Origin of the sequence: Sphingomonas changbaiensis NBRC 104936 (assembly GCF_000974765.1) — a bacterium.
Lineage (GTDB): Bacteria > Pseudomonadota > Alphaproteobacteria > Sphingomonadales > Sphingomonadaceae > Sphingomonas_B > Sphingomonas_B changbaiensis.
The window spans coordinates 162,696-217,781 of record NZ_BBWU01000048.1 but is presented as its reverse complement, the minus strand read 5'-3'; the positions used below and the strand labels follow the sequence as shown (position 1 = coordinate 217,781).

The 55,086-nt window shown below is 67.1% G+C and carries 55 protein-coding genes and 1 tRNA gene (1 of these 56 cut by a window edge); 21 read left to right on the top strand and 35 right to left on the bottom strand.

Annotated features, from left to right (window positions below; genetic code table 11):
• Positions 1–92 precede the first annotated feature (92 nt).
• On the top strand, positions 93–2,117 hold the full coding sequence (locus SCH01S_RS13570) for a TonB-dependent receptor (protein WP_046349334.1): 2,025 nt from the start codon (positions 93–95) through the stop codon (positions 2,115–2,117).
• Here SCH01S_RS13570 and SCH01S_RS13565 read toward each other — a convergent pair.
• The 3 genes from SCH01S_RS13565 to SCH01S_RS13555 all read right to left on the bottom strand — a co-directional run bounded on the left by SCH01S_RS13565 (position 2,114) and on the right by SCH01S_RS13555 (position 6,942).
• Positions 2,114–3,583, bottom strand: coding sequence for a flippase (locus SCH01S_RS13565; RefSeq protein WP_046349333.1), 1,470 nt, complete (start codon positions 3,581–3,583; stop codon positions 2,114–2,116). The genes SCH01S_RS13570 and SCH01S_RS13565 overlap by 4 nt on opposite strands.
• 25 nt (positions 3,584–3,608) lie before the next feature.
• Positions 3,609–4,952, bottom strand: coding sequence for a UDP-glucose dehydrogenase family protein (locus SCH01S_RS13560; protein ID WP_046349332.1), 1,344 nt, complete (start codon positions 4,950–4,952; stop codon positions 3,609–3,611).
• A 64-nt stretch (positions 4,953–5,016) separates the two neighbouring features.
• A complete protein-coding gene (locus SCH01S_RS13555; protein ID WP_046349331.1) occupies positions 5,017–6,942 on the bottom strand; it encodes a S9 family peptidase in 1,926 nt (641 codons plus the stop codon).
• 155 nt (positions 6,943–7,097) lie between these two features.
• Here SCH01S_RS13555 and SCH01S_RS17265 point away from each other — a divergent pair, with 155 nt between their 5' ends.
• On the top strand, positions 7,098–7,919 hold the full coding sequence (locus SCH01S_RS17265; RefSeq protein ID WP_046349330.1) for a PEPxxWA-CTERM sorting domain-containing protein: 822 nt from the start codon (positions 7,098–7,100) through the stop codon (positions 7,917–7,919).
• Between the two features lie 43 nt (positions 7,920–7,962).
• Here the strand turns inward: SCH01S_RS17265 and SCH01S_RS13545 are convergent, their stop codons facing one another.
• Together SCH01S_RS13545 and SCH01S_RS13540 are read right to left on the bottom strand one after the other, a co-directional pair.
• Positions 7,963–8,634: an FABP family protein gene (locus tag SCH01S_RS13545; RefSeq protein ID WP_046349329.1), complete on the bottom strand. Its 672-nt coding sequence runs from the start codon at positions 8,632–8,634 to the stop codon at positions 7,963–7,965.
• Positions 8,635–8,675: 41 nt separating this feature from the next.
• Entirely contained in the window at positions 8,676–9,293 is a 618-nt protein-coding gene (locus tag SCH01S_RS13540; protein ID WP_046349328.1) for a DNA-3-methyladenine glycosylase family protein, read from the bottom strand.
• Between the two features lie 75 nt (positions 9,294–9,368).
• Between SCH01S_RS13540 and SCH01S_RS13535 the strand changes: the two genes are divergently transcribed.
• Positions 9,369–9,686 carry a 2Fe-2S iron-sulfur cluster-binding protein gene (locus tag SCH01S_RS13535; protein WP_046349327.1) on the top strand — a complete coding sequence of 106 codons (318 nt, stop codon included), beginning with the start codon at positions 9,369–9,371 and terminating at the stop codon, positions 9,684–9,686.
• A gap of 140 nt (positions 9,687–9,826) precedes the next feature.
• On the opposite strand, the gene SCH01S_RS13530 is transcribed toward SCH01S_RS13535, so the two are convergent.
• Both SCH01S_RS13530 and rlmB read right to left on the bottom strand, forming a co-directional pair.
• A complete protein-coding gene (locus SCH01S_RS13530; RefSeq protein WP_046349326.1) occupies positions 9,827–10,486 on the bottom strand; it encodes a hypothetical protein in 660 nt (219 codons plus the stop codon).
• Positions 10,487–10,496: 10 nt separating this feature from the next.
• Positions 10,497–11,234: a 23S rRNA (guanosine(2251)-2'-O)-methyltransferase RlmB gene (gene rlmB / locus SCH01S_RS13525; protein ID WP_046349325.1), complete on the bottom strand. Its 738-nt coding sequence runs from the start codon at positions 11,232–11,234 to the stop codon at positions 10,497–10,499.
• A gap of 97 nt (positions 11,235–11,331) precedes the next feature.
• On the opposite strand from rlmB, the gene SCH01S_RS13520 reads away from it, so the two are divergent.
• Positions 11,332–11,418: transfer RNA gene (locus tag SCH01S_RS13520), tRNA-Tyr, on the top strand.
• 4 nt (positions 11,419–11,422) lie between these two features.
• Here SCH01S_RS13520 and SCH01S_RS13515 read toward each other — a convergent pair.
• Positions 11,423–11,893 carry a TlpA family protein disulfide reductase gene (locus SCH01S_RS13515; RefSeq protein ID WP_369385563.1) on the bottom strand — a complete coding sequence of 157 codons (471 nt, stop codon included), beginning with the start codon at positions 11,891–11,893 and terminating at the stop codon, positions 11,423–11,425.
• 115 nt (positions 11,894–12,008) lie between these two features.
• On the opposite strand from SCH01S_RS13515, the gene argH reads away from it, so the two are divergent.
• From argH to SCH01S_RS13490, 5 genes are read left to right on the top strand one after another with little or no spacing between them, the layout of a single operon-like run.
• Positions 12,009–13,388: an argininosuccinate lyase gene (gene argH, locus SCH01S_RS13510; RefSeq protein ID WP_046349323.1), complete on the top strand. Its 1,380-nt coding sequence runs from the start codon at positions 12,009–12,011 to the stop codon at positions 13,386–13,388.
• Positions 13,385–13,627 (top strand): hypothetical protein, encoded by a 243-nt coding sequence (locus SCH01S_RS13505; protein WP_439645813.1) that lies wholly within the window; start codon positions 13,385–13,387, stop codon positions 13,625–13,627. The genes argH and SCH01S_RS13505 overlap by 4 nt, the downstream gene beginning before the upstream one ends.
• A 3-nt stretch (positions 13,628–13,630) precedes the next feature.
• Complete coding sequence (gene lysA / locus SCH01S_RS13500; protein WP_046349322.1) at positions 13,631–14,893, top strand: diaminopimelate decarboxylase; 1,263 nt, start codon at positions 13,631–13,633, stop codon at positions 14,891–14,893.
• A 37-nt stretch (positions 14,894–14,930) separates the two neighbouring features.
• Positions 14,931–15,689, top strand: coding sequence for a precorrin-2 dehydrogenase/sirohydrochlorin ferrochelatase family protein (locus tag SCH01S_RS13495; RefSeq protein ID WP_046349321.1), 759 nt, complete (start codon positions 14,931–14,933; stop codon positions 15,687–15,689).
• The gene (locus tag SCH01S_RS13490; RefSeq protein WP_046349320.1) at positions 15,686–16,642 is read left to right on the top strand and encodes a zinc transporter ZntB; all 957 of its coding nucleotides are present in this window, start codon (positions 15,686–15,688) and stop codon (positions 16,640–16,642) included. Before SCH01S_RS13495 ends, SCH01S_RS13490 begins: the two co-directional genes overlap by 4 nt.
• A 3-nt stretch (positions 16,643–16,645) precedes the next feature.
• On the opposite strand, the gene SCH01S_RS13485 is transcribed toward SCH01S_RS13490, so the two are convergent.
• Genes SCH01S_RS13485 through SCH01S_RS13470 form a run of 4 tightly spaced genes read right to left on the bottom strand, consistent with a single transcriptional unit; the run spans position 16,646 to position 20,073 of the window.
• Positions 16,646–17,773 (bottom strand): inositol-3-phosphate synthase, encoded by a 1,128-nt coding sequence (locus tag SCH01S_RS13485; RefSeq protein WP_245612265.1) that lies wholly within the window; start codon positions 17,771–17,773, stop codon positions 16,646–16,648.
• 10 nt (positions 17,774–17,783) lie between these two features.
• Entirely contained in the window at positions 17,784–18,704 is a 921-nt protein-coding gene (locus tag SCH01S_RS13480) for a beta-xylosidase (RefSeq protein ID WP_046349319.1), read from the bottom strand.
• Positions 18,701–19,477 (bottom strand): TIGR04290 family methyltransferase, encoded by a 777-nt coding sequence (locus SCH01S_RS13475; RefSeq protein WP_046349318.1) that lies wholly within the window; start codon positions 19,475–19,477, stop codon positions 18,701–18,703. The genes SCH01S_RS13480 and SCH01S_RS13475 overlap by 4 nt, the downstream gene beginning before the upstream one ends.
• Positions 19,474–20,073: a histidine phosphatase family protein gene (locus SCH01S_RS13470; RefSeq protein WP_046349317.1), complete on the bottom strand. Its 600-nt coding sequence runs from the start codon at positions 20,071–20,073 to the stop codon at positions 19,474–19,476. Before SCH01S_RS13470 ends, SCH01S_RS13475 begins: the two co-directional genes overlap by 4 nt.
• Positions 20,074–20,290: 217 nt before the next feature.
• Here SCH01S_RS13470 and SCH01S_RS13465 point away from each other — a divergent pair, with 217 nt between their 5' ends.
• The 6 genes from SCH01S_RS13465 to SCH01S_RS17430 are packed head-to-tail and all read left to right on the top strand — an operon-like array spanning position 20,291 to position 27,818.
• On the top strand, positions 20,291–21,403 hold the full coding sequence (locus SCH01S_RS13465; RefSeq protein WP_046349316.1) for an NAD-dependent epimerase/dehydratase family protein: 1,113 nt from the start codon (positions 20,291–20,293) through the stop codon (positions 21,401–21,403).
• Complete coding sequence (locus tag SCH01S_RS13460; protein ID WP_046349315.1) at positions 21,400–22,452, top strand: SDR family NAD(P)-dependent oxidoreductase; 1,053 nt, start codon at positions 21,400–21,402, stop codon at positions 22,450–22,452. The genes SCH01S_RS13465 and SCH01S_RS13460 overlap by 4 nt, the downstream gene beginning before the upstream one ends.
• Complete coding sequence (locus tag SCH01S_RS13455; protein ID WP_046349314.1) at positions 22,449–23,543, top strand: glycosyltransferase family 4 protein; 1,095 nt, start codon at positions 22,449–22,451, stop codon at positions 23,541–23,543. Before SCH01S_RS13460 ends, SCH01S_RS13455 begins: the two co-directional genes overlap by 4 nt.
• Complete coding sequence (locus tag SCH01S_RS13450) at positions 23,540–24,652, top strand: CgeB family protein (protein WP_046349313.1); 1,113 nt, start codon at positions 23,540–23,542, stop codon at positions 24,650–24,652. Before SCH01S_RS13455 ends, SCH01S_RS13450 begins: the two co-directional genes overlap by 4 nt.
• On the top strand, positions 24,649–25,737 hold the full coding sequence (locus tag SCH01S_RS13445; RefSeq protein ID WP_046349312.1) for a CgeB family protein: 1,089 nt from the start codon (positions 24,649–24,651) through the stop codon (positions 25,735–25,737). The genes SCH01S_RS13450 and SCH01S_RS13445 overlap by 4 nt, the downstream gene beginning before the upstream one ends.
• Positions 25,734–27,818 carry a bifunctional glycosyltransferase/UDP-glucuronate decarboxylase gene (locus SCH01S_RS17430; RefSeq protein ID WP_084689570.1) on the top strand — a complete coding sequence of 695 codons (2,085 nt, stop codon included), beginning with the start codon at positions 25,734–25,736 and terminating at the stop codon, positions 27,816–27,818. Before SCH01S_RS13445 ends, SCH01S_RS17430 begins: the two co-directional genes overlap by 4 nt.
• Here the strand turns inward: SCH01S_RS17430 and SCH01S_RS13435 are convergent, their stop codons facing one another.
• The 18 genes from SCH01S_RS13435 to SCH01S_RS13350 are packed head-to-tail and all read right to left on the bottom strand — an operon-like array spanning position 27,819 to position 43,179.
• A complete protein-coding gene (locus tag SCH01S_RS13435; protein WP_046349311.1) occupies positions 27,819–28,217 on the bottom strand; it encodes a flagellar export chaperone FliS in 399 nt (132 codons plus the stop codon).
• Positions 28,214–29,629 carry a flagellar filament capping protein FliD gene (gene fliD, locus SCH01S_RS13430; protein WP_052733942.1) on the bottom strand — a complete coding sequence of 472 codons (1,416 nt, stop codon included), beginning with the start codon at positions 29,627–29,629 and terminating at the stop codon, positions 28,214–28,216. The genes SCH01S_RS13435 and fliD overlap by 4 nt, the downstream gene beginning before the upstream one ends.
• A 42-nt stretch (positions 29,630–29,671) precedes the next feature.
• Positions 29,672–30,802, bottom strand: a complete 1,131-nt coding sequence (locus SCH01S_RS13425; RefSeq protein WP_046349309.1) for an EscU/YscU/HrcU family type III secretion system export apparatus switch protein — start codon at positions 30,800–30,802, stop codon at positions 29,672–29,674.
• Complete coding sequence (gene fliR, locus SCH01S_RS13420; protein WP_046349308.1) at positions 30,802–31,578, bottom strand: flagellar biosynthetic protein FliR; 777 nt, start codon at positions 31,576–31,578, stop codon at positions 30,802–30,804. Before fliR ends, SCH01S_RS13425 begins: the two co-directional genes overlap by 1 nt.
• A gap of 2 nt (positions 31,579–31,580) precedes the next feature.
• The gene (locus SCH01S_RS13415) at positions 31,581–31,850 is read right to left on the bottom strand and encodes a flagellar biosynthetic protein FliQ (protein ID WP_046349307.1); all 270 of its coding nucleotides are present in this window, start codon (positions 31,848–31,850) and stop codon (positions 31,581–31,583) included.
• Positions 31,851–31,855: 5 nt separating this feature from the next.
• Positions 31,856–32,674: a flagellar type III secretion system pore protein FliP gene (gene fliP, locus SCH01S_RS13410; RefSeq protein WP_046349377.1), complete on the bottom strand. Its 819-nt coding sequence runs from the start codon at positions 32,672–32,674 to the stop codon at positions 31,856–31,858.
• A 58-nt stretch (positions 32,675–32,732) separates the two neighbouring features.
• The gene (locus SCH01S_RS13405; RefSeq protein ID WP_046349306.1) at positions 32,733–32,996 is read right to left on the bottom strand and encodes a flagellar biosynthetic protein FliO; all 264 of its coding nucleotides are present in this window, start codon (positions 32,994–32,996) and stop codon (positions 32,733–32,735) included.
• A complete protein-coding gene (fliN, locus tag SCH01S_RS13400; RefSeq protein ID WP_046349305.1) occupies positions 32,993–33,298 on the bottom strand; it encodes a flagellar motor switch protein FliN in 306 nt (101 codons plus the stop codon). The genes SCH01S_RS13405 and fliN overlap by 4 nt, the downstream gene beginning before the upstream one ends.
• The gene (locus SCH01S_RS13395; protein WP_046349304.1) at positions 33,299–34,243 is read right to left on the bottom strand and encodes a flagellar motor switch protein FliM; all 945 of its coding nucleotides are present in this window, start codon (positions 34,241–34,243) and stop codon (positions 33,299–33,301) included.
• A 6-nt stretch (positions 34,244–34,249) separates the two neighbouring features.
• Positions 34,250–34,843, bottom strand: coding sequence for a flagellar basal body-associated FliL family protein (locus tag SCH01S_RS13390; protein ID WP_046349303.1), 594 nt, complete (start codon positions 34,841–34,843; stop codon positions 34,250–34,252).
• Positions 34,844–34,875: 32 nt separating this feature from the next.
• Positions 34,876–36,390 carry a flagellar hook-length control protein FliK gene (locus SCH01S_RS13385; RefSeq protein ID WP_046349302.1) on the bottom strand — a complete coding sequence of 505 codons (1,515 nt, stop codon included), beginning with the start codon at positions 36,388–36,390 and terminating at the stop codon, positions 34,876–34,878.
• A complete protein-coding gene (locus SCH01S_RS16815; RefSeq protein WP_046349301.1) occupies positions 36,390–36,830 on the bottom strand; it encodes a hypothetical protein in 441 nt (146 codons plus the stop codon). The genes SCH01S_RS13385 and SCH01S_RS16815 overlap by 1 nt, the downstream gene beginning before the upstream one ends.
• Positions 36,830–38,155, bottom strand: a complete 1,326-nt coding sequence (locus tag SCH01S_RS13375) for a FliI/YscN family ATPase (RefSeq protein ID WP_046349300.1) — start codon at positions 38,153–38,155, stop codon at positions 36,830–36,832. The genes SCH01S_RS16815 and SCH01S_RS13375 overlap by 1 nt, the downstream gene beginning before the upstream one ends.
• 3 nt (positions 38,156–38,158) lie before the next feature.
• The gene (locus SCH01S_RS13370) at positions 38,159–38,875 is read right to left on the bottom strand and encodes a FliH/SctL family protein (RefSeq protein ID WP_046349299.1); all 717 of its coding nucleotides are present in this window, start codon (positions 38,873–38,875) and stop codon (positions 38,159–38,161) included.
• Positions 38,868–39,875, bottom strand: a complete 1,008-nt coding sequence (gene fliG / locus SCH01S_RS13365; protein WP_046349376.1) for a flagellar motor switch protein FliG — start codon at positions 39,873–39,875, stop codon at positions 38,868–38,870. The genes SCH01S_RS13370 and fliG overlap by 8 nt, the downstream gene beginning before the upstream one ends.
• Positions 39,875–41,557 carry a flagellar basal-body MS-ring/collar protein FliF gene (gene fliF / locus SCH01S_RS13360; RefSeq protein WP_046349298.1) on the bottom strand — a complete coding sequence of 561 codons (1,683 nt, stop codon included), beginning with the start codon at positions 41,555–41,557 and terminating at the stop codon, positions 39,875–39,877. The genes fliG and fliF overlap by 1 nt, the downstream gene beginning before the upstream one ends.
• 3 nt (positions 41,558–41,560) lie before the next feature.
• Positions 41,561–41,920: a flagellar hook-basal body complex protein FliE gene (fliE, locus tag SCH01S_RS13355; protein WP_046349297.1), complete on the bottom strand. Its 360-nt coding sequence runs from the start codon at positions 41,918–41,920 to the stop codon at positions 41,561–41,563.
• The gene (locus SCH01S_RS13350; protein WP_046349296.1) at positions 41,917–43,179 is read right to left on the bottom strand and encodes a sigma-54 interaction domain-containing protein; all 1,263 of its coding nucleotides are present in this window, start codon (positions 43,177–43,179) and stop codon (positions 41,917–41,919) included. Before SCH01S_RS13350 ends, fliE begins: the two co-directional genes overlap by 4 nt.
• A gap of 246 nt (positions 43,180–43,425) precedes the next feature.
• On the opposite strand from SCH01S_RS13350, the gene SCH01S_RS13345 reads away from it, so the two are divergent.
• Together SCH01S_RS13345 and SCH01S_RS13340 are read left to right on the top strand one after the other, a co-directional pair.
• Positions 43,426–44,259, top strand: a complete 834-nt coding sequence (locus tag SCH01S_RS13345; RefSeq protein ID WP_046349295.1) for a flagellin N-terminal helical domain-containing protein — start codon at positions 43,426–43,428, stop codon at positions 44,257–44,259.
• 106 nt (positions 44,260–44,365) lie between these two features.
• Positions 44,366–45,319, top strand: a complete 954-nt coding sequence (locus SCH01S_RS13340) for an alpha/beta fold hydrolase (protein ID WP_052733941.1) — start codon at positions 44,366–44,368, stop codon at positions 45,317–45,319.
• Positions 45,320–45,338: 19 nt separating this feature from the next.
• Here the strand turns inward: SCH01S_RS13340 and SCH01S_RS13335 are convergent, their stop codons facing one another.
• From SCH01S_RS13335 to SCH01S_RS13325, 3 genes are read right to left on the bottom strand one after another with little or no spacing between them, the layout of a single operon-like run.
• On the bottom strand, positions 45,339–47,684 hold the full coding sequence (locus SCH01S_RS13335) for a hypothetical protein (RefSeq protein ID WP_046349294.1): 2,346 nt from the start codon (positions 47,682–47,684) through the stop codon (positions 45,339–45,341).
• Positions 47,685–47,734: 50 nt separating this feature from the next.
• Entirely contained in the window at positions 47,735–48,775 is a 1,041-nt protein-coding gene (locus SCH01S_RS13330; RefSeq protein ID WP_052733940.1) for a DUF2332 domain-containing protein, read from the bottom strand.
• A gap of 55 nt (positions 48,776–48,830) precedes the next feature.
• A complete protein-coding gene (locus SCH01S_RS13325) occupies positions 48,831–50,639 on the bottom strand; it encodes an ABCB family ABC transporter ATP-binding protein/permease (RefSeq protein WP_046349293.1) in 1,809 nt (602 codons plus the stop codon).
• An 85-nt stretch (positions 50,640–50,724) separates the two neighbouring features.
• Between SCH01S_RS13325 and SCH01S_RS13320 the strand changes: the two genes are divergently transcribed.
• From SCH01S_RS13320 to nusB, 4 genes are read left to right on the top strand one after another with little or no spacing between them, the layout of a single operon-like run.
• Complete coding sequence (locus SCH01S_RS13320) at positions 50,725–50,955, top strand: hypothetical protein (RefSeq protein ID WP_046349292.1); 231 nt, start codon at positions 50,725–50,727, stop codon at positions 50,953–50,955.
• Between the two features lie 38 nt (positions 50,956–50,993).
• Complete coding sequence (gene hisG, locus SCH01S_RS13315; RefSeq protein WP_046349291.1) at positions 50,994–51,644, top strand: ATP phosphoribosyltransferase; 651 nt, start codon at positions 50,994–50,996, stop codon at positions 51,642–51,644.
• Positions 51,641–52,930, top strand: a complete 1,290-nt coding sequence (hisD, locus tag SCH01S_RS13310; protein WP_046349290.1) for a histidinol dehydrogenase — start codon at positions 51,641–51,643, stop codon at positions 52,928–52,930. Before hisG ends, hisD begins: the two co-directional genes overlap by 4 nt.
• Positions 52,927–53,379, top strand: coding sequence for a transcription antitermination factor NusB (gene nusB / locus SCH01S_RS13305; RefSeq protein ID WP_046349289.1), 453 nt, complete (start codon positions 52,927–52,929; stop codon positions 53,377–53,379). Before hisD ends, nusB begins: the two co-directional genes overlap by 4 nt.
• A gap of 132 nt (positions 53,380–53,511) precedes the next feature.
• Here the strand turns inward: nusB and pgmG are convergent, their stop codons facing one another.
• Positions 53,512–54,900 carry a phosphoglucomutase/phosphomannomutase PgmG gene (gene pgmG / locus SCH01S_RS13300; RefSeq protein WP_046349374.1) on the bottom strand — a complete coding sequence of 463 codons (1,389 nt, stop codon included), beginning with the start codon at positions 54,898–54,900 and terminating at the stop codon, positions 53,512–53,514.
• Positions 54,901–55,032: 132 nt separating this feature from the next.
• On the bottom strand, positions 55,033–55,086 hold the end of the coding sequence (locus tag SCH01S_RS13295; protein WP_046349288.1) for a J domain-containing protein. 222 nt of this gene lie beyond the right edge of the window; 54 of the gene's 276 nt are visible here — the last part of the coding sequence; the start codon falls outside the window, past its right edge — the gene reads right to left on this strand; its stop codon occupies positions 55,033–55,035.

The window sequence follows — 55,086 nt, the reverse complement described above, 5'->3', positions numbered from 1 at the left end:
TTCCGCTCGTCCCGAACGCAGTCGAGCGGCGCTGCTCGGAATTCTGAGATACGCCCCTCGACTTCGCTCGGGACGAGCGAGATAGGGAGCCGGTGTTCGTCCTTCCCCTCCTCGCCGCCGCTGCTTTGGGCCCCGATATCATCGTCACCGGTCGAGGCCTGAGCGAAACACCGGGCGACGTCGCCTACGACATCGTCACGATCGACCGCACGCGCCTGGAGCAAAGCGCCAGCGGGCGGCTGGAAGATGTGCTGCGCGACGTCGCCGGGCTCCAGCAATTCCGCCGTTCGGATTCGCGCTCTGCCAACCCGACCAGCCAGGGCGTGACGCTGCGCGGCCTTGGCGGCAATGCAGCAAGCAGGGCGCTGCTGATCCTCGACGGCGTGCCCCAGGCCGATCCGTTCGGCGGCTGGGTCGCGTTTCCGGCCTATGCGCCGGAGCGGCTCGGCCAGGTGCGCATCACGCGGGGCGGCGGCAGCGGCGTGTTCGGCCCGGGCGCGCTCGCCGGCACGATCGAACTGACCAGCGCCGGACCCGGCGAGCTGCCGCCGATCGGTGCGCATCTTGCTTACGGCAGCCGCGAGTCGGTCGAAGCGGACGCATTGGCCAGCGCCAGGCTCGGCGGCGGCTTCGCCACACTGTCCGCCGATTATGCCCGTGGGGACGGCTTCGTTCCGATCGTGGCCGGCCAGCGCGGGCCGGCCGACCGTCCGGCGCCCTACGAACAGGCCAGCGTCGCCGCGCGCGGAGTGATCCCGGTCGGCGAGACGACGGAGCTCCAGGCCAATCTTATCGCCTTCACCGACCGACGGGAGCGCGGCACGGCCTTCACCCGCGACGGCAGCGACGGCGCCGACGCGAGCCTGAGGCTGGTCGGCCACGGCGATTGGGGCTTTTCCGCGCTTGCCTATCTCCAGACCCGCGCCTTCCAGAGCCAGTTCGCCTCGGTCAACGACGATCGCAGCGCCGCATCCCAAGTGCTCGACCAGTACAATACGCCAGCGACCGGGCTGGGCGCGCGTCTAGAAGTGGCACCGCCGCTTGGGGCCGATATCGACCTGCGCGCCGGCGCCGACTGGCGGCGAACGAGCGGCCGCACCGAAGAGCTGTTCACTTTCGTGAACGGCGCGCCGACGCGCGGTCGCCTTGCGGGTGGCGTGAGCAGCACCGTCGGCGCCTTTGCCGATCTGTCCTGGACGCTCGGCGGCGTAACCTTGAGCGCAGGCGGGCGCCTCGACCGATGGTCGATCCGCGACGGTTTTCTCGCCGAGCGCACGCTCGCGACCGCAGCGCCGCTGACCGACAGCCACTTCCCCGATCGCAGCGGCTGGGAACCGACCGGCCGCGCCGGGATCGCATGGCATGCCGCCGACACAGTGACGCTTCGCGCCGCCGCCTATGCCGGGTGGCGACTGCCGACGCTCAACGAGCTGTATCGTCCGTTCCGGGTCGGCGCCGACGCGACCGCGGCGAACGCGGCGCTGTCGCCTGAGCGGCTCCAGGGCGGGGAGCTGGGGGTCGAGTTCCGGCCGGCACCGACGGTCCGCCTTGGCGCGACGGTGTTCGACAATCGCCTGGAGAACGCGATCGCCAATGTCACCGTCGCGCGAGGCCCGGGCAATTTTCCCGGCGTCGGCTTCGTCTCCGCAGCCGGCTTCTACCGCGTGCGCCAGAATCTCGACGCGATCCGATCCCGCGGGCTGGAACTGGACGGGGCCGCGACACTCGGTGCCTGGCGGCTCGGAGCATCCTATGCACTCACCGATGCACGCGTGCGCGCCTCCGGCCTTGCTGCGCCCCTGGACGGGCTGCGGCCGGCGCAGACGCCCCGCCACACCGCGTCCGGCACGCTCGCCTGGACCGGCCGCGCGCTGCAGGCGTCAGCCACGCTGCGTTACGTCTCCAGCCAGTTCGAGGACGATCAGAACACCCGCAGCCTTCGCGACGCGCTGACGCTCGATGCTCGATTGGCGGTTCCGCTCCGCAAAGGCCTGTCACTGGAAGCGCGCGCCGAGAACCTCACCGACACGCGCGTCGAAGCGGCAGTATCGGCGGACGGCGTGATCGAACGCGCAACCCCGCGCACGCTCTGGTTGGGCGTCCGGTTCGGCGGCTAAGGCGTTCCGCGCAGCTTCCGCCCGAACCGGGCCTGCAGCAGCGCCCGGCCCTTCTCGATCAGCTCCGGCGGCGCGATCCTCCAGCAGAGCAGGCCGACCACCGCGGCCAGCACCAGCCCGCTGAGCCACCAGAGCGGGTCCCAATAGCTCATCGAGTTGGAAAGGATCACGCCCGCCAGCAACGGCGCCGCGACGGTCGCGATCAGCGGCACCGGATGGACGCGACGGCGCGACGCCCACCACATCATCAGGAAATCGACCGAGCAACGGATCGCGAACACCGCAGCGCAGCCGATCAGGCCGAATTCCTTCATCCCGAAATAGAGCAGCACGAGATAGGGCGGAATCTGGAGCAGCAGCACCTTGGTGACGAGGTCGGGCCGGCCCGATCCCTGCATCCAGCTATAGGGCACGATCGCGAACGCATTGGCCCAATATCCGAACACGATCAGCGTGCCGACTTCGGCCGCCTGCGGCCCGATCTTCGTGCCGACCCAGAGGTCGAGAAACGGGTGCAGCACGTAGATCATGCCCAGGATCGGCAGACTGATGGTCGCGAGCAGCACGCGGATCGATTTCTCGCCGAGCTCGCTCCGCTCTTCCGGGCTGGCCGTCGGAAGCTTGGGGAAGACGGCCGTGACGACCGCCTGCGGGAAGATGGTGATCCGCTGCGCCAGCTGGAACGGGAGGGTATAGATGGTGACCGCCGTCGCGCCGAGCACTGCGCCGATCGCGAAGCGGTCGAGGATGACCAAGATCGGACCGAACAAGCCTGTGATCGTCACCCAGCTGCCATAGCCGAGCAGTTCGCGCGCCTGCGACATCACGAAGCGGTGCCGCTGCCCGGCCGTGATCGAGACATGGCAGCGCCACCAGAGCACTCCGATCGCGATTGCGCGCGCCAGCACCGCAGCCGCGAGCAACTGGCTGAGATTCGGGCCCCAGGCGAGCGCCACGGCGATCGGGAATATCTGGAACAGCGTGGTGGACAGCACCGACACGGTGTTGACCTCCAGGAACCGCTCACGCCCGGTGAGCGCGCCGCTCAGCACGCCGGTCAGCGTCGCGATCGGCACCGACAAAGCGAGCCAGGGAACGCTGGCGAGGATTTCGGGCCGCAGCCGGGGGTCGACCTTGAATACCTGGTCGAAGAAGAAGTCGGCGGCGGCCCACAGCACGAGGCCGCCGATCAGTCCCATCGCGATGTTGGTGAAGATCGCGGTCCAGAACACGTCCGCGCGTTCCTGCGGATCGGCATCCTTCAGGGCCGCGATGCTGTAGGTCGTCGCGCGGCCGAGCCCCAGGTCGAACAGGCCGAAATAGCCGAGCAGCAGCCAGGCGATCGCAAGCACGCCGTACCGGTCCGAGCCCACCAGGTGGAGGTAGATCGGCACCGTGACCAGCGCGAGCAGCACCGGCAGCACCGACCCGACCAGATTGTAGGTGACGTTCCGACTGACGCTCATCCGCGGCCCCCGTCCCGCACGCGGATCAAGCGACCTTCTGCTCGAGCGGGGTTTCCGCTCCGGCCACGCCGCGGCCGACGCCGTGATAGGCAAGGCCGGCCTTTTCCGCCTCGGCGGGGTTGTAGACGTTGCGCAGGTCGACAAGCACCGGCCGCCGCATCGCTGCGGCCAACCGCTTCAGGTCGAGCGCGCGAAACGCATCCCATTCGGTCACGAGCACCAGCGCATCGGCGTCCTTTGCGACCTCGTACGGGCTCTGCTTGTAATCGAGCTCGCCCAGTATCGCTCGGGCCTGCTCCATGCCTTCGGGGTCATGGGCCGCAATCTCCGCGCCCGCCTCGCGCAGGACGCGGACGATATCGAGCGCGGGGGCGTCGCGCATGTCATCGGTGTTCGGCTTGAAGGTCAAGCCAAGCAGTCCGACGCGCTTGCCCTGGGCCGAACCGCCCAGCGCACGAACGACCTTGTGACCCATCGCTTCCTTGCGCAGATCGTTCGCCTCGACCGTCGCGTGAACGATGCGCAAGGGCGTGTCATATTCTTCCGCCGTCCTCAGCAGCGCGAGCGTGTCCTTGGGGAAGCACGAGCCGCCATAGCCAGGCCCCGCGTGGAGGAATTTGCCGCCGATCCGGTTGTCGAGGCCGATGCCGCGCGACACGTCCTTCACATCGGCGCCGACCTGCTCGGCCAGGTCCGCGAGTTCGTTGATGAAGCTGATCTTGGTCGCGAGAAAGGCGTTCGCGGCATATTTGATCAGCTCGGCGGTGCGCCGTCCGGTGAACAGGATCGGCGCGGCATTCAGATAGAGCGGCCGGTAGACTTCACGCATCACGTCCTGCGCCTTGGCGTCTTCGGTGCCGACGACGATCCGGTCGGGCCGCTTGAAGTCGCCGATCGCCGCCCCTTCGCGCAGGAATTCGGGGTTGGACACCACAGACCAGGCGAAGTTCGGCCGCGTCTCCTTCAGGATCGCTTCAACCTTGTCGCCGGTGCCGACGGGGACGGTGGACTTGGTGACCACCACGCACGGCTTTTCGGCAGCCTGGGCGATCTCCTTCGCGGCGGCGAAGACATAGGACAGATCGGCATGGCCGTCGCCGCGGCGCGACGGCGTCCCGACCGCGATGAACACCGCGTCGGCGCCCGCGACGCCCGCCTGCAGATCGGTCGTAAACGACAGCCGCCCGGCCTTAACGTTGCTGGCGACAAGCTGGTCGAGCCCAGGCTCGAAGATCGGCATGCGGCCGGCTTCCAGCGCCTTGATCTTGGCCGTGTCCTTGTCGACGCACACCACGTCATGGCCGAAATCGGAGAAACAGGCCCCGGACACGAGCCCGACATAGCCCGATCCGATCATCGCAATCTTCATGTGATCACCCTTGTTGGCGCCCTCCGTTAGCGGCGGCGGATCGCCGTTACCAACAGATTCACGGTTACCGCGCCTGGGTCAGGAATTGCGCGGTGGACGCCGCGATCGTTTCCCCCGGCGGTTCGAAGCGGCCGCCCAGATTCGCGGCCAGGAACTCCTCGGCAATCGCGTTGAACGCGATATTGTTTTCCGGGCGCGCAAAGCCGTGCCCTTCGTCCGGGAAAAGCACATAGCTGACCGGAATGTTCCGCTCTTTCATCGCCGACACGATCTGGTCCGATTCAGCCTGCTTGACGCGCGGATCGTTGGCGCCTTGCCCGATCAGCAACGGCCGCCGGATCCGGTCCGCCTTGTGCAGCGGGGAACGGTCGCGAAGGAGACGCAGGCCGTCCGCGGTCTCCGGATTGCCCATGCGCTGGTGGAATTGCTCGATGAGCGGCTTCCAATAGGGCGGGATCGTCTGCAGCAGCGTTTCGAGATTGGATGGGCCCACAATGTCGACCCCGCACGCAAACACATCCGGCGTGAAAGTGAGCCCGGCGAGCGTCGCATAGCCGCCATAGGAGCCGCCCATGATCGCGATCCTGTCCGCCTGCGCGATGCCGCGGTCGATCGCCCATGCGACGGCATCGAGCAGGTCGTCGTGCATCTTCGCGCCCCATTGCAGGTCGCCCGCGGAGATGAAGCTTTTCCCGAACCCGGTTGAGCCGCGGAAATTGACCGACAGCACCGCATAACCGCGGTTGGCGAGCCACTGGTGGTAAGGGTTATAGCCGTGCCGGTCGCGCGCCCAGGGGCCGCCATGCACCAACAGAACCATCGGCAGCGGCGCGTCCGGGATGCCGCTGCGCTTCACGTCCGACACATACGGAAGCGACAGATAGGAAATCAGCGTCAGCCCGTCGCGCGCGGCGATCTCGACCGGGCGCATCGGCACCAGCGGCGCATGTTCCAGCTCCGGCCGCGAGATGTAGAACAGATCGAGCGCCTCCGTGTCGCGATCGTAGAGATACACCGCCGGCGGCCCGGTGATCGGATCGACCGCGACGGTCCATTTCCGATCGTCCTCGGTGCGCGAGCTGACCTCGACATCGCCGCTGAGCAGCTGCTTCAGCCGCTCGAGCGTCGCCCCGATCGCCTGATCGAGCCCGACCCATTCCTTTGTCAGGTAATCGACCGCATAGGCCTCGGCGATGCCGGTCGACGGGTGCGTCAGCACATGGCCGATATCGGCGCGGGAATCCTCCGCCAGAACGGTTCGCTTTCCTGTCGGCATGTCTTCGGCAACCAGCGCGGCGGTGTTCCGGCCCCGGCTGTCGATCCAGTAGAGCGTTCCGCCATCGGTCGTGAAACCAGCCGGCTGAGTCGTCAGCGCGTCATCCAGCGTCGTGGCGGCGAAGGGTTCCGCCGCGACCGCGCCACCGTCGACGCGAAAAAAGTCCATGCCTCCGTCTGCATTCGGGCGGACGGCAATTCGCAGCGTGAGCGAATCGTCGGCGAGGAAGCCGGCAAAGCCGTCGCCGCGCATGATTTCGGTCAGCGCGCCGGTCGCGAGATCCAGTTCGTGCACGTCGTGCCACTGCGGGTCACGATTGTTGAGGCCGACCAGGATGCGGTCGCGCTTCGTCACCGAGGTGCCGACGATCACCACCCGCGTATTCTCGAACGGCGTCAGGCAGGTGTCGGCCCCGCTTTCGATGTCCACGCGGTAGAGCAGGAAATTCTCGTCCCCCGCCTTGTCCTGCACATAGAGCAACGCCCGACTGTCCGCGGCCCAGAGATATTGGGAGATCGGCCGAGCCTTTTCCGCCGTCATCGGCCGCGCGTCGCCGGCACCGGACGCGGGCGCAAGCCACAGGTTCATCACGCCATCGCGCGGGGCCAGCCATGACAGCCAGCGCCCGTCCGGACTGATCCTTCCTTGTGCCTTCACCGGATTTCCGAACAGTTTCGCGCGCTCGATCAGCGGGACTTCGGGGGCCTGAGTCATGGCCAGGGGCTTTAAGCGCTCGCGCCGCGCTGCCAAGCCCGTGTTCGTCGAGCCAGACAACCTTTTCGTCGGACTAACCTAACCCTTGGCATTTCACGATTTTAGGGCCCTCCAGCCCGCACGTTCCGCGGGCCTGTTCGTATCCAGGGGTAATAATGAAAAAAATCATGCTCTTCACGGCAGCGGTCGCGCTGCCGACCGCGGCCCAGGCAGCCCAGTTCGTCACCACGCGCGATATCGTTGCCGGCACGCCGACGATCTACGGCCAGCTCTATACCGGGCCCCAGCTGGGTCTGCGCGGCGCCGCGGGCGATGGCGGCCGCGACGCGTTCGACACCTATGGCTATTACACGAGCGATGCGCCGGGCGGCCTCCAGCTGACGCGCCGGGCCGAGGCGTTCGCCGACCAGAACCTGTATCGCTGGTTCGACACCTTCACCAACACAACGGGCGCGACGATCACAACGACCGTGCGCTTCACCGGCGACCTCGGCTCCGACAGCCTCACCTCGATCCGTGCGAGCGGCGCGGGCTTCATGGTCACGTGCCAGTTCAACGGCGCATGCAGCAGCGACCCGGTCGTGGCCGCGGTGTCGAGCAATATTGGCTTCGGCACTTCGGGCCTGACCGCCGGGTCCCACGCGTCGAACGACCGCTATTTCACCGACTTCGCGCTGACGGTGCGGCCGGGCGAAAGCGTCGGCCTGCTGAACTTCGCGTTCCTGGCGAGCGACAATGCCGGCACGAACGCGAACGACCTCGCGCTGGCGATTGCCAAGGCGCAGGATCTTCGCACCAACCCGTTCGTGGATGGCCTGACGCTCGCTCAACAGCGCACGGTCGTGAACTTCGACCTCGGCCTGCCGCCGGTCCAAGGGGTGCCGGAGCCGGCGACCTGGGCAATGATGATCGGCGGCTTCGGCCTGCTCGGCGCAGCAGCGCGGCGGCGCAACCGCATCGTCGCGATGAGCGCCTAAACCCATTATGGATGCGGCCCCTCTCCTGAACGCGGGAGAGGGGCTAGCTCGCCTGCGCTGGCACGTGGCGGGTCCGCGCCGCCAGAATCTGCATCAGCGGATTGGGCTTGCCCGGAGCCACCCTCTTCAGCGTGTTGCGATCGCGGTGCTCGAACGGATCGGTACGGCCGTGGATCGTGAGCATGGTGCGGATGTCGTAGCTCCACGCATCGTCGCCTTCGAACGTCAGGTCGATGCGATAGCTGTCGGTGCGGAAGCCATATTCGAGGAAGGCGGTGGAACAGATGCCGTCCTGCGTCGATCCGCGGGTCGCGGTCAGCATCAGCTGGTCGTCCCCCGCCTTGGCCTTGCCCGCCGCTAGAGCGACCTGGCCGCGCGGGATCGCGACCGTCTGCAGGACCAGGCCGGTCGCCGGCTCCCACAGCCAATAGCCGACCTGTTCGTGGAAGGTGATGTCCTCTTCCCGCGTCGTGATGTGGATGTGGTAGCGTAGCCCGTAAAAGAGCTGCGGCCCGTTGGTCTGCGGATCGATCGCGTCGAATGCGATCCGCTCGATGAACTCGCGGCGTTCGGGACCGGCGGCCTTGGGGTTGAGATCGATGCCCTTATGTGCTTCCCATCGGCCGGCGAGCCGCTTGAGCGGCCCGAGATTGGAGAGCGTGTCCGGATCGACGTCGGAAGGCTCGGTGAAGACATCATGCGGGAACGGGGACATTGGTGGTGCTCCTCCTTCACGCCGGCCCGAGATCTAATGCCTCAGATCGCGACCATCTTGTAGTGATGCCAAGCGAAAATCGCTGCGGCGCCGCGGTGGGGGCGCCAGCGTTCGGCGAGCTCGCGGGTTTTCTTCTCGTCCGGCCGTTCATCGAGGCCGAGCAGGGTGCCGACTTCGCGCATGATGGCGAGGTCGCCGGCGGGCCAGATATCCGGGCGGCCTTCGGCGAACAGCAGGTAAATCTCCGCGGACCAGCGGCCGATGCCCTTGATCTTCATCAGCGCGGCGATCGCCTCTTCGTCATCTTCGGGCAGATGGTCCAGGTTCAGCTCGCCCGACGCGACCAGGCCGGCAAGGCTGCGGGCATAGCCGCTTTTCTGCCGCGACAGGCCGGCCCCGCGCAGCAGCTCGTCCGACGCATCGAGCATCTTTTGAGGATCGGAGGTTTCGCCGAGCGCCGCCTCCAGCTTGGTCCACATCGAGTTCGCCGCGGCGACGCTTACCTGCTGGCCGACGATCGTGCGCAGCAGCGTTTCATACCCTGGCTCGCGGATGCGCGGTTCGGGATAGCCGGCGCGGGAAAGGGCTTCCGCAAACACCGGTTCGATCCCGGCAAGCGCATCCAGCGACGCCTTCAGCTGTTCGGCCGTGAGACCCATCCTTGACCCTTCCCGCACGTGCCCGTTAGGCGGCGATCCAAAGCCTCTCGCTAGGCTGAACGGAAAGGGAACACAATGCCGAAGCTGGTCGTGGTCACCAGGGATGGAAGCGAACGGACGGTCGATGGCGATGTCGGCCTGTCGGTGATGGAAGTCATCCGCGAAAACGGTTTCGACGAGCTGCTTGCGCTGTGCGGGGGCTGCTGCAGCTGCGCGACCTGCCACGTCCATGTCGATCCGGAGTGGCAGCCGCGCCTGCCGAAAATGAGCGAGGACGAGAACGACCTGCTCGAATCGAGCGATCATCGAAACGAAAGCTCGCGGCTGGGCTGCCAGATTCCGTTCACCCAGGATCTGGACGGCCTGCGCGTCACGATCGCGCCGGAGGATTAAAGCCCCTCTCCCGTGGGGAGAGGGCGACTCGCGGCCAGGCCGCGAGCGGGGTAAGGGGATTGTGAATCTCCGGACCCGCACGATCCCCTCACCCGGTCAGCGCTTCCGCGCTGACTCGGCCTCTCCCTATGGGAGAGGTGCTACTTCACCCGCAACACCGCCGTCGGCGCGTCGCGGGTCAGCGGGCTCACTTTCCAGCTCAACACCTTGCGGCCGCCGGCGCCTTGCACGCCGTCCTCATTGTTGGTGCTGACGATCTCGGCATCGGTGTCGAGCACGAATCTCCCGTCCAGCTTGTCGCTGCTCGAATCGGCCATGCCGCCCATCGGGCCAGCCTGGTCCTTGCTGTCTTTGGCAAAGCCCGGCGCCTTCACGCGCACCGTCCCGTTCGCGCGCAGTTCGACCGCGACGAACGGCACGATTGCCTGCGCGTCAAGATTGAACGGATAAACGAAATTATGATCGAGCCGGCCTGATATCTCATAGTCGATCAGGAATTTGCCATCCCCGAGATAGCGGACGGAGCGATAGCCCGCCTCCTTCCCCAAAGCGTCGGCGATCGCGCGCTTCTTGGCATCGGTTTCGGCCTTTTTCGCGGCCGAATCCGTCGCCCTGTCCGTGCCTGCCTCGCCCATGCTCGTGTTCGGGTCGAGCGCATACACCTCACCCGCATAGGCATAGGTGAAGCTCCGGTCGGCATTGATCGTCAGCTTCGACGTGAATTTGCCCGGTGTCAGCAGGCAGCCGGTCAGCAGCAACGGCGCGGCAATCAGGGCCGCCAACCTAAACCAAGCCCCCATGTCTCCCCCCTCAGCTTCGGGTGGCGACCGCGTAGAGGGCGATCGCCGCCGCGTTCGAGACGTTCAGGCTTTCTATCGCGGACGAGATCGGAAGTCGCGCGAGTTCGTCGCAATGGGTCGCAGTGTTGTGCCTGAGCCCCTCCCCTTCCGCGCCCAGCACCAGCGCGATCCTGGCCGAACCCAGCGTCTCCTGCAGCGTCCGCTCCGCCTCTCCGGCGAGGCCGATCCGCCAGAAACCGGCTTCGGCCATTTCCTCGAGCGCGCGGGCGAGATTGACCACGCGCGCCCAGGGCACGACCTCCAGCGCCCCCGAAGCGGCGCGGGCGAGCGCGCCCGATTCGGGCGGGCTGTGCCGGTCCTGCGTGACGATGCCGAGCGCATCGAAGGCCGCCGCCGAGCGCAGGATCGCGCCGACATTGTGCGGATCCGTCACCTGGTCGAGCACAAGCAGCGGGCGGGTGCCTTCCTGCCCCAGCAGCTCGTCGAGGAAGACGTCTTCAAGCGGGTCGACTTCCAGCACCAATCCCTGGTGCGGCGCGTCCTGTGGGACGAGCCGGCCCAGATCGGCGACGTCGGCGAACGTGACGGGCAAGGCGGACGGCAGCTCCATTCGCGCGGCTGCATCGCGGGTCGCCCACAGCTTGACGGCGCGGCGGTTGGGGTTGGCCAGGGCGGCGCTGACCGCGTGGCGACCCCAGAAACGCGGGCGGCCGGATGGTGCGCCCGACGGGCGATGACGCTTCTTCATGGACGCGGCACTACACCAATCCCCAGGCGTTGACAGGCCGCGTGCGGTTCGTCATGGCGTCGCGCTCCGCTCGCCCCGGCATCCCCGGGGCCGACCTGGACAGGTGGCCGAGTGGTTAAAGGCAGCAGACTGTAAATCTGCCCGGGTTTCCCGTACGCTGGTTCGAATCCAGCCCTGTCCACCATCCTCTAGCCAACATACTCCGCGAGTAGCGTGTTGGCGCGGGGGCCGTTCCAGTCCATCGCGCCGATCACGCGCCAGACTTCCTTGCCGTCCTTGTCGTAGAGGACCGTCGTCGGCAGCATGCCGGTGTTGAACGCGAAGCCGAGCTTGTTGTCGGGGTCGCGATAGCGCTCGAGATGCTTGAACCCGCCCTCGGCGAAGGTCGGGCCGATATCGACGTCCTTATTGTCCTGGCTGACCGTCAGCACCTTCAATTTATCGCCGGCGCGGTCCGCGATGTGATCGAGGGTCGGCATCTCGCGGACGCAGGGGCCGCACCAGGTCGCCCACAGGTTCACCAGCACCGGCTTGCCTTTGAACGCGGCGAGCGTGACCGGCTTGCCGGCGGGATCGGCGAAACTGTCCGTGGGCGCCGCCGTGCCCCGCTGCGATATGTCGAGTTTGCCGGTCGGCTCGGGAGCTTTGGGCTCCGCCATGGCCGTCGCGTTCGCTTGCGGCTGCGGCTCGCTTTGCCTATCGCACCCGGCGATCATCAATACAGTCCCAAGGAGAAGCGCAACGGTGAGCGGGCGCACAGACAGCTCCAATGCCATGTGGGGCGGGCGCTTCGCCGAAGGGCCCGCATCGGTGATGCGCGAGATAAATGCCTCGATCGGCTTCGACAAGCGAATGTGGCGCCAGGATATCCAGGGCAGCCGCGCGCATGCCGCGATGCTGGGTGCGCAAGGCATCATCGCCGCCGGGGATGCGGAGGCGATCGATGCGGGGCTGGAGCAGATCGCGGCCGAATATGCCGATGCGGGCGTGCCGGAGGACGCGCGCCTTGAAGACATCCACATGCATGTGGAAGCCCGGCTGGCGGAGGTCATCGGGCCGGCGGCGGGGCGGCTGCACACCGCGCGATCGCGCAACGACCAGGTCGCGACCGACTTCCGCCTGTGGGTGCGCGACGCGATCGACGAGATCGACACCGCTCTTGCCGCGTTTCAATCGGTGCTGATCGGGCGGGCCGAAGAGCATGCCGAGACGGTGATGCCGGGCTTCACCCATCTCCAGTCCGCGCAGCCGGTGACGCTCGGTCATCACCTGATGGCCTATTTCGAGATGATCCACCGCGACCGCGGCCGCTTCGAGGATGCGCGCGAGCGGCTGAACGAATGTCCGCTGGGCAGCGCAGCGCTCGCGGGAACAGGCTTCCCGATCGACCGCTTCGCCGTGGCGGAAGAGCTTGGCTTCGAACGGCCGACCGACAACAGCCTCGACGCCGTCTCCGACCGCGATTTCGCGCTGGAGTTCCTGTTCGCGGCCGCCACCTGCGCGATGCATCTGTCGCGGCTGGCCGAGGAAATCATCCTCTGGGCCAGCCAGCCGTTCGGCTTCGTGGCTCTGTCCGATGCCTGGTCGACGGGATCATCGATCATGCCGCAGAAGCGCAATCCGGATGCGGCCGAGCTGGTGCGGGGCCATGCCGGGCGCATCCAGGGCTGCCTGGTCGCGCTGATGACCACGATGAAGGGCCTGCCGCTCGCCTATTCGAAGGACATGCAGGACGACAAAGTGCCGGTCTTCGAGGCCCACGACCTGCTGACGCTCTCGATCGCGGCGATGACCGGCATGATCGGCAGCGTGACCTTCAGGCGCGACCGCATGCTGCACGCGGCGGAGGCGGGTTTTTCGACCGCGACCGACCTTGCCGACTGGCTGGTGCGCGAGGCAGGCATTCCGTTTCGCGAAGCACACCATATTGTCGGAAGCGCGGTGAAACTGGCGGAGCAGGACGGCAAGCCGCTCGACGCGCTGAGCCTGGACCAGCTGCAGGCGATCGATCCGCGGATCGATGGCCGTGTGTTCGGTGTTCTGAGCGTCGGCGCGTCGGTCGCGTCGCGGACCAGCCACGGTGGCACCGCCCCGGCCCAGGTGCGCGCGCGGATCGCGGACGCGAAGGCCGCGATCGGGATGGGAGACGAATGATGAGGCGAGTCCTGATCGGAGCCGCGTTCCTCCTGGCCCTGGCCGCGTGTGGCGGCAAACGGGAGCTGACGCCCGCCCCGGGCGAGAGTCTGCCGCCCAAGCCTGCGGCGGAGCCGACGCCGCTGACGCCGACGCAGCTGATCACCCCGTCCGTCCAGGCGCGGCCGCAGCGCTCCGACGAACTGCTCAAGCAATCGGAAGAGCGACGGGACGATCGCTTCAACCTGCCGCCGCGCTGACCGATGGACCATTTCCAGCTTCGCAACGGCGAGCTCTACGCCGAGGACGTGCCGCTCGCTCGCATCGCGGCGGAGGTCGGCACGCCCGTCTATGTCTATTCCCGCGCGACGCTGGAGCGACACGCACGGGTTTTTCGCGAGGCGCTGCAAGGTCTCGGACGCGTTCACCTGGCGTTTGCGGTGAAGGCCAATCCGAACCTGGCGGTGCTGCGGGTGCTGGCCAAGGCTGGCTACGGCGCGGATATCGTGTCCGGCGGCGAGATGGCGCGCGCGCTCGCCGCGGGAGTGGCGGCGGAGGGCATCGTCTTTTCCGGCGTGGGGAAAACCCCTGCCGAGCTGGCCCAGGGGCTCGAGTCCGGCATCGGCCAGTTCAACCTGGAGCATGAGGAAGAAGGCCAGGTCCTGTCCGCACTCGCCGCGGCCAAGGGGCAGCGCGTGTCGGCCACGCTGCGCGTGAACCCGGACGTGGATGCCGGCACGCACGAGAAGATCTCGACCGGCAAGGCGGACAACAAATTCGGCGTGCCGATCGACCAGGCGCCGGCGATGTATGCGCGACTGGCGGCCCTGCCCGGCCTGAACATGCGTGGCGTGGCCTGCCATATCGGCAGCCAGCTGAGCACCGTCGCGCCGCTTGAGTCGGCCTATGCGCGGATCGGCACCCTGATCGCGGAGCTGCGCGCCGCCGGCCATAGCGTGGACCGGGCCGATCTCGGCGGCGGGCTTGGCGTGCGCTATCGGCCCGAGGACGTGGTGCCCTGGCCGAGCGACCTGGGCGAGATGGTCGCGCGGGTGACGAAGGGCTGGGACGTCGAGCTGATGTTCGAGCCCGGCCGCGTGATCGCCGGCAATGCGGGCGTGCTGCTGACCAGCGTGGTTTGGGTGAAGCCCGGCATCGTCCATCCCTATGTGATCGTCGATGCAGCGATGAACGACCTCGCGCGTCCCGCGCTCTACGGCGCCTATCACCATTTCGAGGCGGCGCGGCCGTCGGGCGAGAGGATGACCGCCCACATCGCCGGACCGGTGTGCGAGACCGGCGACACCTTCGCGATGAACCGCGACATTGACCGGGTGGAGAGCGGCGACCTCGCGATCTTCCGCACCGCCGGCGCCTATGGCGCGACGATGGCTTCGACCTACAACAGCCGCTCGCTGGTGCCCGAAGTGATGGTTGACGGGGACCGGTACGCCGTGGTCGCGGACCGGATCAGCGCGGAGACGATCATGCATGCCGAGCGCGTGCCCGAGTGGCTGGCTGACTAGCTTCCTAAGCATTGCCCAAACCGGCTAGGAGGCAGCGGTGCATAGTCTTCCGGTTTTCCTTCGCCTCACAGGTCGCCCGGTCATCCTGCTCGGGAACGGCGAGGCCGCGGAAGCCAAGCGCCGGCTGCTCGAACGCGCCGGAGCGACGATCGTCGGTGAAGACTCGGAGGCCCGGCTCGCGATTGTCGCGCTCGACGGCCTCGAACCCGTTGTCGCCCGGCTGAAGGCGCGCGGTATTCTGGTGAACGCAGTTGACCGGCCCGACCTATGCGATTTCACGTTGCCCGCGATCGTGGATCGCAATCCGGTGCTGGTGGCGATCGGCACCGGTGGCTCCTCTGCCGGACTCGCCGCCGCCCTTCGCCAGAGGATGGAGGTACTGCTGTCGCCAAAGCTCGGGGAGCTCGCGATGCTGCTTCACGATGCTCGCGAAAAGATCAGGCAAGCCTTTCCGGATTCGGCCGAACGCCGCTTAGCGATCGCACGCGCACTTATGCCGGGCGGCGTGCTCGATCTCGATGACCCCTTTGAGGAGGATCCGTTCTGGATCGACGATCTGCAGCAGGGAGCGGATTGGGGACTCGCAATCATTCGCTTGTGTTCGCCCGACCCGGACGAGCTGACGTTGAAGCAGGCCCGCCTGCTCGGCCAGGCCGACCGCATCTTTCATCGCGCCGACGTCCCGGCCGCAATCCTGGACCGCGCCCGCGCCGATGCGGTGCGGATCGCCTGTGACGCGCCACCCGACGCGCCCGGGCCGGGCCTGTCGCTCGACATCAGCATGGGGAACGAATGAAGCAATTTGCCTATGTCGACGACGGGACGCACGTCCACACGGTTCCGCTCGCCCAGGCAGCGACCGCGAATGGCGGGGCGCGGCTGATCTGGATTCATCTCGACCAGAAAGACCCGGCGACCGAGACATTCCTGTCGGAGCAGCTGAGGCTCAACGACGTCGTCGTCGGCGCGCTGACCGCGCTCGAGACGCGGCCGCGCTGCGATCCGATGGGCGAGGGCGCGCTGATCAACCTGCGCGGCCTGTCGCTGCAGGACGAGCCCGGCGCGGACGAGCTGGTCTCGATCCGTATCTGGACCGGACGCGGCTGCGTGGTCTCGGTGGCCCGCTACACAATGCGCGCGCTGCCCGAGCTGTGCGATGCCTTCAAGGCCGGCAAAGTGAAGGACCCCGGCGACTTCGTCTCCATGCTCGCGCACCTGATCACCGGCCACCTCGATCCCGACGTCGCCGATCTGGGCGATCAGCTCGACGAATGCGAACTGATGCTTGACGCCAGCAAGACCTTTGCGCTCCGCCGCGCGATCGCGACGGCGCGGGCCAGGGCGATCGAGTATCGCCGCTTCGTCGCGCCGCAGCGCCAGGCTTTGGAGCGGCTATCCGAACTGCAATGCGACTGGCTCGAGCCTGATGACCGGCTGCACCTGACGGAATCGGCGGACCGGTTTGCTCGGATGGCGGAAGAACTGGAAAGCATCCGCGAACGCGCCGCACTGATGCACGAGCAGATCACCGATCTTCGCGCCGAGATGATCGACACGCGCGCGCTGCTGATCTCGATCGTCGCTCTCGTGTTCCTGCCCCTGACATTCCTGACCGGGCTGCTGGGCATGAACGTGAACGGCATCCCCTTCGCGCACGAGCCGTGGGCGTTTTGGGGCGTGGTTGGCGTATGCGCCGCAATGGCCGGCGCGATCTTCGCCTGGTTTATGCGGGCGCACTGGTTCCGCTAAGGATCAGTGCTTCACCAGCTCTCCGCGAATGAATTCCTCGACCGCGACATAGGCTTCGTCGTCGGTCATCTGCACTGGCGGGTGCTTGCAGAACCAGGCGGCGGCGGGAAGGATCGCGCCGCCGATGCCGCGATCCTTCGCCAGCTTCGCGCAGCGGATCATGTCGATGGCGACGCCGGCCGAATTGGGGCTGTCCTCGACCGACAGCCGCAGCTCCAGATTCATCGGCACGCCCCCGAACAGCTGCCCTTCCATGCGCAGGAAGCAGATTTTGTTGTCGTTCTGCCAGGCGACATAGTCGCTCGGGCCGACATGGATGTTCTCGTCGTCCAGCCGGTGCTGGGCGACCGACTGCACCGCCTCCGTCTTCGAGACCTTCTTTGAAGCGAGCCGCGCGTGATTGGCCATGTTCAGGAAGTCGGTGTTGCCGCCGGTGTTCAGCTGGTATGTCCGGTCTAGCTTGACGCCCCGCTTCTTGAAGAGATCGGTGAGCACGCGGTGGACGATCGTCGCGCCGAGCTGTGCCTTGATGTCGTCGCCGATGATCGGCACGCCCGCTTCCTCGAACCGCCGCGCCCATTCCGGATCGCTGGCGATGAACACCGGCATGTTGTTGACGAAGGCGACGCCGGCTTCGAGCGCGCATTCGGCATAGAACTCCGTGGCCTTCTGGCTGCCGACCGGGAGATAGTTGAGCAGCACGTCGGCTTCGCTCTCGACCAGAGCCTGGATCACCTCATCCTTTTCGGGCTCGGCTGCATCCGCAAGCAGGAAGGTGCGGTCGCTCTGATAATCGGCCATGTGATCGGCAACGCCGTCGAGAACGCGGCCCATCCGGACCTTCGCGCGGGTTTCCGGCACATGGTCGCAGAAGACCGCGGTGCAATTGGGCTTGGCGAAGATCGCTTCGTTGACGTCGCGCCCGACCTTGCGGGAGTCGACGTCCCAGGCCGCGACCACCTGGATATCGCTCGGCCGATAGCCGCCCAGATCCCAGTGCATCAGCCCGATCTGCTCGTTTGCGCCGCCATTCTGGTAGTGGGCGATGCCCTGCACCAGCGAGCTTGCGCAATTGCCGATGCCGACGATCGCGGCGTTGATGCGGTGATTGGGGCTGCGCGCCATCAACATCGAAGTCTCCTCAGCCGTTTGCCGCCGCGCGCATCGGCACGGCGGGGGCGTAGCGCTCGATCATCTCGGCGCAGAAATCGGCAAAGCCGGCGGGATCGCGCGGCGCGCTGGTGTGGTGCTCCGCAATCCCCAGATGCTCGGGCGTGAAGCAGAAGGTGACGGTCGTCTCGAAATCGGCCAACGCCTCCATCTGCCGATCGAACCAGTCGAGCGCGTTCGGGCGGAAATAATCGGCCCAGCTGAGCCCGGTGCGCAAATGCTTCACGCCCAGCCGCTTCATCCATGCGACTGCGTCGTCGAGCCGCGGGTCCTCGAAATGGAACCACTGCATCAAGCCCATGTCCGCCGCGTGGCGGGCATAATGGTCGAGCCCGAGCTTCGGCGTGCCGTCGGCCTTGATCAGGCCCATGTGGAAATGCCGGTAATAGCTGGAGCCTTCGGCTTCCCTGTGGCGCGTGGTTGCGCCCCATTCCATCGGCAGGTCGAACAGCGAGTACCAGAAGATGCGCGGCACCCGGCCGACCAGCAACTCGGCGGTGCGATCGACCCCGAACTGCTGCACCTCCTCCGCGCCGAAGCTGCCGACGCCGACTTCGGTGACCCAGATCTCACGCTCCGGCACGACCGCTTCGATCTCCGCAACCTTTGCCGGCCAGTCGTGGATCGACCACAGGTTCCAGTCGAGCGGGAAGCCGTGCAGCGCCACCACGTCGATGTGATCGAGCACGCCGTAACCGATCATCCGCCGGATGAAATGCGGATCGATCGGCGAGATTCCGCCCAGCACGCGCTTGACCGCCGGATTGGCCGCTTCGACCGCCTTGGCAGCGCCGATCGTCATTTCGGCGAAGCGGGTCCATTCGGGGTCGACCTCCGGGTCCCAATGCGACTTGTTGTTGGGCTCGTTCCAGAGCATCGCCGCTTCGATCATTCTTGCCCCCTCGCAGGATAGACGGCCATCGCGCCCCATTCCGCGAAGGGAATATCGGCAGTCCGGCAGAGATAGACTTCGTCCTCGGCGCGGGTTTCAATCGCGAACCCGGCCGCTCGCAGCATCGCCTCGGTGCAGGCGCGGTTCGGCGCCCACCAATTGGTCCAGTCGTTCGCGTATTGCCGCTCGATGAAATGCAGCTTCGGATAGCCGCTCTCGAAGAACATCTCCGTCTCGGTGAACGGATAGTCCTGCTCTAGCGGTAGGACCTGGCGGGAACCGCGCTGCATCGACTGAAACAGCAGCAGATCGCCGGCGACATGTTCCCGGATCAGGTCGAGCGCGAGCAGCGGATGCCGGAGGTGATAGAGCACCCCCATAAAGATCACGAGGTCGAAGCGTTCGCCCAGACGCCCGACATCATAGACGGACAGCTGCTCGAACTCGCAGTCGGCAAAGCCCAGTTCCTCCGCCGCAAAGCGAGCTTGGGCCAGGTAATGGTCATCCTCGTCGATGCCGAGCACGCGCGCGGCGCCGCGGCGCTTCATCTCGAATGAGTAGAAGCCGGCGTTGCAGCCGATATCGAGTACGGTCTTGCCGGTCAGGTCCTTGGGCAGCGCGTGCTCGAACCGGCGGAATTTGAAGGCGGGATAGTCGCCGAGGAAATGATCGGGCGCCGTCCAGACGCCGCCCAGCTCAAGATTATGGAACCAGGGGCCGAGTGCCTCGATTCGCTGGCGCAGCATTTCCTCGCGCGGTTCGAGCAGGCTCATGCGGCCGCTCCTTCGTTCAATGTCAGGAGCTTCGAGCCCCAATCGCCGAACAGCAGCTTCGAGACGGATGCAGGGCCCACCTCGAAGCGCAGCAGGTTGTCGAAATCGAGGTCCAGGCAGCGGGCGACCAGCGCCCGGATCACATCGGCGTGGCTGACCAGCGCCACCGTCTGTCCGTCATGCTCCCCGGCCGCCCGAAGTGCGAAGCTTTCCGCGCGATCCGCGACCGCTGAGATCCCCTCGCCACCCGGTGGGCATGCCGTCGCGCGATGCTTGTTCCATCGGACGAATTCGGGCGTGCCGTCCAGATCGGCGATGCGCTTGCCAGTCCAGTCGCCCAGATCGATCTCGTCCAGCGCATCAACATCTCGAACCGTGACACCGTGCGGGTCCGCGATCGCCTCCGCGGTCGCCCGCGTCCGCTCGCGGGGCGAGGAATAGACGGCCGCGATCGGCTCACCTGCGAGCCGTTCGCCCAGCGCCCGGGCCTGGCCTTCGCCGGCGGCGCTCAGCGGTACGCCATCGGCCCGGCCGGTGAAGCGCTCGCCATAGTCGGTGTGCATTGCGTGACGGATCAGGAGCAGGGTCGCGGTCATCCGCGCATTTCTCTTCCAAGCATCTACTTACCCTCGTTGTGCAGGCGTAACCGACAAGCGGCACCGGGGTTCCCGCTAACCTGGATCAGCAACGCATGCGAAACGATTTAGTTTTCCGGAACTTAGATGATGATCCTTGGTTTGACGGGCGGAACGAAACGGCTGCGCACCGAGGCCTGAAACAGGCGAATGCGCCACGATTGGGGAGAGTTCCCGGATGAAGGAAAAGGTGCTGATCACCGGGGGAGCAGGCTTTATCGGCCGCTTCGTCGCCGACGAATTGCTGCGCCGCGGCCATCAAGTCCGCGTGCTCGACAGCCTTATCGAGCAGGTCCACGGCGATTGCGAACGGCCGGCCGGGCTTGCCGATGACGTCGAACTGGTCCGCGCCGACGTGCGCAACGGCGATGCCGTGATGAAGGCGCTGCAGGGCGTCGACAGCGTGATCCATCTGGCGGCGGAAGTCGGCGTCGGCCAGTCGATGTACGCGGTCGAGCGCTATACCTCGGTGAACGATGTCGGCACTGCGGTGCTGTTCGAGAAGCTCATCGAGCAGCCGGTGCGCCGCGTCGTCACCGCCTCATCGATGAGCATCTATGGCGAAGGGCTGTACCGGGACGCGGACGGCGCGCTCATCGAGAATGCCGAACGCGGCGCGACCGCAAGCGGCAAGGGCGGCTGGGATCCGCTCGACGCCCAGGGCCGGCCGCTGACGCCGGTCGCCACGCCAGAGTGGAAGCGCCCCAATCTCGCGTCGATCTACGCGCTCAACAAATATGTGCAGGAGCGGATGACGCTGATCCTGTCGCAGCCTTACGGCATCGAGGGCGTGTGCCTGCGGCTGTTCAACGTCTACGGCCCCGGGCAGGCGCTCTCCAACCCCTATACCGGGGTACTGGCGATCTTCGCGTCGCGGCTGCTGAACGGCCAGGCCCCGATGATCTTCGAGGACGGCGAGCAACGGCGCGACTTCGTCTATGTCGGCGACGTCGCCCGCGCGTTCGCCGATGCGCTGGAGCTGCCCGGCCTTTCGGGCGAGGTGTTCAACATCGGCTCCGGCCATGACCGGTCTGTCACTGAAGTGGCGACCGAGCTGTCGAAGGCGATGGGGCAGAAGATTGCACCCGAAATCGTCGGCAAGACGCGGATCGGCGATATCCGGCATTGCTTCTGCGACACGTCCAAGGCCGCCGACAAGCTCGACTTCCATGCACGGCAGGACTTTGGCGAAGGTCTCGCCGAACTGGCCGAATGGGTGGCCGAGCAGACTGCGGTGGACCGGGTCGACCAGGCGCGCGCCGAGCTCGAAGCGCGAGGGCTGGTGGCATGAACGGACCCATCCTCGTCACCGGCGGCGCAGGGTTTATCGGCTGCAACATCGCCGATCGCCTTGCCCGCGACGGTCACGACATCATCATCCTCGACGCGCTCGCACGGGCCGGAGTCGAGACCAATCTCGACTGGCTGAAACAGCGGCACGGATCGAAAATCCACGCCATCATTGCCGATGTCCGCGACGAGGAAGCCGTCGCGAAGGCGGTGAGGGATGCCCGCGCTGTTTTCCACATGGCCGCGCAAGTGGCGGTCACGACCAGCCTGGTCGATCCGATCGACGATTATCAGGTCAACATTCGGGGCACGCTGACGGTGCTCGAGGCGGTGCGCCGGCGCGACGCGAAAGTGCCGGTCATCTTCGCGTCCACCAACAAGGTCTATGGCGATTTGGCCGATATCCAGCTGTGGGAAGACACCGACCATTGGACGCCGGCCGACGCGGAGGTGCGCGCGCACGGCATTTCCGAACAGCGGCCGCTCGATTTCCACACGCCCTATGGATGCTCGAAGGGCGCGGCGGACCAGTATGTGCTCGATTACGCCCGCAGCTACGGCATTCCCACCGCCGTCATCCGGATGAGCTGCATCTACGGGCCACGGCAGATGGGCACCGAGGACCAGGGCTGGGTCGCCCACTTCCTGATCCGCGCGCTCGAAGGCCAGCCGATCACCATCTATGGCGATGGCAAGCAGGTCCGCGACGTGCTCCATGTCGACGATGCGGTTGACACCTATGTCGCCGCGCTCGACGCGATCGATCGCGTCGGCGGCCGCGTGTTCAACCTGGGCGGCGGCCCCGACAATGCGATCAGCCTCAGGCAGCTGCTGCGGCACATCGAGGCGATCACCGGACGTCCGGTCGAGACGAGTTACGAAGATTGGCGCGCCGGCGATCAGCGCTATTTCGTCGCCGACGCGCGAGCTGCACGGGACACGCTGGGCCTTGGCGCGCCCAAGCCGTGGCGGCAGGGCATCGCCGAGCTGGCGGAGTGGCTGGCGGACGCGCGCGGGCTGGAGCTGCGGCACATGGAGGCCGCGGAATGACGCGGCTGCTGATCACGACGGATACCGTCGGCGGCGTCTGGCAATATGCGACCGATCTGGCGCGCGCGCTCGTGGAGCACGACGTCGAGCCGGTGCTGGCAACGATGGGTCCGCGGCCCGACGCCCAGCAGCGACTGGCCGTGGCCGAGGGCGTCGAGCTGGTCGAGACCGACCTGCCGCTCGACTGGCTCGCCACCGGCCCGCACGAGGTCACTGAAGCGGCGGAAGGAATCGCTCGGCTGGCGGATGCGTGCCGGGCCGATATCATCCAGCTGAATGCCCCGGCGCTGGCGGCATCCGTGCGGTTCGAGCAGCCGGTGATCGCCGTCGCGCATAGCTGCGTCGGCAGCTGGTGGCAGGCGGTGAAAGGCGGCCGCATCGACCCGGACCTCAGCTGGCGGGCCGAGTTGACGGGCATCGGCCTGCGTGCCGCCGACAAGGTCGTGGCGCCCAGCGGCGCGTTCGCGACGATGCTGCAGCATTGCTACGATCTCGCCGACACTCCTGCCGTCGTGCGGAACGGCCGCAAGCCGGCGCAGATCCCTCCCGGCGCGCGACAGGATTTCGCCTTCACCGCGGGCCGCCTGTGGGACGAGGGCAAGAATGTGACAACGCTCGATCGTGCGGCTGTTCTCAGCAGCACCGGCTTCAGAGCCGCAGGGCCGCTCGCGGGGCCGAATGGCACGACGATAAGCCTCGCCCATATCGCGGCGACGGGACACCTGTCGGACACAGCGCTGGCCCAGCTTCTTGCCGCGCAGCCTGTGTTCGTCTCGGCGGCAGTCTACGAGCCGTTCGGGCTGGCGGTGCTGGAGGCGGCGCAGGCCGGCTGCGCCCTGGTGCTTTCGGACATCGCGACCTTCCGCGAGCTGTGGGACGGCGCCGCCTGGTTCATCTATCCGCATGACGCGAACGGTTTCGCGCGCGCGGTGGATGAGATCGTCGCCGATCCCGAACTCCGGCACCGGCTGGGACAGGCAGCCCAGGTGCGCGCCGGCGATTATACGGTCGAGCGCATGGCGGCGGGCATGCTCGCGCTCTACCGCACCATGCCTGTTGCGGCGCACACGCTGGAGCGGGTGGCGGCATGAAGATCGCATATTTCACGCATTCGCTCGCGAGCTGCTGGAACCACGGCAACGCCCATTTCCTGCGCGGCGTTCTCCGCGAGCTGCAGGCGCTGGGGCACGACGTGCAGGCGTTTGAGCCCGAAGGAGCCTGGAGTCTTCAGAACCTGCTCGCCGACCACGGCGATGCCGGACTGGACGCATGGCGCAGTGCCTATCCGGATCTGCGCTCGACCGTGTACGCGGCGGAGGATGATCCCGCCGAGCTGATCGACGGCGCAGATCTGGTGATCGTGCACGAGTGGAACGATCATGCCCTGGTCGCCGCTCTCGGTCAGGCGCGGGCGAGCGGCGGCCGATTCACGTTGCTGTTCCACGACACCCACCACCGCGCCGTCAGCGATCCGGCGGCGATGCGCGCCTATGACCTCACCGCCTATGACGGCGTGCTCGCGTTCGGCGAGACGCTGGCGGACGTCTATCGCCGCTGGGGTTGGGGCGAGCGGGTCTTCGTATGGCACGAAGCTGCCGACACGCGCCTGTTTCACCCGCCAAGCGACGAACAATCACGACACGGCCTCGTCTGGATCGGCAATTGGGGCGATGGCGAACGTTCGGCGGAGCTGGAAGAATTTCTGTTCCGCCCGGCGCGCGAAGCCGGGCTGCCGCTCGACATCTATGGCGTCCGCTATCCGCCGGAGGCGCTGGCGATGCTGGAGCGTTATGGCGTCGCATTCCGCGGCTGGTTGCCGAACGCTCGCGCGCCGGACGTCTATGCGCGGCATCTGGCGACCGTCCATGTGCCGCGGCGCTTCTACACGGACATGCTGCCCGGCATCCCGACGATCCGCGTTTTCGAGGCGCTGGCATGCGGCATCCCGCTGGTCTGCGCGCCGTGGGACGATGCCGAAGGCCTGTTCCGGCCGGGCGAGGACTACCTCATCGCCCGGGACGGCCACGAGATGACGCGGCATCTACGCGCCGTTCGCGGCGACGCCGACTTGCGTGCCAGCCTGGTCGCGAACGGCCTCGCCGCGATCCGCAGCCGCCATAGCTGCGCACACCGCGCGCAGGAATTGCTCGACATTGTCGCGCGGCTCGCCGCGCCCGCCTTGATGAAAGCCACCGCATGAAGATCGCCTTCTACGGATCGAGCCTGGTCTCTTCTTACTGGAACGGCGCCGCGACCTATTATCGCGGGCTTCTCCGCGACCTCGCCGCGCGCGGTCACGAGATCACCTTCTACGAGCCGGACGCGTTCGACCGGCAGCAGCATCGCGACATCGATCCGCCGCACTGGGCGCGCTCTGTGGTCTATCCGGCAACCGACGAAGCACTGGCGAAGGTGCTGGCCGAGGCCCGGCAGGCGGACGTGGTCGTCAAGGCCAGCGGCGTCGGCGTGTTCGATACCGAGCTGCTACAGGGCGTGATCCGCAACGCCGCACCCCATGCGATCCGGATTTTTTGGGATGTCGATGCAGCGGCGACGCTCGATGAAATGCGCACCGCAGAGGATCATCCGCTTCGCGAGGCGCTGAAGCAGCTGGATCTGGTCTTTACCTATGGCGGCGGCGATCCGGTGGTGGATGCCTATGAGGGTTTCGGCGCGCGGCGCTGCGTCCCGATCTACAATGCGCTCGATCCTGCGACGCACCACCCCGTCGATCCGGACCCCCGCTTCACCGCCGATCTTGCCTTTCTCGGCAATCGGCTGCCGGACCGCGAGGCGCGGGTAGAAGAATTCTTCCTGAAGCCCGCCGCCGCACTGCCCGAACGTCAGTTCCTGATCGGCGGCAATGGATGGCAATGGAAAGAGCTGCCCGGCAATGTCCGGCATCTCGGCCATGTCGGCACCGCCGAGCACAATGCCTTCAACTGCACCCCTTTGGCCGTGCTGAACGTCGCGCGAGATTCGATGGCCAATATCGGTTTTTCGCCGGCGACGCGCGTGTTCGAGGCAGCGGGCGCCGCCGCCTGCCTGATCACCGATGCCTGGGAAGGCATCGAGCTGTTCCTGAAGCCCGACGAGGAAGTGCTGGTGGCGCGCGACGGACAGGACGTCGCCGAGCATGTTCGCGCCCTTACGCCCCAGCGGGCGCAGGCGATCGGCGAAGCGGCGCTGGCCCGTGTGCTTGCCGAACACACCTACAGCTTACGCGGCGCGCAGGTGGATGCGATCCTGGCCGACGAAGCCGCCCAGATGCGGAGCGCCGCATGAAGCTGGTCGTCCTTGGCCTCACGCTCTCCTCATCCTGGGGAAACGGGCACGCGACCACCTATCGCGCATTGCTGAAGGCCTTCGCGGCACGAGGCCACGAAGTGCTGTTCCTTGAGCGTGACAAGCCCTGGTACGCCGCCCACCGCGACCTGGGCGACGCGGGTTACTGCACCCTCGCCTTCTATGACTCCGCGGCGGAACTCGATCGCTGGAAGGATCAGGTCGCGGCCGCCGATGCGGTGATCGTCGGCTCCTATGTGCCGGACGGAGTCGCGGTCGGCCGCTGGGTTCAGCGCACCGCGAAAGGCGTGACCGCCTTCTACGATATCGACACGCCGGTCACGTTGGCGAAGCTGGAGCGCGGCGATTTCGAATATCTCGCGCCCGATCTGATCCCCGGATACGGCCTCTATCTGTCGTTCACCGGCGGCCCGACGCTGCAGCATATCGAGCGGCATTATGGGTCGCCCGCGGCGCGGGCGCTCTATTGCTCGGTCGATCCGGACATTTACCGGCCGATCGACACGGGGAAGCGCTGGGATCTGTCGTACCTCGGCACCTACAGTCCGGATCGGCAGCCGATTCTCGACACGCTGCTGATCGAGCCGGCCCGGCGCTGCCCCGATCGGCGTTTTGCCGTCGCGGGCCCGCAATATCCGGACGACATCGACTGGCCGGCCAATGTCGACCGGATCGAGCACGTGCCGCCGGCCGATCACGCGGCCTTTTACGCCGCGTCCCGTTTCACGCTGAACGTCACGCGTGCAGACATGATCAAGGCCGGATGGTCGCCGTCGGTGCGCCTGTTCGAGGCAGGGGCGTGCGCGACGCCGATCATTTCGGACCGGTGGGACGGACTCGACCGGCTGTTCGAGCCAGGCCGCGAGATCATGCTCGCCGACACGAGTGACGACGTGATCGCCGCGCTCGACACCAATGCCGCAGCGATCGGCGAGGCAGCGCGCACCCGCACGCTGACGAGCCACACCGCCGTCCATCGCGCGGCCGAGCTGGACGCGCATCTCACCGAAGCCGCAGGTCGCAAGAAGAAGGGTCGGAGCAGGACGATGACACCGAAAAAGACTGCACTGGTTGCCGGGGGCGCCGGGTTCATCGGCTCGCATATCTGCGAGCGGCTGATCGCGGACGGCTATCATGTCCTGTGCTTCGATAATTTCCAGACCGGGCGGGAGGAGAATGTCCGGCATTTGCGGCGGGAAAGCCGGTTCGACCTGATCGAGGGCGATGTGATCGACCCGCTGCCCGGCGCCCTGGCCCGTAGCACGAAAAGCCTGGCGATCGTCTTCGATCTCGCCTGCGCCGCATCGCCGCCGCACTATCAGGCCGACCCGGAGCACACGATGCTGACCAACGTGGTCGGCGCTTCGCAACTGCTGCGCCTTGCCGAGCGGGCAGGCGCGCGTTTCCTGCTGTCATCGACCAGCGAGGTCTATGGCGATCCCGAAATGCACCCGCAGCCGGAAAGCTATCGCGGCTGGGTCAACTGCACGGGTCCGCGCGCCTGCTATGACGAAGGCAAGCGCGCGGCAGAGACGCTGGCATTCGATTTCGACCGGCTCGGCCGTGCCGAAGTGCGCGTGGCGCGCATCTTCAACACCTATGGCCCGCGCATGCGCCCGGACGACGGACGCGTGGTGTCCAACCTGATCTGCCAGGCGCTGTCGGGCGACGACATCACCATCTATGGCGACGGCAGCCAGACGCGCAGCTTCTGCTATGTCGACGATCTGGTCGACGGATTGATCCGCCTGTCCCGCTACGAAGGCGCGCAGCCGGGACCGGTCAATCTCGGCAACCCGATCGAGCTGACGGTCTCCGATCTCGCCGAGCGCGTGATTGCGCTTACGGGCACCGACGCCGAACTGGTCTATCGGCCTCTCCCCGTCGACGATCCGCGGCGGCGGCGGCCGGACATCGGCAAGGCGAAGCGGCTGCTCGGCTGGCGGCCCGAAGTGGGACTTCAGAAAGGACTTGAGCAGACGACCGCCTGGTTCGCTCGGGCGATCGAGCGGCCGCGGCGCAAAGCAGCAATGCAGATGGAGATAGTCGCGGCGGAGTGACTATCCCCGCCCGATCGCTTTCCAGCTTTCGGCGATCTCGCCGACATTGGCGACCACATCCCGAACCAGGGCGGCGTTGCTTTCGATGCTCGCCCGCATGATGGCATCGCGGCAGCCGCGGTAAAAGCGCGACAGGGCTTCTGCGACGGATGCGCCCTTGTCGAAATCGAGGCCGGCTTCCAGCGCGAACAGCAGCGCGATCGCTTTCGTCAGCCGCGCATTCTTGGCCGGGTGATCGGACTCGTCGATGGCAAGCGCGCCAAGCCGCAGCTCGCGCAGCAAATCCTCGTACAGGATCGCGATCAGCTGGTGCGGGTTCGCGCCGCCGGTGCGACTTGCGACATCGACCGACCGATACGTCTCGCGCGGATCGCGGTGAAGGCGCGACGCATAGCTCATCCGTTCTTGGTCCAGGCGGCGATCTGCTGCTGGAGAAAGCTCTGCGTCGCCTTGTAGGCGGAAACGCGCGCGTCCATGTTTGCATATTGCAGCGTCAGCCGGTCGGTCATGTTCTGGGTGTCTGTCTGGATCTGCAGCTCTTCATCCGCGATCGACTTCTGCAGCCGGCTATAGCCGGACTGGCTGGAGGTGAGCGCGCCGCCGGGGCCGGTCAGCGACAGCGAAATCTGGCGCAGCGCCGAGCCGAGGCCGACGTTCAGCATCTTCTCGACCGCGGGGCCGGAGTTCGACAGCGCGCGCTGCAGCGTCGCCGTATCCAGCGAAAGGGTGCCGTCGCGATTGGTCTTCACGCCGAGTTCCGCAAGCGTGGTCGGGTCGCCGGTGCCGGCGTCGGGGTTGATATTCTGGCCGGTCAGCTCGCGGAGCTGGCGCATCAGGTCTCTCGCGCCGCTGTCCGATCTCAGCACACCCGACGTCGCGTCGGTGTCTTCCTTCGCGATCGCGATGAGCTGGTTGTAGGTTTCGACGATGTCGTTGACCGCCTGGCTAAGCGCGGATGTCGGCGGCGAGGTGTTGATCGCGATCGTCTGGCCCGGCGCTTCCTTGACCAGATCGAGCTTCACGCCCGCGATCAGGTCACTGATGCTGTTGGTCGGGCGCAGCACGTCGACGCCGTCCAACGCGACCAGCGCGTCGTTCGATTTCCGAGTGAGCGTCATCGCCTGCGCGCCCGTGTTGAAGGCAAGGGCAGACAGGCCCGGAGCAGTGGCGTCCTCGGTCGCGTCGATCGTGAATGCCTGGTCCGCGCCGGTCTGGCCCTTGATCGACAGGCGCGAGCCGGTCGAATCGGTGATCACGGTCGCGGTCACGCCCGCCTTGGCCGCATTGATGGCGCTGGCAATGCCGGCGAGGCTGTTCTGGCTGTCGCCGATCGTGACCACCACCGGGGTTGCGCCGGATTTCGGGGTGAAGCCGGTCGGCACGTTGTTGGTATCGTAGGTCGCAGTGCCAAGCGTGATCGTCAGCGTGCCTTTGCCGAATGCGGCGGTGCTGTCCGCGACGGAACCCGACGTCACCACCTGCGCATTGGCGAGCTTCTTCACTTCAAGGCTTGCCGACAGGCCGCTGATGTTCGCGCCGGGCAGAAGCCCCACGCCCAGGACCGAGGTATCGGAGCTGATCGGCTGGGTGGAGAGCGTGCCGCCCGAGATCAGGCTGGTGAGTGCGGTCGAAAAGCCGGTCAGGCCCGAGCGGAGCTGCGACAAGGCCGAAATCTGCGAGGTGACCGTGTCCTTGCGGGCAGCGAGGGCCTTGCTCTTGGCCGAAAACTGCGCGTCGACCAGCGAGGCGACCAGCGCTTTGGTGTCGATGCCCGAACCGGCGCCGAGGGTCACTGCAATCGAGTCGGCCATCTTCGTCTCCTCAATGCATAATCGGCCGCGCGCGCCGGATGTTTAGGCCCGGGCCACCCGGACGCCGTTCTCGTCGAACAGCGCGGAATCGGGGACGATCACGTTGGGCTGGCCGCCACCGGCGCGCAGGTTCACGCCGAAGACGAAGGCGAGCACGGTCGCGATCGCGACATAGAGGTCGTCGCGGACCTGCTGGCCCTCGCGACTGGTGTAGTAAACCGCGCGGGCAAGGGCCGGATATTCGAGCACCGGCTTTTCGAGTTCCTGCGCCAATTCGCGGATCGCGAGTGCCTTCGCCCCGCGCCCCTTGGCGACCACCACCGGCACTTCGTCCTGGCCGCGCTCGTAGCGCAGGGCGACCGCGAAGTGGGTCGGGTTGGTGAGCACGACGTGCGCGGTGCCGACCGACTTGCGCGCGCTCTGCTTGAAGATCTCGAACATCCGCCGGCGCTGCGCCGCCTTCGATTCAGGCGAACCCTCGGCCTGCTTATGTTCGTCCTTGATCTCCTGCTTGCTCATCTTGAGCTTGTTCAAGAGGCGGATGAACTGGATCGGCACGTCGATGCCGGCGATCAGCAGCAGGCCGCCGGACATGACCAGCAGCAGCATGACCAGCCGCCAGCCGAGCGCGGCGACGCTGCTTTCGACATTGCCGGCAACCAGGCCGAGCGACTCCTGCCGCATCGACCACAGCATCCAGACGCCGATCGAGCCCAGCAGCGCGACTTTCATCAGGCCCTTGCCGAGCTCGATCCAGCCGGCAAAGCCGAAGATGCGCTTGAGCCCGGCGCCCGGATTGAGACGGGCCCCTTTGAAGCCGAGCAGCTTCGACTGGAAGCTGATGCCGCCCAATCCTGCCTGGCTGAGCACCGATACCCCGGTCGTGACGGCAAACAGCATCACCAGCGACGGCGCCAGGGTCAGGCCGACGCTCAGGATCGGGCGGAGCGGCTGGAAATCTTCGACATCAGCCCGACCGAATTGAAAGCTCTCGCGCATCACCGCTTCGAGCGCGCGGATTAAGGTCGGACCGGACAGGGCCAGCCATAACACGCCCGCCAGCACGACGGCGGCGGCCGTCAGCTCGCGGCTGCGAAGGACCTGGCCTTCCTCCGCCGCCTTTTCCCTGCGCTTCGGCGTCGGCGCTTCTGTTTTTTCAGCGAACTCCGCCATCAGTCGAGCACCAGGTTGGCGGTGGCGGACAGGGCCTCACGGATAATCAGGCCCATCGTGTCGCCCATCGCGGGGAAAGCGATGGCGAACGCGACCAGGCCGGTGGCGAGGCTTGCGGGCAGGCCGATGGCGAACAGGTTCAAGGCCGGCGCCGATCGCGAGATCATCCCGACGATGATATTGAGGCACAGGATGATGAAACCGACCGGCAGCGCCAGTAGCAGGCCCGACGCAAAGGCATAGCTGCCGAACAGCGCGATCGCCTTCAGCCGGTCGGGGGAAAGCCAGGCATCGCCCGGCGGCAGCACGCGATAGCTGCGCACGACCAGGTCGACCAGGACCAGGTGCCCGTCCAGCGACAGGAACAGCAAGGTCATCATGATCGACAGAAATTGACCAAGCGCCGGCGTCGGCGCACCGCGCTGCGGGTCGACGGTCGAAGCGAAGCCCAGGCCCATCGTGTTGCCGATGGCTTCGCTCGCGACCAGCGGGCCGGCAAAGGCGATCTGGAGGACAAAGCCGAGCGCCAGGCCGACCAGCGCCTCCTGCGCCACCTGCAGGAAGGTTTCGAGCGAGAACACCGCCTGCGGCGTCGCGACGGCGGCGTTGTTGACGACAAGAATGCCGATCGCAGCCGCAAGCACGATCCGGACCGTCAGCGGCACCGACACTGCCCCGAACACCGGCGCGGCGATGAACGCCGCCCCGATCCGCACCATCACGAAGATCAGCGCGAACAGGGCCGGTTCGACGGAGGGCAGGCCGAGCCCGAGCATCGCTACCTGACGAGATCGGGGATGCGGTCGAAGATCGAAATGGTGAAGTCGGACAGGAGCCCGAGGATCATGCTGCCGAAGATCACCAGCGAGATACCGACCACGGCGACCTTGGGGATGAACGTCAGCGTCGCTTCGTTGATCGAGGTCGCCGCCTGGATCATGCCCAGCAGCAACCCCGTGAGGAGCGCCGGGATAAGGATCGGCAGCGTGGCAAGCGCCAGCACCCAAAGCGCCTCGCGGCCGACACCAATGAAATAGGATGCGTCCATTTGCGTCAGCTCACGAACGAGTTGGCGAGCGAGCCCATCGTCAGCGCCCAGCCGTCGACGAGGACGAACAGCAGCAGCTTGAAGGGCAAGGAGATGATCGTCGGGGACAGCATCATCATGCCCAGCGCCATCAGCACGCTGGCGACGACGAGGTCGATGACGAGGAACGGCAGGAAGATCAGGAACCCGATCTGAAACGCGGTCTTCAGCTCGGACGTGACGAAGGCCGGCAGCGCGATCGAGAAGGGCACGTCATTGGGGCTCGCGAACGGGCCCTGCTTGGCGATGCCGGCGAACATCTGCACGTCCTTCACGCGCGTCTGCTTCATCATGAAACCGTGCAGCACGTTGCCGCTGCGCGAGATCAGCTCGCCCGCCTGGATCTGGCCGGCGGCATAGGGCTTGATCGCTTCGGCATTCACGCGGCTCAGCACCGGCGACATCACGAACAGGGTCAGGAACAGCGACAGGCCGACCAGGACCTGGTTCGGCGGCGTCTGGCTGAGGCCGAGCGCCTGCCTCAAAATAGACAGCACGATGATGATGCGCGTGAAGCTGGTCATCATCAGCAGCAGCGACGGCAGCACCGTCAGCAGCGACATGATGATGAGCACCTGCAGGCTCAGCGACAGCGGCGCCTGGCCGTTGCCGCCGATCTGGTTCAGCGCGCGGTCGAGCGCTTCCGGCGCGCCCGGCTGGGCCGGCGCGGCAACGGGGGCTGCCGCCGGCGCTGCCTGGGCAAAGGCGGGAGTCGTCAGGAACAGGGCGAGGAGCAAGAGGACTGCCAAACCCAAAACCGTTCGTGTCGAGCGAAGTCGAGACACGTTGGCGCGGGAGCTGCGTTTCTCGACTTCGCTCGAAACGAACGGAATCCGGAGGGCGCTAATCACGCGAGCTTTCCGCCTTGTCGACCAGCTGCACGCCGCCTCGGCCGACCGAGACGAGCAGCTTGCGTCCTTCGAACTCGATCACGGCGAGGCGCAGGCCCGGCGAGATCATCATGCTTTCCTTGATCGCGATCGCGCGCGTGCCCTGGTTGCCGGGCAGCTTCTGCTCGAGCTTGCGCCAGGCCCAGAGGCACGCGACCAGCAGGCCGCACACCAGCGGAAGCAGCAGCGCGAGCTTCAGAAGATAGGTTCCGATCACAGCGGCGTCGCACCCGGAGGCGTTTGGTCGGCAAGCTCGGTGATGCGGATGCCGAAGCGGTCGCCGACAGTCACGACCTCGCCGCGGCCGATCAGCGTGCCGTTGACCAGCACGTCGAGCAGTTCGTTCGCGTAGCGATCGAGCTCGATCACGCTCGACTCGCCGAGCGCCAGCAGCTCGCGGAGCTTCAGATTGGTGCCGCCGACCTCGACCGACAGGCGGACGTCGACGTCCTGCAGCAGACGAAAATTGGCGGCGATGCCAACATCCTTCGGCAGGCCGGTATGGCTCATGTCACTCATTCAGGAATCCTCGTCCTCGAGCGGTTCGATGCGGTGCACGCGGATCGCGGCGCGGCCATTGGCAGCGCCGACCGCGCCGCGCGCGAAGCGGTTGTTGGAAACCAGCAACGGGATTTCGGGCCCGAAGCTGATCGGAATGATGTCGCCGGGCTGAAGGCTCATCAGCTGCGCAAGCGGGATCACCGGCTCGGCGAGAACCGAGCGGACCGGGAGCTTCACGTTCATCACCGCGCGGGCGAGATTGCCGGTCCAGGTCGGATCGGCTGCCTGGCGGCGGGACTGGACCTTGGACGACAGGATCGCGGCGATCGGCTTCAACGATGCCGCCGGATACAGAAGGTCGATCGGGATCGGGCGCGCGTCGCCGACCGCGAGGACGAACCGGGTGCGGACCACCCGATCCTCGCCGTCGATATGCGACAGCATCGCCGGATTGGCTTCGGTGCGGCCGGGTTGGAACGCGATCTCCGCCAGTTCGCTCCAGGCGCCGGCAAGACGCTCGGCAAAGCCGGTCGCGATCCGCGCGATCATCGCCTCGGCCGTCGGCGTGAATTCGGCCGGCAACGGATTGGGCGCGAGGCCCGGCCCGCCGAAATAGACATCCACCAGCCGGAAGGTGAGCGCGCCATCCAGCACCAGCATCGCCTGACCCGAGAGCGGCGCCATGCCGATCATCGTGACGCTGCTGAGCGCCGTGCCGCGCGCGGTCAGATAGGCATCGAACCGTTCGACCGTGATCGGCTCGGCCGAAACCTTGACCGCCTGGCGCAGAAGCGGTTCAAACAAGGCCCTGAGCGATCGCGCGAGGTGCTGGTTGACCTGCGCCAGCGCCTGGAGGTCGCCGAGCGGATTGGCCGCAGCGCTCCCCAGCACCGGCGCGTGCTGCGCCGGCGGCCGCCCTGAGGCGGTGCCCTGAACGGGTGTGGTGGAAGCGGCCTTAACCATGCTTGGCTACTGAACAATGAAATTGGTAAAGTAGACGTTACCGACGCCGCCAAAACCTTCCTTTTCCTTCAGAACATCGTTGATTGCCTTCACCAGGCGGCGCTGCAGATCCTTCTTGCCGTCGCTGGTGAAGACCTGTTCCTCGTCGGTGTCGGCGAGCGTCATCAGCACGGCCGAACGGACCGCCAGCTCGTGCGCCTTCAGATGATCGATGACCTTTTCGTCATAGGGCGTCGAGACGGCGAGGCCGACCTGGATCAGGTGAACGCTGTCCTTCAGATTCGAGGTGAAATCCTTCTCGATCTGGAAATAGCTCGATTCGTACTTCGGGCCGTCGGCCGAGGCACTGCCGCCCTCGTGGCTTCCGCCCTCGCCTTCCTCCTTGGCGGGCTTGGAGCCTTTCGGAAGAAGCTTCGGCAGATCCTTGCCTTTCGGCACCTCGGCCTTGGCGCCGCCGATCAGGCCGGACGAAGCGATAAAGATGCCGCCGCCGACGCCGGCTCCGGCCAGAATCAGGGCGGCGAGAATCATGACGAGGCCCTTCTTGCCCTTTTTCTTCTTCGGGCCGGCCTGGTCGGGAGTGGGAGCTGCGGTGGCCATGGTCGTCTACGCTTTCTGTGGCTGAGAATGGATCAGGCGATCAGGTCGCCGTCGGATTGGGATTCGGGCTCCGAATCGGCGGGAGGCGCCGGACGCGGACGAAGCGGCGCCGACGGCTGGTGCTGATGCTCGGGAGCAGAGCGGCGATCATGCGAATCGGTGCTGCCGAACCCCGCCTGGGCAAAACGGATGCCGCGCGCTTCGGCCAGTTCATGCAGCTTGGGCGCGGCGTCGGTCAGCAACTGCCGCGCCTGCGGCGTTTCGGCCTGCAACGTCACGTGCAGCCGATCCTGGCGCTGCTCGATCTTCACGTCGACCGGGCCGAGAGCATCGGGGACGAGGCGAATCTGCGCGTCGCGCCGCCCGCCTTCCGACTGCGGCATCTCCGCGATCCGGTCGATCATTGCCTGCATCCACTCGGCGCGGCCGGTGTCGATCACCGGCCGATGCGCAGGAACGAAGCTCGGGTGAAGCGGCGCGGGATCGGATGACAGAATCTGAGGCGCAGGCGCCGTGATCGGCGGCAACGGCGCGGAATCGGCCGTCGCCGAGCCGTCACGCTCGTCCCGTTCGCCGACTGCCGCGCGGACCAGCTGAGCAATCTCGCGCGCAACCTCGGGCGGGACCGCAAAGCTGTTCGGCAGTGCCGCGGCCGGAGTCGGGCTCTGGGCCGGCTGCGGACGCTGAACCTGAACGGGCCCTGCCTGCGGCGTTGCCGGCGAAGCGTCGGTTCCGGGCTTCGGCAGATCCGGTTGCGGCGGGTCGAGTTTCGCGTTGGGCGAAACCGCGGCGGCGGGCGCCTGCCCTGCGGTGCCGTCGGCAATCGCTCTCGGCACGGGGGGCTCGTCGACGGGCTGCGGCGGCAGCGGCACCCAGGCGAACGGCGGGGCCTGCGCCGGCACGTCCGCGGGCTGAGCCGGCGATGGATCGGAGGGTATGGGCTTGTCCGCCTGCTCCGGCAGCGGGGCGGGGTCGATTACCGGCATGTCCGCGACCTCTTCCGGGGGAAGCTGCACAGGAAGCGGCGGCCGCGGGAGCGGAGTCTTGTTCGCGAGCGGCAAAGGGGACGTCCCATGCGGGCGCCAGATTTGCAGCCCGCAGGGAATCGGGTCCGGGTCGAGAGCAGATTGGCCGGGCGCCACCACCGGAGCTGCCGGAGCGGCAGCATCGCCGGGCGCGGCGACCTGGGGAGCGTCCGGCGCAGCCTCGTCGACAACTTCGGGCGGCAATGAGACCGGAGGGACTGGCGCAGTCGGGACCGGGCCGGCAGAGCCGACCATCACCGCTTCCACAGCTTCGACGTCGACGGGGGGCTCGGGTTCGGGTCCACCGGCAACATTCGGCCGGGCGGGCGGCAAATTCGTGCCGACCGGCACCATCAGCGGGGGTGAGGCATCGAGCGTGAAGCCCGGTCCCAAACCGGCGATGACACTGGCGAACGCGCCTGGCGCGACGCCATCGATGGCCGCGACCGGAGTGACGGCGATCGGCGAGGCGCCGGTGAGCAGGGTCGGAACCCCGGGCGAAGAGATGTTGAGCGACGGCATCAGCCGTTCTTCAGCAAGGACCGTGCCAGTGCCCGCGCATGCTGCGGGGAATCTTCCAGGGCCTTCCGCACGGCGGCGGCCTGGCTCTCCAATTCGCGCTCGATCAGTTTTTCGACGACGCCATGATCGCGCTTGGCGGCGTTGGCGGCGTCGCGCGCGTCGTCGAGCTGCTCGTGAGCAAGCTGAACGCGGCGCTGCGCCTCGACCTGGCTGCGCGCGAGCCGGTCGCGATAATGGGCCGCGGCGAACAGGCTGAGGCCCTGCTCGCGACCCTCGCGCGGCGCGACGTCCTGGCGCAGCGAGTCGATGCGGGCTGCAAGGGCGGCGGCGCTGGACGCGCGCTCGGCCGCGGCAGCCTGCTCCGCACGGGCAAGATCGAGCTGGAGCGACCGGACGCGGAGCATGCGCCCAAGCCGCTTTGCATCCCGATGGTTCGCCATCAGCCGTCGCCGAAGATCCCGACCAGCTCGCCGGCCGCGTCATCGAGCGACACGGCACTGTCGGCATCCTGCCGGATATAGTCGAGGATTGCGGGGTGGTAGGCGAGCGCCTGGTCGATCTGCGCATCGGTGCCGCCGCGATAGGCGCCCATCAGGATGAGATCGCGATTTTCTTCGTATGTCGCGAGGTGCCGGCGGAGCACGCGCGCGGCGGCGATATGCTCGGGGGCAGCGATGTCGGTCATCACGCGGCTGACCGACGGGCCGAGATCGATCGCAGGATAGACGGCACGCTCGGCCAGGCTGCGCGACAGCACGATGTGGCCGTCGAGGATCGAGCGTGCGCTGTCCACGACCGGATCGCTGCCGTCATCACCGTCGGCAAGCACCGTGTAGATCGCAGTGATCGAACCGCCGCCACGCGCATCGGCACCGGCGCGCTCGATCAGATTGGGCAGCATCGCGATCGCGGACGGCGGATAGCCGCGCGCCGATGCCGGTTCGCCAAGCGCCAGCCCGATTTCGCGGCCGGCATGCGCGACGCGGGTCAGGCTGTCCATGATCAGCAGCACGCGCTTGCCCTCGGCACGGAATGCCTCGGCAATCGCGGTCGCGCGCATCGCGCCGCGGATGCGGAGCACGGGCGAATGGTTGGCGGGGACGGCGACGATGACCGCGCGCTTCCGCGCCTCACCGGCCACCTTGGTTTCAAGGAAGTCGGTGACTTCGCGGCTGCGCTCGCCGATCAGCCCGACCACGACCACGTCCGCCTTCACCTGGCGCACGATCATGCCGAGCAGCACGGACTTGCCGACGCCCGAGCCGGCCATGATGCCGACGCGCTGGCCCTGACCGATCGTCAGCAGGCCATTGATCGCGCGGACGCCGACATCGAGCGGCTGAGTCACGCGCGCGCGGTCGAGCGGATTTTGCGGCTTGCCGGCGAGTGGCCAGCTCTTCGCGCCGCGAATGGGCCCGAGCCCGTCAATCGGATGGCCGGCGCCATCGACGACGCGGCCAAGCAGCGCGGAGCCAACCTGCGCTTCGCCCGGCTGGCCGACCGGCCGCACCGGAGCATCGGGAAGCAGGGGCGCCGGGCCGCCGAGATTCATCAGCAAGGTCTTGCCGGCGCGGAAGCCGATCACCTCGGCTTCGACCGCGCCGTGACCCGATCCGATCCGACAGACCGTGCCCACCGGCACCGTGATGCCGACTGCTTCCATCAGCAGCCCGTCGAACGATGCGAGCCGGCCAACGACTTCAGGCTGCGGCGAGAAATCAAGCGCGAGACGGGAGAGATAGTCTTCGGCGAAGCGCTTCAGCATGGATCAGCCCGCATCCGGCAGCGCTGCGCGGTCCAGCGCCGCCGCGAGCTGGGCGAGCCAGGCACCCGGGCCGTCCTCGATCGAGGTCGTGCGCGTTTCGACACGGAAGCCGCCGCGCTCGATCTGCGGATCGGCGGCCGCCACGACCGTCGGCGGCAGTTGCGATTCGACGAGCGGCAGGTCGTCGGGATTGAGCTTCAATGCCGCCGCTTCGGCGCTGTCGGCGAGCAGCGCGACCGCGGCTTCGATACGGCCCGCAAGCAGCTCGGCGGAAACGCCGGCTTCCCCGATCAGTCGCGTCACCAGGAACATCACCGTCTGGCGCAGCCTGCCGGCAAGCGCGTCGCGGTCGAAAGCGCTCATCGCCTCCAGGCCCGCCGCGATACGGGCGAGCGCCTGGGCATCGGCCTCGCCCCGTTCGGCCGCCATGCGTTCCGCGGCGGCCATGCCCTCGGCAAAGCCCTGCGCTCGCGCCGCCTCGACAGCATCCGGAGACGCCTGGGGCGCCTTTTCCTTCTCGCCCATCGGGTCAAAGGGATCCCAGCCCGCCGTCGGATTGGCACCAGGCGTGGCCGGACGGAAATGCTGCGGCTGCGGTGCCGGCGAGAAATGCACCGGGCCGGCGGCCGCAAAGCCGCCGCGCATCCCCGACATCGCAGCGCCCAAGGCGCCGAAATCGACGGACTGCGCCTCGGCGGCGCCCGCGAAACGGCTAGACATAGTCGTCGTCTCCGCCGGCCAGGCGGATGGTGCCGTCCTTGGCCATCTGGCGGGCGATGCCGAGGATCGTCTTCTGCGCCTCCAGCACTTCCGACAGCTTGACCGGCCCGCGCGCTTCCATCTCGTCGCGGATGCCGTCGGCCGCGCGGCTCGACATGCAGCCGAGGAACTTGGTCCGCGCCGCCTCGTCGACACCCTTGAGCGCCAGCACCAGCACGTCGGCTTCGACGCCGCGCAGCAGCGTGCCCATGCTCTTGTCGTCGAGCGCGAGCAGGTGGTCGAAGACGAACATCTCCTCCTCGATCGCCTTCGCCGTTTCCTTGCTGATCTTGGCGACCTTGGGCATCACCCGCTGTTCGGTCGCCTTGCGGGCGTTGTTCATGATCGCGGCGGCCTCCTTGGCTCCGCCGAGCGGAACCGCGGTCGAATTCTGTGCGTCGCTCGCGCGGCGCGACAGCACGTCGCGCAGCATCTCAAGCGCATCCGCCGAAATCGGCCCGAGCGTCGCGATCCGGTGCAGAACGTCGGGCTGCATCGCGTCCGGCAGCTGCTCGATCACCTGAGCGGCGACCGCCGGGTCGAGATTGACCAGCAGCACCGCGGCGATCTGCGGGTGTTCGTCCTTCACCATCGCCGCGATCTCGCCGGCATCGAGCCAGTCGAGCAACGGGATCGCGCAGGCTTCCTCGCGCGGGGTGATGCGGGCGAGCACATTCTCCGCCTTGTCCGCACCCAGCGCCTTGGTCATCATCGTTTCGATCTGCGGGCGCGGATCGAAGCCGATCGTGTTCTTGTCCTTCGCCTTGACGACAAATTCGTCCAGGACCTCAACGACCTGCGGCTCGCCGACATCGGCGACGGCGAACATCGCCTTGCCGAGCATCCGCACTTCTTCCGGATCGAGGTTCTGCAGGATAGCGGCGGCTTCGTCGTCGCCGACCAGCATCATCAGCACCGCCGCCTTTTCAACCCCGGTGAACGCCCGGGCGGGTTCCTGCATCATGCGGCGGCCTTCCCGTCCGAACGGATCATGTCCTTGACCGCAAGCGCGGCGCGGGCGGGATTGTCGCGCGTGAAGTCACGGACCAGCTTCACCTTGTCTTCATAGCCCTGTGCATTTTCGAGCGCCTCGACGCTGACCGGCGGCCGCGACATCGCGAACTCGCCAAGGTCGTTCGCGCCGCCCTGATCTCGCTTCTTGCCGAACATCTTCAGCATCGGCTTCAGGCCGACGAAGATCACCAGCAGCGCGATCACCAGCGCGGTCAGGTTGCGGGCGAGCACGGGGAACCAGCCGGCATCGTACCAGGGGGCCTTCGCCTCTTCCGCACTCGCCCCGGCGAACTTGCGCGAAATCACCGTGACCTGGTCATTACGCGAAGCGTCGTAGCCGACCGCCGCACGCACAAGATCAGTGATCTGCGCGATTTCCTGCGGGTTGCGCGGCTTGCCGCCCTCCGGCTCGCGCAGCACGACCGCGACCGAGATGCGCTTCAGGCTGCCCGGTACAGCGCGAGTGACGGAGACTTCCTTGTCGAGCTCATAGGCCCGCGAGAACTGGTCCGACTGCTTCAGCGAATCCGGAACCTTGCCGCCGGGAGCAGGCGTCGCAGCGCCGGACGGTGCCGCGGCCTGTCCGGCCTTCACCTGCGCGGCAGGCGGCGGCGTGTTGGACAGGGTGCCGGGAATGCCTTCGGCAGGGATCGGGCCGGACTGGTTGCCGGTCCAATTGCCCTGCTCGGCGCGCAGCGCACCTTCCTTGCCATAGGCCTCGCGGGTCGCCTGGGTTTCGTCGAGATTGACGTCCGCCTGGACCTCGGCGCTGAAATTGCCGGCGCCGACCAACGGCGTCAGCAGCTGGGTCAGCTGCTCGCGATATTTATCCTCGACCCGGCGCTGGAAATCGATGCGCTCGTCGCTCGCGCCCAGTCCGTCACCGACGCCGCCGGGTTTCGTCAACAGAGTCCCGGCGCCGTCGACGATCGTGACCGCGTCCGGCTTCATGCCCGGCACGGACGAGGCAACGAGATTGATGATCGAGCGAACCTGCGCGTCGGCCAGAGTGTGATTGCCGGCGAGCCGGACGATGACCGAGGCAGACGGCGCCGCGTTGTCGCGGACGAACACGGTGTTTTCCGGCATTGCCAGGTGAACGCGGGCGTCGGTGACACCCTCGATTTCCTCGATCGACTTGGCGAGCTCCGTCTCGCGCGCTTGGCGGAGGCGTTCGCCCTCCACCGCGCGGCTGACGCCCATCGGCAGCTGATCGAGAATCGCATACCCGCCCGGCGTCGCCTTGGGCAGGTTCTGCGACGCGAGCAGCATCCGCGCCTTGTAATAGTCGTCGGCCGAGACGGTCAGCGTGCCGGTCTGGCTATCGATATGGCTGTCGATCTTGGCCTGCGACAGCGCTTCCGAGGCGGCTGCCTTGTCCGCATCGGAGAGGCCTGAAAACAGGATCTTCTGCGGAGGCGTCGCGACCAGGGTCCAGGCGAGCGCGGCCGAGCCGAGCAGGCCCAGAAGGCCGATCAGCGGGGCGCTTTTCTTAACGGCGGGCTGCGCCCAGACGCGTTGCAGCGCGCCCATCGGATTGCGGCCAAGGTCGCCGAAACTCGCGGCCGGAGCGGCGGGAGCGGCGGGCAGAACCTCGCCTTGGGTGGGGGTGAGTGCGTTGCTGGCCATCGATTATACCGGCATGCTCATGATGTCCTTGTAGGCGGACAGGAGTTTGTTGCGGGTCTGGAGGGTCGCTTCAAAGGCGATCGACGCCTTCTGGCGCGCCATCATCACCTGGGCGACGTCGACCGTCTCGCCACGCTCATAGGCTTCGCTGGCTTGGTTGGCGGCGTTCTGGCTGGCATTGACCTGCTTCAGCGCCGCTTCGAGCGTCGCCCCGAAACTGTTGCCGGCGCCGCCCGCGGTGTTCGGCGCAGGCGCGGCGGTGCCGCCGACCTGTGCCGCCTTTTGCAGGGCTGCGTTGCGCTCGAGAATCTGGGCGCGGATCGCCATCACGCGATCGGCGCCGGAAACGCTACTGATGCTCATGCCCAGGCACTCCGGCTAGGGGCGACAGTGCCGCCGGCCTCGCGGATGCGGGCCAGGCGATAGCGCAAGGTGCGCTCCGAAATGCCGAGGCGCCGGGCGGTCTCGGTGCGGTTGCCGCCGCACGCGGCCAGCGCGTCCTGGATCGCCTGCACCTCGTGCAGCCGCACGATGTTGGTGAGCGTCGGATCGGCCGCGGGAACGGGCGCCGGCATCGGCCGCGCCGTCGCGTCGAACACGATATGGCTCGCCTCGATCCGGTCGCCCGGGGCCAGCAGCAGCGCGCGCTGAATGACGTTTTCGAGCTCGCGGACATTGCCAGGCCAATCGTGCGCCTGGAGCGCGTCAAGCGCGTCCTGGCTCGGCCATGGAATGGTCGCGCGGTTGCCGGCGTGGCGCAGGATCATCGTCGCCGCGAGCGCGGCAATGTCCTGGCGCCGGTGCGCAAGCGGCGTGGTGGTGAGCGGAAAGACGCTCAGCCGGTAGTAAAGATCGGCGCGGAACCGGCCCGCGTCCACTTCGGCCGGCAGGTCGCGGTTGGCGCAGGCGATCACGCGAACGTCGATCGCCTCGGGCGTGGTTGCACCGAGCGGCACCACTTCGCGCTCTTGCAGGACGCGCAGCAGCTTGGCCTGGAGGCCCAGTGGCATTTCCGCGATCTCGTCGAGCAGCAGGGTGCCGCCATGCGCGGCGCGGAAAAAGCCCTGGGCGGCTGCACCGGCACCGGTGAAGGCGCCCTTGGTATGCCCGAACAGCAGAGCTTCGAGCATGGATTCCGGCAGCGCCGCGCAATTGACGGCGACGAAGGGACCGTCGGCACGCGCCGAATTGGCGTGAATATGGCGGGCGAGCACTTCCTTGCCGGTTCCGGTCGGGCCGTTCACCAGCACGGTGATGTCGCTCGCCGCGACCCGCTCGGCGAGTGCGAACAGGGCCAGCGTGTTGGGATCGGCGGCGGTCGGCGCGGTGCCGCGCAGCAGCGCTGCGGCAAAGGCATGGCCGAACACCATATCCTCGGCGGCATAGGCGAGGCGGGCCGGCGTGGCGTCCCCGGCCGTGGCCAGCCGGCGCTCGGCATCCGATCCCAGCGCCAGCGTGGCGCGCGGCGCAGGCAGCGGTTCGCCGTCGTTGACGATGAACGAATCACCGGGGCGAACCCGTCCGCCTGCGAACGGCCGGACATCCCAGCCAAGCCCGCGCAGCCAGGACAGCAATACCGCCTGGCTCTGGCCCGCGGCTTCGCTGAAGTAGATCGACTGCATGTTCTGTTCTGTCCCCCGAGTGGTCCGGACCTTGCGGCCTTCGGAGGCTGGTATCGGCGAACAGAGTAAAGCGCCGGTTAACGCTGCCTTCTTTGCCGCATGCGCGCGCGAGGGGATCGGAAAAATCCGCCGCCCCGCCCCTAAAGTCCCGCAACCGGCGGCCGTTGAGTGCAGTGGCGGCTCTGGCTTCGATCCGGCTCTCCGGGGGGAAGGAGCGACAGCCGGGCAGAATATTGGAGACGAGTTATGACTGTTATTTCGACCAACTCGGCGGCCCTGCGCGCCCAGAACGGTTCGCGCATGGCCGAAATGTCGCTGCAGACGGCGATGGAGCGTCTGTCGACCGGCAAGCGCATCAACAGCGCCAAGGACGACGCGGCCGGCCTCGCCATCGCTTCGACCATGACCGCCACGATCCGCGGCATGGGCCAGGCGATTCGCAACGCCAACGACGGCATCTCGTTCGCGCAGACCGCGGAAGGCGCGCTCGGCGAAGTTTCGAACATGCTGCAGCGTATTCGCGAACTGGCCGTGCAGTCGGCATCGGGCACCTATTCCGATACGGACCGCACGAACCTGAACACCGAAGTGACGCAGCTCAAGTCGCAGATCACCAGCATCCTCGCGACCACCGAGTTCAACGGCACCCGCATCTTCAACTCGGCGGCGTCGGGCACGACCTACACCGCCCAGGCGGGTTCGGTGTCGATCCAGATCGGCGCGAACAATGGCGACTCGATCAACCTGACCTTCACCTCGCTGTCCGACCTGGCGTCGGGCACGGCGGTCGACACGGCGACCAACGCCAACACGGCGCTGACCAACGTCGACACGACGCTGAAGGCGGTCAACACGACCCGCGCCTCGCTCGGCGCCGGCCAGAGCCGCCTGCAGTCGGTGGTCAACAACCTGACCAGCAACGTCAACAACCTGTCCGATGCGCGCAGCCGCATCGAGGACGCGGACTTCTCGGCGGAAACGACCAACCTCGCCAAGTCCCAGATCCTGTCGCAGGCCGCGACGGCGATGCTCGCTCAGGCGAACCAGAGCCAGCAGAACGTGCTGAGCCTGCTGCGCTAACCGGTTTCGTAACCGTAGCGTAAGCTTCTTCCAGCCCCCGGCGCTTCGCGGCGCCGGGGGTTTTCTTTTGTCCGCAACCGGCCGAAGACGGCGGCGTTGGGCGACGATGGCGAACAAAAAAATCCCCCTCGCGGCAAAACTGGGCCTGGCGGCAGCGGCGCTGGGTGCGGCCGCACTCTACAATCGCAAGAAGGCTCGCGGCGCCGAGGCGGCGACCCCGCCGGCCGGCAAGTTCGTCGAGGTCGACGGCGTCCGGCTTCATTATGTCGAGCGTGGCGACGGCAAGCCGCTGGTGATGCTGCACGGCATGGCCGCCTTGGTGCAGGACCTGCTCGGCTCCGGCCTGATCGACCGCGCGGCGGAGCGGTACCGGGTGATCGCGTTCGACCGGCCCGGCTATGGCTATAGCGATCGGCCACGCGGAACGATGTGGACGCCCGAAGCGCAGGCAGCTTTGATCCGCGCCGCCCTCGTCAAGCTCGGCATCGAGCGGCCCCTGGTGCTCGGCCATAGCTGGGGCACGCTGCCTGCGTTGGCCTTGGCGCTGGACCATCCGGACGAAGTGGCTGGGCTGGTGCTGCTCGCCGGGCCCTATTTCCCGGTGAAGCGGCCGGACCCGGTGCTCCTCGCCCTCCCCTCCGTTCCGGTCGTCGGGACGTTGCTCGCGAACACGGCAACGCCGCTGCTCGCACGTGCGGCCCGCAACCGTGTCGTCAAACAGATCTTCGCGCCGAATCCGGTGCCGCCAGAGTTCGCCGCCTTCCCGGCCGAGCTTGGTCTCAGGCCCAGCCATATCCAGGCGACGGCGGGCGATGCCGGCTTGCTGCAGCTCGCGGAGCTGCGGCTGTCAAAACGCTATCGGGAGTTGCGGCTACCGGTCGCGATCGTCGCGGGCGACGGCGATCGACTGGTGCCCTACGCCCAGGCCGAGCGGCTGCACGCGCTGCTGCCGCACAGCAGCCTGCACCGGCTCAACGGTACCGGTCATATGGTCCATTGGGTTGCGCTCGACGACGTGATGGCCGCGATCGACACCGTCGCGGCGCGGGCAGTCGGCTAGGGTGTGTACTCGATAGCCGTCAGGCGGCTTGCTTCACGTCCGCGGCCCCGTCCCGGCGCACGACCGGGCGGAAGACGATGTGGAGCAGCACGTCGGTTTCGCGCTTCAGCTGCGGCGGCGGCACCATGGTCAGCGCGGCAGGGCCGGCGCAGCGGAACAGGCCATCGGCGATCGCCTCCATTCCGTCGTGAAGCACCGGCGCCGGGACCGATATGCCGTCGGTCATCCCGAAGGTTTCGACGACATGGAAGCGCGCCGATTCGATCTGCACGCAATCGAGTGCCGCGCCCCATCGAACGGCGGCGGTGAACCTCCCGGCGCCCGTCGGGATCGCCATCGCATAATAACCGTCGTGCGTCGGATGCGCGTCGATTTCGATCAGCGTTTCGCCCTGCGCATCGGCGAGGATCACAGGCAGCCGCATCGGCGTGCCGGACATATCGCCGGTGGTGATCTCCAGCCCGAATCGGCGCCAGGTGAGCATCGACAGGTTGAGAGCCAGGCCGTGGCCGCGGATTTCCCCCGGAATGTAGATACGCTCGGCATGCATCAGATACGGCAGTCCGCGCGACTTAAGGCCGGCGAGCGCCGCATCGGCGTCGACCAGCGGCACCACGCGCTCGGTGCCGAGATTCACGTCGTGGTCGAAGCAGCGCAGCACGTCGAGCTCGGGCTCGGTCGGCAGGAACAGCAGCCGCGCGAGCGCGGCGCCCGCGGCCATTCGCCACGCATCTGCATCGCCCGGCAGCCCGGCGCTCGCCGCGGCAAACGCCACCGCGCCCGCCTGGACGCGGCTCCGCGTCGCGCTCTGGATGGCCTTGATGCCCGCAGACTTGCGGACCGGCGTGCCGTCCCATTTGTAATCGACGACCGAACCCTGAGCGATCGTGGAGAGCTGCTCGACCACCGCGATCGGATCGCACAGCGCGTCCAGCGTGCGAAAGTCGTAATGGCGCGAATCGAACAGGCCCTGCTTGTCGAGACCGGTCGGCTGCTCTTCGCGCAGCAGCAGATAGCGGCCGGCGACGTGCAGGCCCATCCGTGCCTGCAGCATCGGCGTCACCTTGTCCTGCACCGATCCGTGATAGCCCAGATCGGCGAACACCACCGCGTCACCTTCACCAACGCCGGCGCGCTTCAGATGGGCGATCAACCGGTCGGCGAATTTGGTCGAGCGGTAGATGATCTGGCCCATCGTTTCGGGCCGAAGCACCGTCTCGACAAAGTCCGGATCATTGCCCGGGGCATCGAGCTTCAGCTTGGCGAGCTCGCCTTGCTTGAACTGGAATTGGCGTGCGAGCACTTCGACGGTGCTGCGCATCCCTTCGTGGAGCAGGCGCCCGCGAACCGCATCTTCGTCGATCATGCCGGCGCTGGCCGCGGTCTGCCGGCTGATCTCGACCCGTTGGATGGTGCTGTCCGGGAACAGCGCTTCGAAGACTTCGGCGGGCAGGAAGCCGTCGCGAAGCAGGAACAGCAGGTGCGTCATGCGCCCGGTCTGCTCTGCGATCGCGGCCTGCTCGTCGCGCAGCCAGCCGGCATAGGCGCGGAGCAACGGGCCCAGCACGTCATGGCCGAGCGCGAAGGCGGCCCCGCTCTCGCGACGCATCGAGACCAGCGGCCGGTGCGGCTGGAAAGTCGGACAGGTCACGCGCACCTGCGGATGAAGCATCGTGCTGACCGCTGCTTCCAGGCGCAGCCGGGTCTTCGCGGTCTCGTCGAACTGGAGCAGATGGACGGTGTTGATGCCAAGCTCGTCCGGCGCGACCTGGTCGGCGCCGTGATTGTCGCCGACGTGGAGCACCTCCTCAGGCGCGGCGCCGAGCGCTTCGAGCACCGGACCGAACAGCCCGTCGCTCTTGTTCACCCCGTAGGCACTGGACGGGAAGACGCGGTCGATCATCGCCCCAATGTCTTCGCCGGTCGCGGAGGCGATCAGCGCGCGGAGCTGGGCTTCGTCGAGATAAGTGTCGGAGACGATGATGACGCCGAGGCCGCGGGCCTTGGCATCGCGGATCAGCTGCTGGACCGGCGCAAAGCCGAAGCAGTGCTTCGCCTCGGCGGCCAGTTCCTGAGCGATCGAGCCCGCAACGTCGCCGCCCGGGCGAAGGCGCTCGTGAATCTCTTCGATCGACACTTCGAAGCTGTCGCGGAACAGTTTGGCGGCGTGGCGCGCGGCACCCTCGGCGCGCCGCCGCGGCTCCATCGCGCCGCCGGGAAAAGGCAAGTCCGCGAACACGTCCGCCGGGATCGCCGTGTCGCGCCAGACCAGCGTGTCGAAACAGTCGAGCGACAGCCAGCGGACGCTGTGCGGCGCCTGGTCGAGCAGGCGATTGAGTTCGGACGGACGAAGCTGGATTTTCATGGGCACCTTCTTGGACGATGCCCTTATTGCGGGAGATGGTTGAGAAGGCTTTAACCGTGCCAGCGTATCTTGCTGCCGTGCGGATGACCGGTGGCGAGGTGGCGCTCGCGGCCGCCCGGCCACTTGGTCAGGTGCAGTTCGGGAGGAACCAGCCCGGACGCAAGCTGCTCGAAGCGAAGCCACGCCAGCGGACGCTGCGCAGTGGCCGAAGCGCCAGCGCGGCGAAGCGCATTTGCGATCCGGTCCTGCGTTGCCGCATCCAGATATTGCCAGAATATCGTGTGAAAGACGACCCGGCATACCCCGTCCCGCTGCGGCTCGGCCAAGGCGCTCTCGATAAAGCTGCCGGCATCGCCTTGTTCCAAATCGGGAGGATACTCGGCGGCCAGCGCCAACGCCGCTTCCAGCCGCTGCATCCGCTCGGTCTGATCGACCCAGCAATAGGCGGCGAGCCGCTCGCGCTGCGCCGGATCGGCGACCAACACCGGATTCCGGTCGACCGCGCGCCGGGCGACGATCCGCACCTCCGCGGCGGGCGGGGACTCGCCGCCCCATGCCGGTGCCAGCTGGAGCGGCGAATCCGGGTCGCCGGCGGCCGCGTCGCCGAGCCGATAGCCAAACCGGTCCAGATTCTGGTTGAGACCGGCACTTGCGCCGAGCTCGATCAGCTCGAACGGCAAGCCATATTCGGCGGCTAAAACCATCAGCCCGGCCATGATCGGGGCCGCACGTCCGGTTTCATTGGTCTGCGGCGGCGAATCGAGCCAGGTGGCGAGTTCGGCATCGAAGCGATGCAGCACGTCGCGCACGATCGCGTCGCTATCCTCCAGCGCGCCTGCATAGAGCCGCACCAGCCGTGCATCGGCCTTGCGGCGCGCCAATGCATGCATGCCGCCGGCGAGCCGCAACGGCACCGCGTCGTTGCTGCCGCGCGGATCGCCGCGCCACTCCAGCGTGCGCCGGCCGGTTTCGGTCGAACGGTCCAGCGCCGCCGCGATCCCACGCACGACGGCGGCGGTCACGGGACACTCGGACCGGTCGCAGAACTCGGCCTGGGTGGCGAAGGCATCGCGGACGTCTTGCTCGCTCATGACCGGCGCGTGGCATGCTGCAAGCGTCAGGTAAAGCTTGAGCCCCGGCCCGGGCCTACGCCTCGGTCATTTCCTGTTCCGCTGCCTGCCGTGCCCACATTTCGGCATAGAGGCCGCCCTGCCGCAGCAAGCTGGCGTGGGTGCCGCGTTCGGCGACGCGGCCTTCGTTGAGCACGACGATCTCGTCCGCATCGACGATCGTCGACAAGCGGTGAGCGATCACGATCGTGGTGCGGCGTTCGGAGACGTCGCGGAGCGTGCGCTGGATCTCGCTTTCGGTGCGGCTGTCGAGCGCGCTGGTCGCCTCGTCCAGGATCAGCACCGGCGGATCCTTGAGCAGCGTGCGCGCGATCGCCACGCGCTGCTTCTCGCCCCCCGACAGCTTCAGTCCGCGCTCGCCGACCTGCGCCTTGTAGCCGTCCGGCAGCCGCGAAATGAAGCCGTGGATCGCCGCGCCCCGCGCAGCAGCCTCGATCTCGGCCTGGTCGGCGCCTTCGCGGCCATAGGCGATGTTGTAGCCGATCGTGTCGTTGAACAGCACCGTGTCCTGCGGGACGATGCCGATATTGGCCCGAAGCGTCCGCTGCTGGACGCGGCCGATGTCCTGGCCGTCGATCGAGATGCTGCCGCCGGTCACGTCGTAGAAACGAAACAAGAGGCGCGCGATCGTCGACTTGCCGGCGCCCGACGGGCCCACGATCGCCAGCGTCTTGCCGCCCGGCACCAGGAAGCTGACGCCTTTCAGGATCGGCCGTTCCGGCTCATAACCGAAGCGCACATTGTCGAACTTCACGCGGCCCTCGCTGACGATCAGCGGCTGGGCATTGGGAAGGTCGACCACCTCGGGCTTGGCGTCGATCAGGTTGAACATCGCCGCCATGTCGATCAGTCCCTGGCGGATCGTTCGATAGACCATGCCGAGCATGTCCAACGGCCGGAAAAGCTGAGCAAGGAGCGTGTTCACCAGCACCACGTCGCCGGGCGTGAAACGGCCTTTGCTCCAGCCCCAGACCGTGAAGCCCATCGCGCCCGCCATCATCAGGTTGGTGATCAGCGACTGGCCGATATTGAGCCAGGCGAGCGAGTTTTCCGATTTGACCGCGGCGTCGGCATAGGCGCGCGCTGCCTTTTCATAACGCGCCGCTTCCCTGTCCTCGGCATTGAAATATTTGACCGTCTCGTAGTTCAGCAGCGAATCGACGGCCTTGGCGACCGTGCCGGTGTCGAGGTCATTCATCCGCTCGCGCAACTTCGCGCGCCAGTCGGTCACTCGCCGCGTGAACAGGATATAGGCGGCAACCATCGTGAACGTCGCCGCGACCATGCCGAAGCCGAATTTGACCCAGAAGATGATCGCCACCGCGCCCAGCTCGATCACTGTCGGGCCGATGTTGAACAGCAGAAAGTAGAGCATCACGTCGATGCTCTTGGTGCCGCGCTCGATCACCTTGGTGACGGCGCCCGTCCGCCGCTCCAGGTGAAAGCGCAGCGACAGGTCGTGCAGGTGACGGAACACATGCGTCGCGAGCCGCTGCGTAGCATCCTGCCCGACCCGCTCGAAGATCGTGTTCCGGACATTGTCGAAGAACACCCCACCGAACCGCGCCGCGGCATAAGCGACGACCAAGGCGACCGTGAGCGCCGCGCCCGGCTGCAGGCCCGGCGCCATCCGGTCGATCGCGCCCTTGTACGCGAACGGCATCAGCAGCGTCGTCGCCTTGGCGATCAGGATCAGCACCAGCGACGCGACGACGCGGCGGCGGATCGCCGGCTCATGCTCCGGCCACAGATAGGGAAGGAAGCGGCGGAACATCGACCAGCTCAGCCGGTCGTCCGATGTGCCCCCGGTCACAGGATTCGACATTCTCGTCGATGTAGGAAGGACGAAGCGCGAAACCAATGCAACCGGTCGCAGGATCATTGGTTGAGTCGCTCTGAGGAGAGTGGCGATGGGCCCGTTCATTTACGTGATGGCGATCATGGGCTGCGGCGACGGCGGCTATCAGTGCCAGCAAGCCCGCATTGTCGACACGCGCTTCGAGACGATGGCCCAATGCCAGCAGGCGGCCGAGGCCCAGCTGATCAAAAACAGCGACCTCGAATTTCCCGAACTGATGGCCTCCTGCCGCTCTGTCACCAACCAGATTGCGATGGCCGATCCGAAGACGCGCGCCCACTAGTTGCCCCTCCGGAGCGGCGCCTCTAAAGCCGCCCGGCCATGGCCGACCCCGTCATCATCGCAGTGCCGAAGGGCCGCATCCTGGAGGACGCGCTTCCCTTGCTGGCGCGCGCGGGAATCGAACCGGAACCGGCCTTTTCAGACGAAGGCAGCCGCGCTCTCCGCTTCGCGACCAACCGGCCCGACATCTCGCTGATCCGTGTGCGGGCGTTCGACGTGGCGACCTTCGTCGCCCACGGTGCGGCGCAGTTGGGAATCGTCGGCTCGGATGTACTGATGGAGTTCGACTATTCGGAACTCTATGCGCCTGTCGATCTCGGCATCGGCCGTTGCCGCGTGTCGGTCGCGGAACCGGTTGAGCTGGCGGCGCTCGATGATCCGCGCGAATGGAGCCATGTCCGCGTCGCGACGAAATACCCGGCGCTCACGCGGCGGCATTTCGAAGCGCGCGGCGTACAGGCGGAATGCGTGAAGCTCAACGGCGCGATGGAGCTGGCGCCGTTGCTGGGCCTCTCCAGCCGGATCGTCGACCTCGTCTCGTCCGGCAAGACGCTCAAGGAAAACGGCCTGGTCGAGATCGAGGTGATCGCCGAGGTCAGCGCGCGGCTGATCGCCAATCGGGCCGCGTTCAAGATGCGCAGCGCGCAGATCGGGCCACTGATCGATGCGTTTCGGCAAGCTGTGCGATGATCCGCCTCTCCGTCCGGGACCCCGAATTCGCGGCGCGTTTCGACACGCTGGTGAATGCGCGGCGCGAGGCGGATGCGAACGTGTCGTTCGACGTACTGGCGATACTCTCGCGCGTGCGGGCCGAGGGCGACACGGCGCTGCGCGACTATACGCAGGCCTTCGACGGCCACGATCTCGAGGCCAGCGGCTGGCGGATCGACACCGCCGAGTGCCGGGCAGCGCTGGAGGGACTGGCCCCCGATCTTCGCCGCGCGCTCGAACTCGCGGCCGAGCGGATCACGGCCTATCATGAGAAGCAACGGCCTGCGGATCGCGACGAGGTGGACGCGACCGGGGTCCGGATCGGCGCGCGGTGGCGGCCGGTCGAGGCGGCCGGCCTTTACGTCCCCGGTGGGCGCGCGGCCTATCCCAGTTCGTTGCTGATGAACGCGATCCCGGCCAAGGTCGCAGGTGTCGAGCGGCTGGCGATGGTGACGCCGACGCCGAGAGGCGAGGTCAACCCGCTGGTGCTCGCGGCGGCGGCCTTGGTCGGCATCGAGGAAATCTGGCGCGTCGGCGGGGCGCAGGCGATCGGCGCCCTCGCATACGGCACCCGTCGGATCGCGCCGGTCGATGTGATCGTCGGGCCCGGCAACGCCTGGGTCGCCGAGGCCAAGCGCCAGCTATATGGCGTGGTCGGCATCGACATGGTGGCGGGGCCATCCGAGATCCTGGTCGTCGCCGATGCGGACAACGACCCCGACTGGATCGCCGCCGACCTGCTGAGCCAGGCCGAGCACGATCCGACCAGCCAATCGATCCTGTTCACTGACGATGCGGCCTTCGCCGATGCGGTCGCGGCAGCTGTCGACCGCCAGATCGCGACGCTTGCGACCGGCGCAACTGCACGCGCGAGCTGGGATGCGAACGGCGCGATCATCCTGGTCGAACGACTGATCGACGCCGCGCCGCTGATCGACCGGCTCGCGCCCGAGCATCTGGAGCTGGCCGTTACCGATCCGGAGCCGCTGTTTGCCGCCGTGCGCCATGCCGGCTCGATCTTCCTCGGCCGTCACACGCCCGAGGCGATTGGCGACTATCTGGGCGGCCCGAACCACGTCCTGCCGACCGGCCGGCGGGCGCGTTTTTCGTCCGGACTGTCGGTGCTCGACTTCATGAAGCGCACCAGCTTCCTGGGATGCTCGGCGCCGTCGCTGGAGAAACTTGGACCGGCAGCGGTTGCGCTGGCGGAGGCGGAAGGGCTACCGGCGCACGCACGCTCCGTCGCCCTCAGATTAGGCCAATGACCCAGACCGCACGATCCAAATCCCGTTCCGCCGCCCGCCTTGCCGCGGTGCAGGCGTTGTACCAGCAGGAAATGGAGGGGACGGCGCTCCGTCCGCTGCTGCACGAATTCCACATGCATCGCCTCGGCGCGACAATCGAGGATGTCGAATATGCCGATGCCGAGGTCGAGTTCTTCGACGATATCGTGACTGGCGTCGATGCGCGGCGCGACGAGATCGACCGGCTGATCGCGGCCAAGCTCGCCGAGGGCTGGAGCCTCTCGCGCCTCGACCGGCCGATGCGCCAGATCCTGCGCGCCGGCACCTACGAACTGCTCGCCCGCGCGGACGTGTCTGTCGGCAGCGTGATCAGCGAATATGTCGATGTCGCGCATGCCTTCTACGACAAGCGCGAGACCGCGTTCGTGAATGGATTGCTGGACGGGGTGGCGAAGGAAATCAGACGCTAAGCCCCTCTCCCGCTTGCGGGAGAGGGTGCCGAGCGCCAGCGAGGCGGGTGAGGGCCTGCCAAATGCCGATTGCCCTCACCCGGCGTCGCTTCGCTCCGCCACCCTCTCCCGCGAGCGGGAGAGGGGCTGGACTCAATGCCCCGCTTGCGGCCCGCGCTTGATCCCCGAGGCCGCAAGCTGCTCGTCGATCTGCGCGACCAGCCGATCCAGCCCCGCCTGGTCCTTCGCCTCGGCGCGGGCGACGAGCACGTCCTGGGTGTTGGATGCGCGCAGCAGCCACCAGCCGTCGGGGGTCGTCACGCGGGCGCCGTCGGTGCGATCGACCTCCGCGCCGGCGGTTTCCAGCCGGTCCAGAACCTCGTCCACGACCGCGAACTTGCGGGACTCGTCGACCTGGAAGCGCATTTCGGGCGTGTTCAGCACCGCCGGCATCTCGGACTTGAGCTCGGTCAGGGACTTGCCCGACATCCGGACCGCACCCAGCAGCCGCACCGCCGCATAGAGCGCGTCGTCATAGCCGTAATAATCGTGCGCGAAGAAGATATGGCCGCTCATCTCGCCCGCGAGCGGCGCGTGGATTTCCTTCATCTTCGCCTTGATGTGGCTGTGGCCGGTCTTCCACATCAGCGGCTTGCCGCCGAGCTCGGCGATGCGATCGTAGAGGGTCTGCGACGCCTTGACGTCGCCGATGATCGTCGCGCCGGGCTCCGCCTTCAGCACCGGCTCGGCCAGGATGCCGAGTAATTGGTCGCCCCAGACGATCCGCCCCTGCCCGTCAATCGCGCCGATCCGGTCGCCGTCGCCGTCGAACGCGATGCCGAAGTCGAGGCCCTTGTTGCGGACTTCGGCGCGAAGATGCTCGAGATTCTTCTCTTCGGTCGGATCGGGATGATGGTTCGGGAAGCGCGAGTCGACCTCGGTGAAGAGCAGGTGGTGCTCGCCCGGCAGCTGCTTGACGAGCTTTTCGAGCGCGGGTCCCGCGGCCCCATTGCCGGCATCCCAGGCAATGCGGAACTCGCCGCCCTGATAGCCGGCGACAAGCCGGCCGACATACTGATCCAGAATATCGAAGTCGTTCACTTGGCCCGGCGTCTCGGCCGTTTCCCAGTCCCCTTCGGCGGCGAGCTTGCCGATCTGTTGGATGTCCGCTCCGAAGAAGGGCCGGTGCTGGAACACCATCTTGAAGCCGTTGTAGCTCGGCGGATTGTGGCTGCCGGTGATCATGATGCCGCCGTCCACTTCCAGCACGGCTTCGGCATAATAGAGCATCGGCGTGGGCCCGAGCCCGACCCGCACCACATCGCAGCCGCTCTGTGTCAGCCCCTCGACCAGCGCATCGGCCAGCATCGGCGACGATTCGCGGCCGTCCCAGCCCACCGCCACGCGCGTGCCGCCGGCGCGGCGGAGCAGGGTCGCGAAACCGCGCCCGATCGCGCGGGCATCGTCCGGGCCCAGCGTCTCGCCGATCACGCCGCGAATATCGTATTCGCGCAAGGAGGTGGGGTGGAACTGGTGGGTCATCTTCACTCCTGACGGCATCCCTCACAGGGTTTGGGGCTGAGCCTGTCGAAGCCCTCCCTTTCCCTTTTCGGGATTTGGCAAAAAGAACAAGGGAGGGCTTCGACAAGCTCAGCCCAAACCAGAATCGAAGTCCTAATCCCGATGAGTCGCCGCGAGTTCCCTCAGCAGCACGTCGCGGGCGAGGTT

Bases quoted from the DNA above. Each gene is read 5' to 3' on its own strand.
- SCH01S_RS13565 (WP_046349333.1), bottom strand. From the start codon at position 3,583: ATGAGCGTCAGTCGGAACGTCACCTACAATCTGGTCGGGTCGGTGCTG.
- SCH01S_RS13560 (WP_046349332.1), bottom strand. From the start codon at position 4,952: ATGAAGATTGCGATGATCGGATCGGGCTATGTCGGGCTCGTGTCCGGG.
- SCH01S_RS13555 (WP_046349331.1), bottom strand. From the start codon at position 6,942: ATGACTCAGGCCCCCGAAGTCCCGCTGATCGAGCGCGCGAAACTGTTC.
- SCH01S_RS17265 (WP_046349330.1), top strand. From the start codon at position 7,098: ATGAAAAAAATCATGCTCTTCACGGCAGCGGTCGCGCTGCCGACCGCG.
- SCH01S_RS13545 (WP_046349329.1), bottom strand. From the start codon at position 8,634: ATGTCCCCGTTCCCGCATGATGTCTTCACCGAGCCTTCCGACGTCGAT.
- SCH01S_RS13540 (WP_046349328.1), bottom strand. From the start codon at position 9,293: ATGGGTCTCACGGCCGAACAGCTGAAGGCGTCGCTGGATGCGCTTGCC.
- SCH01S_RS13535 (WP_046349327.1), top strand. From the start codon at position 9,369: ATGCCGAAGCTGGTCGTGGTCACCAGGGATGGAAGCGAACGGACGGTC.
- SCH01S_RS13530 (WP_046349326.1), bottom strand. From the start codon at position 10,486: ATGGGGGCTTGGTTTAGGTTGGCGGCCCTGATTGCCGCGCCGTTGCTG.
- rlmB (WP_046349325.1), bottom strand. From the start codon at position 11,234: ATGAAGAAGCGTCATCGCCCGTCGGGCGCACCATCCGGCCGCCCGCGT.
- SCH01S_RS13515 (WP_369385563.1), bottom strand. From the start codon at position 11,893: ATGGCGGAGCCCAAAGCTCCCGAGCCGACCGGCAAACTCGACATATCG.
- argH (WP_046349323.1), top strand. From the start codon at position 12,009: ATGTGGGGCGGGCGCTTCGCCGAAGGGCCCGCATCGGTGATGCGCGAG.
- SCH01S_RS13505 (WP_439645813.1), top strand. From the start codon at position 13,385: ATGATGAGGCGAGTCCTGATCGGAGCCGCGTTCCTCCTGGCCCTGGCC.
- lysA (WP_046349322.1), top strand. From the start codon at position 13,631: ATGGACCATTTCCAGCTTCGCAACGGCGAGCTCTACGCCGAGGACGTG.
- SCH01S_RS13490 (WP_046349320.1), top strand. From the start codon at position 15,686: ATGAAGCAATTTGCCTATGTCGACGACGGGACGCACGTCCACACGGTT.
- SCH01S_RS13485 (WP_245612265.1), bottom strand. From the start codon at position 17,773: ATGTTGATGGCGCGCAGCCCCAATCACCGCATCAACGCCGCGATCGTC.
- SCH01S_RS13480 (WP_046349319.1), bottom strand. From the start codon at position 18,704: ATGATCGAAGCGGCGATGCTCTGGAACGAGCCCAACAACAAGTCGCAT.
- SCH01S_RS13475 (WP_046349318.1), bottom strand. From the start codon at position 19,477: ATGAGCCTGCTCGAACCGCGCGAGGAAATGCTGCGCCAGCGAATCGAG.
- SCH01S_RS13470 (WP_046349317.1), bottom strand. From the start codon at position 20,073: ATGACCGCGACCCTGCTCCTGATCCGTCACGCAATGCACACCGACTAT.
- SCH01S_RS13465 (WP_046349316.1), top strand. From the start codon at position 20,291: ATGAAGGAAAAGGTGCTGATCACCGGGGGAGCAGGCTTTATCGGCCGC.
- SCH01S_RS13460 (WP_046349315.1), top strand. From the start codon at position 21,400: ATGAACGGACCCATCCTCGTCACCGGCGGCGCAGGGTTTATCGGCTGC.
- SCH01S_RS13455 (WP_046349314.1), top strand. From the start codon at position 22,449: ATGACGCGGCTGCTGATCACGACGGATACCGTCGGCGGCGTCTGGCAA.
- SCH01S_RS13450 (WP_046349313.1), top strand. From the start codon at position 23,540: ATGAAGATCGCATATTTCACGCATTCGCTCGCGAGCTGCTGGAACCAC.
- SCH01S_RS13445 (WP_046349312.1), top strand. From the start codon at position 24,649: ATGAAGATCGCCTTCTACGGATCGAGCCTGGTCTCTTCTTACTGGAAC.
- SCH01S_RS17430 (WP_084689570.1), top strand. From the start codon at position 25,734: ATGAAGCTGGTCGTCCTTGGCCTCACGCTCTCCTCATCCTGGGGAAAC.
- SCH01S_RS13435 (WP_046349311.1), bottom strand. From the start codon at position 28,217: ATGAGCTATGCGTCGCGCCTTCACCGCGATCCGCGCGAGACGTATCGG.
- fliD (WP_052733942.1), bottom strand. From the start codon at position 29,629: ATGGCCGACTCGATTGCAGTGACCCTCGGCGCCGGTTCGGGCATCGAC.
- SCH01S_RS13425 (WP_046349309.1), bottom strand. From the start codon at position 30,802: ATGGCGGAGTTCGCTGAAAAAACAGAAGCGCCGACGCCGAAGCGCAGG.
- fliR (WP_046349308.1), bottom strand. From the start codon at position 31,578: ATGCTCGGGCTCGGCCTGCCCTCCGTCGAACCGGCCCTGTTCGCGCTG.
- SCH01S_RS13415 (WP_046349307.1), bottom strand. From the start codon at position 31,850: ATGGACGCATCCTATTTCATTGGTGTCGGCCGCGAGGCGCTTTGGGTG.
- fliN (WP_046349305.1), bottom strand. From the start codon at position 33,298: ATGAGTGACATGAGCCATACCGGCCTGCCGAAGGATGTTGGCATCGCC.
- SCH01S_RS13395 (WP_046349304.1), bottom strand. From the start codon at position 34,243: ATGGTTAAGGCCGCTTCCACCACACCCGTTCAGGGCACCGCCTCAGGG.
- SCH01S_RS13390 (WP_046349303.1), bottom strand. From the start codon at position 34,843: ATGGCCACCGCAGCTCCCACTCCCGACCAGGCCGGCCCGAAGAAGAAA.
- SCH01S_RS13385 (WP_046349302.1), bottom strand. From the start codon at position 36,390: ATGCCGTCGCTCAACATCTCTTCGCCCGGGGTTCCGACCCTGCTCACC.
- SCH01S_RS16815 (WP_046349301.1), bottom strand. From the start codon at position 36,830: ATGGCGAACCATCGGGATGCAAAGCGGCTTGGGCGCATGCTCCGCGTC.
- SCH01S_RS13375 (WP_046349300.1), bottom strand. From the start codon at position 38,155: ATGCTGAAGCGCTTCGCCGAAGACTATCTCTCCCGTCTCGCGCTTGAT.
- SCH01S_RS13370 (WP_046349299.1), bottom strand. From the start codon at position 38,875: ATGTCTAGCCGTTTCGCGGGCGCCGCCGAGGCGCAGTCCGTCGATTTC.
- fliG (WP_046349376.1), bottom strand. From the start codon at position 39,875: ATGCAGGAACCCGCCCGGGCGTTCACCGGGGTTGAAAAGGCGGCGGTG.
- fliF (WP_046349298.1), bottom strand. From the start codon at position 41,557: ATGGCCAGCAACGCACTCACCCCCACCCAAGGCGAGGTTCTGCCCGCC.
- fliE (WP_046349297.1), bottom strand. From the start codon at position 41,920: ATGAGCATCAGTAGCGTTTCCGGCGCCGATCGCGTGATGGCGATCCGC.
- SCH01S_RS13350 (WP_046349296.1), bottom strand. From the start codon at position 43,179: ATGCAGTCGATCTACTTCAGCGAAGCCGCGGGCCAGAGCCAGGCGGTA.
- SCH01S_RS13345 (WP_046349295.1), top strand. From the start codon at position 43,426: ATGACTGTTATTTCGACCAACTCGGCGGCCCTGCGCGCCCAGAACGGT.
- SCH01S_RS13340 (WP_052733941.1), top strand. From the start codon at position 44,366: ATGGCGAACAAAAAAATCCCCCTCGCGGCAAAACTGGGCCTGGCGGCA.
- SCH01S_RS13335 (WP_046349294.1), bottom strand. From the start codon at position 47,684: ATGAAAATCCAGCTTCGTCCGTCCGAACTCAATCGCCTGCTCGACCAG.
- SCH01S_RS13330 (WP_052733940.1), bottom strand. From the start codon at position 48,775: ATGAGCGAGCAAGACGTCCGCGATGCCTTCGCCACCCAGGCCGAGTTC.
- SCH01S_RS13325 (WP_046349293.1), bottom strand. From the start codon at position 50,639: ATGTCGAATCCTGTGACCGGGGGCACATCGGACGACCGGCTGAGCTGG.
- SCH01S_RS13320 (WP_046349292.1), top strand. From the start codon at position 50,725: ATGGGCCCGTTCATTTACGTGATGGCGATCATGGGCTGCGGCGACGGC.
- hisG (WP_046349291.1), top strand. From the start codon at position 50,994: ATGGCCGACCCCGTCATCATCGCAGTGCCGAAGGGCCGCATCCTGGAG.
- hisD (WP_046349290.1), top strand. From the start codon at position 51,641: ATGATCCGCCTCTCCGTCCGGGACCCCGAATTCGCGGCGCGTTTCGAC.
- nusB (WP_046349289.1), top strand. From the start codon at position 52,927: ATGACCCAGACCGCACGATCCAAATCCCGTTCCGCCGCCCGCCTTGCC.
- pgmG (WP_046349374.1), bottom strand. From the start codon at position 54,900: ATGACCCACCAGTTCCACCCCACCTCCTTGCGCGAATACGATATTCGC.